At 49.5% G+C, this 55,287-nt stretch carries 59 protein-coding genes and 8 pseudogenes (1 of these 67 running past the window's edge); 39 read left to right on the top strand and 28 right to left on the bottom strand.

Going from position 1 to position 55,287, the window contains the following annotated elements; all coding sequences use genetic code 11:
• Positions 1 to 9 precede the first annotated feature (9 nt).
• Positions 10 to 138 (top strand): annotated as a pseudogene (locus OGV93_RS21270) (helix-turn-helix domain-containing protein); the annotation flags it as partial.
• 127 nt (positions 139 to 265) lie between these two features.
• Here the strand turns inward: OGV93_RS21270 and OGV93_RS21265 are convergent.
• A pseudogene (locus tag OGV93_RS21265) lies at positions 266 to 408 on the bottom strand (DinI-like family protein); the annotation flags it as partial.
• Positions 409 to 692: 284 nt separating this feature from the next.
• On the opposite strand from OGV93_RS21265, the gene OGV93_RS21260 reads away from it, so the two are divergent.
• Entirely contained in the window at positions 693 to 2,234 is a 1,542-nt protein-coding gene (locus OGV93_RS21260; RefSeq protein ID WP_261333378.1) for an EAL domain-containing protein, read from the top strand.
• A gap of 114 nt (positions 2,235 to 2,348) precedes the next feature.
• Here OGV93_RS21260 and OGV93_RS21255 read toward each other — a convergent pair.
• From OGV93_RS21255 to OGV93_RS21240, 4 genes and pseudogenes are all read right to left on the bottom strand, one after another.
• Positions 2,349 to 2,444 (bottom strand): annotated as a pseudogene (locus OGV93_RS21255) (SOS response-associated peptidase); the annotation flags it as partial.
• A gap of 617 nt (positions 2,445 to 3,061) precedes the next feature.
• Complete coding sequence (locus OGV93_RS21250; protein WP_047054294.1) at positions 3,062 to 4,405, bottom strand: MFS transporter; 1,344 nt, start codon at positions 4,403 to 4,405, stop codon at positions 3,062 to 3,064.
• A gap of 85 nt (positions 4,406 to 4,490) precedes the next feature.
• Positions 4,491 to 5,336, bottom strand: a complete 846-nt coding sequence (locus tag OGV93_RS21245; protein WP_047054293.1) for a fumarylacetoacetate hydrolase family protein — start codon at positions 5,334 to 5,336, stop codon at positions 4,491 to 4,493.
• Between the two features lie 76 nt (positions 5,337 to 5,412).
• Complete coding sequence (locus OGV93_RS21240; protein WP_004202520.1) at positions 5,413 to 6,576, bottom strand: mandelate racemase/muconate lactonizing enzyme family protein; 1,164 nt, start codon at positions 6,574 to 6,576, stop codon at positions 5,413 to 5,415.
• Positions 6,577 to 6,758: 182 nt separating this feature from the next.
• Between OGV93_RS21240 and OGV93_RS21235 the strand changes: the two genes are divergently transcribed.
• Positions 6,759 to 7,685 (top strand): LysR family transcriptional regulator, encoded by a 927-nt coding sequence (locus OGV93_RS21235; RefSeq protein ID WP_047054289.1) that lies wholly within the window; start codon positions 6,759 to 6,761, stop codon positions 7,683 to 7,685.
• 360 nt (positions 7,686 to 8,045) lie between these two features.
• On the opposite strand, the pseudogene OGV93_RS21230 reads toward OGV93_RS21235, so the two are convergent.
• The 3 genes and pseudogenes from OGV93_RS21230 to znuC form a co-directional block, all read right to left on the bottom strand.
• Positions 8,046 to 8,309: pseudogene (locus OGV93_RS21230) on the bottom strand (SOS response-associated peptidase family protein); the annotation flags it as partial.
• Positions 8,310 to 8,600: 291 nt separating this feature from the next.
• Positions 8,601 to 9,386, bottom strand: coding sequence for a zinc ABC transporter permease subunit ZnuB (gene znuB / locus OGV93_RS21225; RefSeq protein ID WP_016152760.1), 786 nt, complete (start codon positions 9,384 to 9,386; stop codon positions 8,601 to 8,603).
• Positions 9,383 to 10,138 carry a zinc ABC transporter ATP-binding protein ZnuC gene (gene znuC, locus OGV93_RS21220; RefSeq protein WP_200084224.1) on the bottom strand — a complete coding sequence of 252 codons (756 nt, stop codon included), beginning with the start codon at positions 10,136 to 10,138 and terminating at the stop codon, positions 9,383 to 9,385. Before znuC ends, znuB begins: the two co-directional genes overlap by 4 nt.
• 78 nt (positions 10,139 to 10,216) lie before the next feature.
• On the opposite strand from znuC, the gene znuA reads away from it, so the two are divergent.
• The 3 genes from znuA to lpxM all read left to right on the top strand — a co-directional run bounded on the left by znuA (position 10,217) and on the right by lpxM (position 13,587).
• Entirely contained in the window at positions 10,217 to 11,161 is a 945-nt protein-coding gene (gene znuA, locus OGV93_RS21215) for a zinc ABC transporter substrate-binding protein ZnuA (protein WP_131381109.1), read from the top strand.
• Positions 11,162 to 11,176: 15 nt separating this feature from the next.
• Entirely contained in the window at positions 11,177 to 12,496 is a 1,320-nt protein-coding gene (mepM, locus tag OGV93_RS21210; RefSeq protein ID WP_016152763.1) for a murein DD-endopeptidase MepM, read from the top strand.
• Between the two features lie 119 nt (positions 12,497 to 12,615).
• Complete coding sequence (lpxM, locus tag OGV93_RS21205; RefSeq protein ID WP_047501988.1) at positions 12,616 to 13,587, top strand: lauroyl-Kdo(2)-lipid IV(A) myristoyltransferase; 972 nt, start codon at positions 12,616 to 12,618, stop codon at positions 13,585 to 13,587.
• A gap of 45 nt (positions 13,588 to 13,632) precedes the next feature.
• Here lpxM and pyk read toward each other — a convergent pair whose 3' ends face one another.
• Together pyk and OGV93_RS21195 are read right to left on the bottom strand one after the other, a co-directional pair.
• A complete protein-coding gene (gene pyk, locus OGV93_RS21200) occupies positions 13,633 to 15,075 on the bottom strand; it encodes a pyruvate kinase (protein ID WP_046276423.1) in 1,443 nt (480 codons plus the stop codon).
• Positions 15,076 to 15,193: 118 nt separating this feature from the next.
• Positions 15,194 to 16,063 carry a MurR/RpiR family transcriptional regulator gene (locus OGV93_RS21195; protein ID WP_019076523.1) on the bottom strand — a complete coding sequence of 290 codons (870 nt, stop codon included), beginning with the start codon at positions 16,061 to 16,063 and terminating at the stop codon, positions 15,194 to 15,196.
• Positions 16,064 to 16,431: 368 nt separating this feature from the next.
• Between OGV93_RS21195 and zwf the strand changes: the two genes are divergently transcribed.
• From zwf to kdgA, 3 genes are all read left to right on the top strand, one after another.
• Positions 16,432 to 17,907, top strand: a complete 1,476-nt coding sequence (gene zwf / locus OGV93_RS21190) for a glucose-6-phosphate dehydrogenase (protein WP_003034896.1) — start codon at positions 16,432 to 16,434, stop codon at positions 17,905 to 17,907.
• A gap of 232 nt (positions 17,908 to 18,139) precedes the next feature.
• On the top strand, positions 18,140 to 19,951 hold the full coding sequence (gene edd / locus OGV93_RS21185; RefSeq protein WP_049271196.1) for a phosphogluconate dehydratase: 1,812 nt from the start codon (positions 18,140 to 18,142) through the stop codon (positions 19,949 to 19,951).
• Between the two features lie 34 nt (positions 19,952 to 19,985).
• On the top strand, positions 19,986 to 20,627 hold the full coding sequence (gene kdgA / locus OGV93_RS21180) for a bifunctional 4-hydroxy-2-oxoglutarate aldolase/2-dehydro-3-deoxy-phosphogluconate aldolase (RefSeq protein ID WP_016152768.1): 642 nt from the start codon (positions 19,986 to 19,988) through the stop codon (positions 20,625 to 20,627).
• 66 nt (positions 20,628 to 20,693) lie between these two features.
• On the opposite strand, the gene purT is transcribed toward kdgA, so the two are convergent.
• Complete coding sequence (gene purT / locus OGV93_RS21175) at positions 20,694 to 21,872, bottom strand: formate-dependent phosphoribosylglycinamide formyltransferase (RefSeq protein ID WP_047501996.1); 1,179 nt, start codon at positions 21,870 to 21,872, stop codon at positions 20,694 to 20,696.
• 132 nt (positions 21,873 to 22,004) lie between these two features.
• Between purT and yebG the strand changes: the two genes are divergently transcribed.
• From yebG to ptrB, 4 genes are all read left to right on the top strand, one after another.
• On the top strand, positions 22,005 to 22,295 hold the full coding sequence (gene yebG / locus OGV93_RS21170; protein WP_003833810.1) for a DNA damage-inducible protein YebG: 291 nt from the start codon (positions 22,005 to 22,007) through the stop codon (positions 22,293 to 22,295).
• A gap of 121 nt (positions 22,296 to 22,416) precedes the next feature.
• Positions 22,417 to 22,770, top strand: a complete 354-nt coding sequence (gene yebF, locus OGV93_RS21165; RefSeq protein WP_094761903.1) for a protein YebF — start codon at positions 22,417 to 22,419, stop codon at positions 22,768 to 22,770.
• 101 nt (positions 22,771 to 22,871) lie between these two features.
• Entirely contained in the window at positions 22,872 to 23,531 is a 660-nt protein-coding gene (locus OGV93_RS21160) for a tellurite resistance TerB family protein (RefSeq protein WP_016156220.1), read from the top strand.
• An 86-nt stretch (positions 23,532 to 23,617) separates the two neighbouring features.
• Positions 23,618 to 25,693, top strand: coding sequence for an oligopeptidase B (gene ptrB / locus OGV93_RS21155; RefSeq protein WP_200084223.1), 2,076 nt, complete (start codon positions 23,618 to 23,620; stop codon positions 25,691 to 25,693).
• Here the strand turns inward: ptrB and exoX are convergent.
• The 3 genes from exoX to OGV93_RS21140 form a co-directional block, all read right to left on the bottom strand.
• Positions 25,675 to 26,337, bottom strand: coding sequence for an exodeoxyribonuclease X (exoX, locus tag OGV93_RS21150; protein WP_049040232.1), 663 nt, complete (start codon positions 26,335 to 26,337; stop codon positions 25,675 to 25,677). The two genes, ptrB and exoX, sit on opposite strands and share 19 nt — an antisense overlap.
• Before the next feature lie 23 nt (positions 26,338 to 26,360).
• Entirely contained in the window at positions 26,361 to 27,017 is a 657-nt protein-coding gene (locus tag OGV93_RS21145; protein WP_016156222.1) for a carbon-nitrogen hydrolase family protein, read from the bottom strand.
• A 106-nt stretch (positions 27,018 to 27,123) separates the two neighbouring features.
• On the bottom strand, positions 27,124 to 27,354 hold the full coding sequence (locus OGV93_RS21140) for a DNA polymerase III subunit theta (protein ID WP_103928106.1): 231 nt from the start codon (positions 27,352 to 27,354) through the stop codon (positions 27,124 to 27,126).
• Between the two features lie 143 nt (positions 27,355 to 27,497).
• On the opposite strand from OGV93_RS21140, the gene yobA reads away from it, so the two are divergent.
• From yobA to OGV93_RS21125, 3 genes are read left to right on the top strand one after another with little or no spacing between them, the layout of a single operon-like run.
• Positions 27,498 to 27,872 carry a CopC domain-containing protein YobA gene (gene yobA, locus OGV93_RS21135; protein WP_016152775.1) on the top strand — a complete coding sequence of 125 codons (375 nt, stop codon included), beginning with the start codon at positions 27,498 to 27,500 and terminating at the stop codon, positions 27,870 to 27,872.
• 3 nt (positions 27,873 to 27,875) lie between these two features.
• Positions 27,876 to 28,748, top strand: a complete 873-nt coding sequence (gene copD, locus OGV93_RS21130; RefSeq protein WP_200084222.1) for a copper homeostasis membrane protein CopD — start codon at positions 27,876 to 27,878, stop codon at positions 28,746 to 28,748.
• A gap of 20 nt (positions 28,749 to 28,768) precedes the next feature.
• On the top strand, positions 28,769 to 29,107 hold the full coding sequence (locus OGV93_RS21125) for a YebY family protein (RefSeq protein ID WP_003833793.1): 339 nt from the start codon (positions 28,769 to 28,771) through the stop codon (positions 29,105 to 29,107).
• Between the two features lie 336 nt (positions 29,108 to 29,443).
• Here the strand turns inward: OGV93_RS21125 and OGV93_RS21120 are convergent, their stop codons facing one another.
• From OGV93_RS21120 to OGV93_RS21080, 9 genes and pseudogenes are all read right to left on the bottom strand, one after another.
• Positions 29,444 to 30,529: a tyrosine-type recombinase/integrase gene (locus OGV93_RS21120; RefSeq protein ID WP_047415377.1), complete on the bottom strand. Its 1,086-nt coding sequence runs from the start codon at positions 30,527 to 30,529 to the stop codon at positions 29,444 to 29,446.
• Entirely contained in the window at positions 30,498 to 30,770 is a 273-nt protein-coding gene (locus tag OGV93_RS21115) for an excisionase (protein WP_072034353.1), read from the bottom strand. Before OGV93_RS21115 ends, OGV93_RS21120 begins: the two co-directional genes overlap by 32 nt.
• 64 nt (positions 30,771 to 30,834) lie before the next feature.
• Positions 30,835 to 31,077 carry a DUF4060 family protein gene (locus OGV93_RS21110; RefSeq protein ID WP_047415379.1) on the bottom strand — a complete coding sequence of 81 codons (243 nt, stop codon included), beginning with the start codon at positions 31,075 to 31,077 and terminating at the stop codon, positions 30,835 to 30,837.
• A gap of 39 nt (positions 31,078 to 31,116) precedes the next feature.
• A complete protein-coding gene (locus OGV93_RS21105; protein WP_373365587.1) occupies positions 31,117 to 32,166 on the bottom strand; it encodes a RecT family recombinase in 1,050 nt (349 codons plus the stop codon).
• An 8-nt stretch (positions 32,167 to 32,174) separates the two neighbouring features.
• Entirely contained in the window at positions 32,175 to 35,114 is a 2,940-nt protein-coding gene (locus OGV93_RS21100; protein ID WP_047415381.1) for a RecE family exodeoxyribonuclease, read from the bottom strand.
• A gap of 125 nt (positions 35,115 to 35,239) precedes the next feature.
• Positions 35,240 to 35,591: pseudogene (locus OGV93_RS21095) on the bottom strand (DNA breaking-rejoining protein).
• 21 nt (positions 35,592 to 35,612) lie between these two features.
• On the bottom strand, positions 35,613 to 35,774 hold the full coding sequence (locus OGV93_RS21090) for a YdaE family protein (protein ID WP_047415386.1): 162 nt from the start codon (positions 35,772 to 35,774) through the stop codon (positions 35,613 to 35,615).
• Positions 35,767 to 35,886, bottom strand: a pseudogene (locus OGV93_RS21085) (hypothetical protein); the annotation flags it as partial. The pseudogene OGV93_RS21085 and the gene OGV93_RS21090, both read right to left, overlap by 8 nt.
• A complete protein-coding gene (locus OGV93_RS21080) occupies positions 35,876 to 36,142 on the bottom strand; it encodes a hypothetical protein (RefSeq protein WP_080762984.1) in 267 nt (88 codons plus the stop codon). The gene OGV93_RS21080 and the pseudogene OGV93_RS21085, both read right to left, overlap by 11 nt.
• A gap of 188 nt (positions 36,143 to 36,330) precedes the next feature.
• Here OGV93_RS21080 and OGV93_RS21075 point away from each other — a divergent pair, with 188 nt between their 5' ends.
• Positions 36,331 to 36,600 (top strand): hypothetical protein, encoded by a 270-nt coding sequence (locus OGV93_RS21075; protein WP_047415391.1) that lies wholly within the window; start codon positions 36,331 to 36,333, stop codon positions 36,598 to 36,600.
• Here the strand turns inward: OGV93_RS21075 and OGV93_RS21070 are convergent.
• From OGV93_RS21070 to OGV93_RS21060, 3 genes are all read right to left on the bottom strand, one after another.
• Positions 36,564 to 36,818: a hypothetical protein gene (locus tag OGV93_RS21070; protein WP_131382545.1), complete on the bottom strand. Its 255-nt coding sequence runs from the start codon at positions 36,816 to 36,818 to the stop codon at positions 36,564 to 36,566. The genes OGV93_RS21075 and OGV93_RS21070 overlap by 37 nt on opposite strands.
• Positions 36,819 to 37,344: 526 nt before the next feature.
• Entirely contained in the window at positions 37,345 to 38,271 is a 927-nt protein-coding gene (locus OGV93_RS21065) for a BstA C-terminal domain-containing protein (RefSeq protein ID WP_047415395.1), read from the bottom strand.
• Between the two features lie 34 nt (positions 38,272 to 38,305).
• A complete protein-coding gene (locus OGV93_RS21060; RefSeq protein WP_047415397.1) occupies positions 38,306 to 38,704 on the bottom strand; it encodes a helix-turn-helix domain-containing protein in 399 nt (132 codons plus the stop codon).
• A 103-nt stretch (positions 38,705 to 38,807) separates the two neighbouring features.
• Here OGV93_RS21060 and OGV93_RS21055 point away from each other — a divergent pair, with 103 nt between their 5' ends.
• From OGV93_RS21055 to OGV93_RS20995, 13 genes and pseudogenes are all read left to right on the top strand, one after another.
• Entirely contained in the window at positions 38,808 to 39,041 is a 234-nt protein-coding gene (locus OGV93_RS21055) for a transcriptional regulator (protein ID WP_071692470.1), read from the top strand.
• Positions 39,042 to 39,043: 2 nt separating this feature from the next.
• Positions 39,044 to 39,583 (top strand): toxin YdaT domain-containing protein, encoded by a 540-nt coding sequence (locus OGV93_RS21050; protein ID WP_047415399.1) that lies wholly within the window; start codon positions 39,044 to 39,046, stop codon positions 39,581 to 39,583.
• 149 nt (positions 39,584 to 39,732) lie between these two features.
• On the top strand, positions 39,733 to 40,605 hold the full coding sequence (locus tag OGV93_RS21045) for an LvrA C-terminal domain-related protein (protein WP_047418093.1): 873 nt from the start codon (positions 39,733 to 39,735) through the stop codon (positions 40,603 to 40,605).
• Between the two features lie 2 nt (positions 40,606 to 40,607).
• A complete protein-coding gene (locus OGV93_RS21040; protein WP_047418089.1) occupies positions 40,608 to 41,357 on the top strand; it encodes an ATP-binding protein in 750 nt (249 codons plus the stop codon).
• A gap of 18 nt (positions 41,358 to 41,375) precedes the next feature.
• A complete protein-coding gene (locus OGV93_RS21035; RefSeq protein WP_103928108.1) occupies positions 41,376 to 41,567 on the top strand; it encodes a hypothetical protein in 192 nt (63 codons plus the stop codon).
• A 96-nt stretch (positions 41,568 to 41,663) separates the two neighbouring features.
• Positions 41,664 to 43,193, top strand: coding sequence for a recombinase family protein (locus OGV93_RS21030; RefSeq protein ID WP_047418085.1), 1,530 nt, complete (start codon positions 41,664 to 41,666; stop codon positions 43,191 to 43,193).
• Positions 43,194 to 43,538: 345 nt separating this feature from the next.
• On the top strand, positions 43,539 to 43,772 hold the full coding sequence (locus OGV93_RS21025; RefSeq protein ID WP_047418082.1) for a DinI-like family protein: 234 nt from the start codon (positions 43,539 to 43,541) through the stop codon (positions 43,770 to 43,772).
• 116 nt (positions 43,773 to 43,888) lie between these two features.
• Positions 43,889 to 44,137 (top strand): hypothetical protein, encoded by a 249-nt coding sequence (locus tag OGV93_RS21020; RefSeq protein ID WP_072034390.1) that lies wholly within the window; start codon positions 43,889 to 43,891, stop codon positions 44,135 to 44,137.
• Between the two features lie 34 nt (positions 44,138 to 44,171).
• A complete protein-coding gene (locus OGV93_RS21015) occupies positions 44,172 to 44,774 on the top strand; it encodes a DUF1367 family protein (RefSeq protein WP_047418078.1) in 603 nt (200 codons plus the stop codon).
• Positions 44,774 to 44,980: a hypothetical protein gene (locus tag OGV93_RS21010; protein ID WP_047418075.1), complete on the top strand. Its 207-nt coding sequence runs from the start codon at positions 44,774 to 44,776 to the stop codon at positions 44,978 to 44,980. The genes OGV93_RS21015 and OGV93_RS21010 overlap by 1 nt, the downstream gene beginning before the upstream one ends.
• Before the next feature lie 22 nt (positions 44,981 to 45,002).
• A pseudogene (locus OGV93_RS21005) lies at positions 45,003 to 45,149 on the top strand (recombination protein NinG); the annotation flags it as partial.
• The gene (locus OGV93_RS21000) at positions 45,146 to 45,277 is read left to right on the top strand and encodes a YlcG family protein (protein WP_103766167.1); all 132 of its coding nucleotides are present in this window, start codon (positions 45,146 to 45,148) and stop codon (positions 45,275 to 45,277) included. The pseudogene OGV93_RS21005 and the gene OGV93_RS21000, both read left to right, overlap by 4 nt.
• The gene (locus OGV93_RS20995) at positions 45,274 to 45,963 is read left to right on the top strand and encodes a bacteriophage antitermination protein Q (RefSeq protein WP_047418072.1); all 690 of its coding nucleotides are present in this window, start codon (positions 45,274 to 45,276) and stop codon (positions 45,961 to 45,963) included. The genes OGV93_RS21000 and OGV93_RS20995 overlap by 4 nt, the downstream gene beginning before the upstream one ends.
• A 233-nt stretch (positions 45,964 to 46,196) precedes the next feature.
• Here OGV93_RS20995 and uspF read toward each other — a convergent pair whose 3' ends face one another.
• On the bottom strand, positions 46,197 to 46,631 hold the full coding sequence (uspF, locus tag OGV93_RS20990; protein WP_047418069.1) for a universal stress protein UspF: 435 nt from the start codon (positions 46,629 to 46,631) through the stop codon (positions 46,197 to 46,199).
• Positions 46,632 to 46,973: 342 nt separating this feature from the next.
• Here uspF and OGV93_RS20985 point away from each other — a divergent pair, with 342 nt between their 5' ends.
• From OGV93_RS20985 to OGV93_RS20975, 3 genes are read left to right on the top strand one after another with little or no spacing between them, the layout of a single operon-like run.
• Positions 46,974 to 47,252 (top strand): phage holin, encoded by a 279-nt coding sequence (locus OGV93_RS20985; RefSeq protein ID WP_016150496.1) that lies wholly within the window; start codon positions 46,974 to 46,976, stop codon positions 47,250 to 47,252.
• A complete protein-coding gene (locus tag OGV93_RS20980) occupies positions 47,224 to 47,772 on the top strand; it encodes a lysozyme (RefSeq protein WP_047418066.1) in 549 nt (182 codons plus the stop codon). The genes OGV93_RS20985 and OGV93_RS20980 overlap by 29 nt, the downstream gene beginning before the upstream one ends.
• Positions 47,769 to 48,230 carry a lysis protein gene (locus OGV93_RS20975; RefSeq protein WP_047418063.1) on the top strand — a complete coding sequence of 154 codons (462 nt, stop codon included), beginning with the start codon at positions 47,769 to 47,771 and terminating at the stop codon, positions 48,228 to 48,230. The genes OGV93_RS20980 and OGV93_RS20975 overlap by 4 nt, the downstream gene beginning before the upstream one ends.
• A 40-nt stretch (positions 48,231 to 48,270) precedes the next feature.
• Here OGV93_RS20975 and OGV93_RS20970 read toward each other — a convergent pair whose 3' ends face one another.
• Positions 48,271 to 48,699 carry a VOC family protein gene (locus OGV93_RS20970; RefSeq protein ID WP_287110110.1) on the bottom strand — a complete coding sequence of 143 codons (429 nt, stop codon included), beginning with the start codon at positions 48,697 to 48,699 and terminating at the stop codon, positions 48,271 to 48,273.
• Between the two features lie 123 nt (positions 48,700 to 48,822).
• Here OGV93_RS20970 and OGV93_RS20965 point away from each other — a divergent pair, with 123 nt between their 5' ends.
• From OGV93_RS20965 to OGV93_RS20940, 6 genes and pseudogenes are all read left to right on the top strand, one after another.
• Complete coding sequence (locus OGV93_RS20965; RefSeq protein ID WP_047418060.1) at positions 48,823 to 49,815, top strand: terminase small subunit; 993 nt, start codon at positions 48,823 to 48,825, stop codon at positions 49,813 to 49,815.
• A complete protein-coding gene (locus tag OGV93_RS20960; RefSeq protein WP_047418058.1) occupies positions 49,793 to 51,097 on the top strand; it encodes a terminase large subunit domain-containing protein in 1,305 nt (434 codons plus the stop codon). Before OGV93_RS20965 ends, OGV93_RS20960 begins: the two co-directional genes overlap by 23 nt.
• 4 nt (positions 51,098 to 51,101) lie before the next feature.
• Complete coding sequence (locus OGV93_RS20955; RefSeq protein ID WP_047418054.1) at positions 51,102 to 52,526, top strand: DUF4055 domain-containing protein; 1,425 nt, start codon at positions 51,102 to 51,104, stop codon at positions 52,524 to 52,526.
• Positions 52,510 to 53,586: pseudogene (locus OGV93_RS20950) on the top strand (phage minor head protein); the annotation flags it as partial. The gene OGV93_RS20955 and the pseudogene OGV93_RS20950, both read left to right, overlap by 17 nt.
• 656 nt (positions 53,587 to 54,242) lie before the next feature.
• Entirely contained in the window at positions 54,243 to 54,431 is a 189-nt protein-coding gene (locus OGV93_RS20945; RefSeq protein WP_047418052.1) for a hypothetical protein, read from the top strand.
• Positions 54,432 to 54,537: 106 nt separating this feature from the next.
• On the top strand, positions 54,538 to 55,287 hold the 5' portion of the coding sequence (locus OGV93_RS20940) for a DUF6651 domain-containing protein (RefSeq protein WP_047418049.1). The gene runs 15 nt beyond the window's last position; the window shows 750 of its 765 coding nt (coding positions 1–750); it begins with the start codon at positions 54,538 to 54,540; its stop codon lies beyond the right edge, outside the window.

Below are 55,287 nucleotides of genomic sequence, written 5' to 3'. Positions count from 1 at the left end.
AGAGGACTAAAGTTAACCGCAGAAGAGTGGGCTCAGGCTGGAAGGTTGATTGCTGCAGGTGAGTCAAGAAAACGTTTGGCTATAATTTATGATGTAGGGGTGTCGACGCTATACAAAAAATTACCTGCGCGGTGTTGAGAAGACGCCACGCGTCGTCGTATGCGAGAACGGGCGGCGGCGAACTGGCGAACGTTCGATAGTGCGAGTATTGAATGATTGCCAGTCACGGCGGATTGTACTTAAGCAATATGATGGTTCAAGGCGTTTAATCTGAAACCAGCCACAATCAGCCTCTTCAAACATTTCCTGAACAGTACAGCTAATCTGTTCCTTCCCATACTTGCTGGCGTCAGTGTTGATCGCCGGCAGTGTCATGAGCGGTTTTACCCGAACACCAGCATCGGGGGAAGAACGCTCCCTCATCATACTCAGCCCCCTTGAATGCTATCATGTTCACGATGTTTGTACATGTAGGGAGACATGTACTTGATTGAAATGGAGACATAAATCTCACTTATATAGTTTTGTACTATAGTATGATGTCAGTTTCTAATGGAAAGTATAAAGAAACAACTATTGTTGCCGATAATCTATTTTAATTGTATGTTCAACATTGTATATTGATAGTGGAATGTATGTTGTCACAAAGGGTTAGGATATATTAAGAGGTTTGTGTGATAAAGAACTACAAATTGACTACACTTAAGCCCTATGTGATATCAATCACATTTTCATTTTTGCTGTTTTTGTCGTTAACTGAGATTTCTACTTATTATATATATAAGGAGCGTATCGGTTCATATACAGAACGAGTATTGAATAGAAGTGTTAGTCTCATTCAACAGATTGATGAAATAAATGATGGTTATGAGATGTTTGATGCTTATAGTCCCTGTAGTGAACTACAGCTTCATGCTGTAAGAATCGCTCTATGGCCTTATGCACTTATAAAGGATATATCATTTATTTCTAATGGGGCAATTACTTGTACTGCGTTGTGGGGAAAGTTGCCAGCACCATTATTACTCAACATATACGATAGAAAAGTTGAAAAAGATAACTTGACGTGGTTTTTTGGCGTGTTGTTGGAAAATAATGTTAAAGCTGATTTACTAAGCAACCAAAAATTAGCTATAACGATTTCACCATTTGCTTTTAACAGATTTGCTACAGACCATGAAGAGAAAGGATTTTCAGCAATTGTCGGCAATAGAGATCATTCTCTTCATTTGTTTAGGTTTGGTGATCTGGTCGATCTGCTTGAGGAGGCTAAACATGATAAATCCTATCAGTTAGGACTTATTACTACACAAAGTTGTAATGGAAAACATGACATCTGTGTCATGGGAGGAGTGAAATTCCCGTGGGTGAGTTTCGATAATTGGTTAATGATATTGTTGATTGCATTTACATCTATTGTAACAGGTGTTCTTTTAGGTGTTGTTTATAATCAAAAGGTTGCACGCAAACAATCATTAGTATCAAGATTAAAAAATGCCATAAGAAATGAATCATTATATCTTGTATATCAACCTATTTATAAAATAAAAACCGGTAAGGTTATTGGTGTAGAGGCACTTATTAGATGGGATGACCATGATATTGGTAGCATTCCTCCTGATATTTTTATCCCTATTGCAGAGAGATATAATTTAATTCAAGATGTAAGTAATCTTGTATTTCGAATGGTAGTAAAAGAAGCTAGGTCTCTTTCTGAAAAATTTAATGTCTTTATAAGCATTAATGTTAGTTCTCAAGATCTTTTGTCTGAATCTTTTCAAAGAAAAGTGTTTCAGATGATCGATGAATTAAATATAAAGCCCGGAATGATAATGATGGAATTAACAGAAAGACAGAGTGCGGATCTAAATTCACTCCAAAAGGTAATTTCTTTATTTAATGATAAAGGTATTTCAATAGCCATTGATGATTTCGGGACGGGCTATTCAAATTTAAACTGGCTGTCAAGTTTACAAATAGATGAAATTAAAATTGATAAATCAATTACAGACTCTATCGATGAATACTCTATAAGTAATAATTTATTATCAGGATTGGTAGAGATTTTTAAAGATATAACTCATAAGGTCGTATTCGAAGGTGTGGAAACATCAACTCAGGTTAATTATTTAACTGAAATGTTCCCTGAGTGCGGTGTACAGGGATGGTATTACTCAAAGCCGTTATCTATAGATAAATTGACAAAATTAGTCGAGGATGCCAATTTGCCTTAATAGTTATTACTTTATTTTCATTGTTTTCACATTCTATATAACACGCGTAACCGCGAGCTATATAAATTTAACTGCAGAAGGATTTTGATATCTTGCCGCATTCAATCAGCTAGTTGGTTCAAAATTGTATGGAATGTCGCGTTCACCTTCTTCAGCGAGCAGGGCAAGATAGTCCTCTTGTGTCATTGACTGTGAAAAGCGTCCACACATAGAAACCTCCAGCCATATGTCAGACTAAAAGTATTGGGCAGTAAGAAAAAGTGGTGCGCACCGTTAAAGATTTAAACGGAGCTTGTAAAATAAATCGGAATGATTTCTTTGTGAATTGATGAATTCCGAAAGTGAAGGGGGCCTTAATCATTGTGTTCGAGAGCGATTAAGAGACAACATTTGACGGACTTTTTCCCAGTGATTCCCCGAAGCTTCCCCTTTCAGAAAAAAGACATAAAAAAATCAGCCGTAACAGGCTGGTTATTAAAGGATTTTTGGTCGGCACGAGAGAATTTGAACCTCCGACCCCCGACACCCCATGATGGCGAGTTACCGCTTAAGGGCTGCTATGTGCCAGAAGCGGACGTTGCATAACATCAGTTATACCCAGGGTATCAGGCACACTCTATTACCGGAATGGATTCAATCTTGCGTAAAGTTCATTCATTATGCGTAATTGATTCTGATCTGCTCTTCCCGCCTGAGTACGAGCCCGGCGCCTGTATATGCCGCCAGAGATTCTCTGATATATAACCTCACATCGCACTCCTGATTAATAAACGTCAGTGATTATAAAAATGTCTGCCTGCCCCATACGCAGGGGCAGGTTCTGCATTCTATTCCCGCGCGGAAATCGTCCTGCGGGAAGTAACCCGGAATGCCTGCCTGATGTCCCAGACGCTTTCCTCACGTCCCACGGCCAGGGCAAACAGTACTCCCCCCACGATTGAGAACAGACCCAGTACGCTCCATGCGAGCGTCATGTCAGTACCGCCCCCCAGGTGCTTCAGGTAGCCGGCAACAAGCGGTCCGCCAAACTGACCAATAAAGTTGCTGCATGCACCTACAAATGCCACCGCAGGGACCGCTTTCCTTGTCGGGAGGATTTCCGTCAACCGGACGTAAACCAACGGCACAAGCATCTTCATTGTCAGGCCGACAAACATGAACAGGGCTATCTGCACCCAGTAGTAAGACAGCGGAACAAAGGCCGCGGCTGACAACGCGATACCGCACAACACGGTGGGAATAGCGGCATGCAGCCGCCGTTCCTGGTTGTATTTATCTGACCGCCGGGTGATATACCAGATGCCCACCATGGTCATCAGGAAAGGCATTCCGCTGATTAGACCGACTATGAATTCACTGAGCGTTCCATACCCCTTAAGTGCCGTCGGCAGCCAGAGCGTAAAGCCGTATGCCAGCATGCTGTGCAGGGAATAGCCGATTAACATCAGCCAGAGTGCCGGTATTTTGATAATGGTCCACCAGGGGTCAGATTTCTCCTTCACATAGTTTGACTGCTCAGCCGCAAGGTCTTTCTGGATATGATCCCGGTCCTCGGCGCTGAGCCAGCTTGCAGCCTGAATACTTTTAGGTACCAGATAAAACCAGATGATGCAGAACAGCCACGCGGGTGCCCCCTCAATGACCATCATCATGCGCCAGTCATGATGTGCCAGGATCCAGCCCGATATTGGACCGGCCAGAAACGCACCGGCCCCCAGGCTGAGGTTCCAGATACCAAATGCGCGTCCCCTTTCTGGCTTCATAAACCATTGTGCCAGAAACATCGCCGTTGCTGCCTGAATCGGCCCTTCAGCAAGTCCCAAGAAGAAACGGATGGCAACCAGTTCACCAAAGTTACGCGTCAGACCCGTGAGCATGGCGCAGGCACCAAAAAGAAACAGGCTGACGCCAATTATTCTTCGCGATCCAAAGCGAAGCGCCAGCCAGCCAGCGGTAAACTGCGTCGCCACGTAGCCCCATGCAAATGCACCGCCAAGCCAGCCAGCTTCTACCGGGCTGAGCCCCATCTCGGCCGTAATATGGGGCAGCGCCATGCCTATATTCACCCGGTCGAAGAAAGAAATGGTATACATGATAAACACTGCAGGGAGTATTATTGTCCAGCGTTTTTTCCCGATAAGCGCATTACCTTTAAGAGCATTATCACTCATGATAACTTCCTCATTTAGAGCAGATGTAGGGGAGGAAATGCTGATTTCAGGTCCTTTTAAATATCAGTCAGATAAAATATTTTTATTATTTTGAAGCTGCAACGACGTAATTAGTCAGGCGACCAACTGACTCAATTTCGACTTCAATAATATCGCCGTCATTAAGAAATACCTGCGGGTTACGTGAACGACCAACACCGCCTGGTGAGCCCGTCAAAATAACATCACCCGGGGATAGCTGTGTAAAGGTACTCATATAACTGATAATTTTGCTTATTGGATGAACCATATTAGCTGTACTGTCCTGCTGAACAATTTCACCATTAAGCCAGGTTTTTAACTGAAGCTTTTGCGGATCGGGGACCTCATCACACGTAACCAGCCAGGGACCGAACCCACCTGTTTTGCTCCAATTTTTGCCGGCAGTGAACCAGGTATGCTGCCAGTCACGCACGGAGCCATCCATATAGCAGGAATAGCCCGCTATGTATTCTGCAGCGTCCTGCTCAGCGATGTTTATGCCGGATTTTCCGATTATGATTACAAGCTCACCCTCATAATCGAGCTGATCGCTCAGCGCAGGCTTCACGATGTTGCCCAGATGAGCGGTCTGAGAATCTGAGAACCGGATGAATATGGTAGGCGCATCCGAAGTAATACTAAACTCAGTGCGTTTGGCCTGATAATTCATGCCGACGCAAAGTATTTTGCCCGGATTATCAATAACAGGAAGGAAGGTAATATCAGAAAGCTGATAATCCGGCTCATAGCTGATATATCCGTCAGCTGCTGCGATCCCTTTTTCTCTGATAAAACTTTTCAAATCGGGAGTATCAATATCTGTCCGGCTTCTCAGGTCAATAACTCCCTCACCCTGTAAAATACCGTAACTTTTATATCCATCAGGCGTCAGATAACTTAAAAGCTTCATACATTTTTCCCGCTACGCCCTTCCGCATCGCGGAAGGGCGTCATTAAATTAAGCAAGACGAGATGTCAGCAGAGACTTATACAGCCAGCGCGCGCATTTCTTTGATAAGGTCTGATTTACCCTCAAAACCGATACCCGGCAGTTCCGGCATGATGATATGGCCATCTTCCACCTTCACCGAGTCAGGGAAACCGCCGTAAGGCTGGAACAGATCGGGATAGCTTTCATTGCCACCAAGGCCAAGGCCTGCGGCAATGTTCAGGGACATCTGGTGACCCCCATGAGGGACGCAGCGTGACGGTGACCAGCCAAATTGCTCAAGCACATCAAGCGTGCGCAGATATTCAACCAGACCATAAGAGAGTGCGCAGTCAAACTGCAGATAGTCTCGATCCGGGCGCATGCCGCCATAGCGCAGCAGATTTCGCGCATCCTGATGGGAGAAAAGGTTTTCACCCGTGGCCATTGAGCCCGGATAGAACTCTGACAGCGCGGCCTGCAGGGAGTAATCCAGTGGGTCACCGACCTCTTCGTACCAGAACAGCGGGTAGTCACGCAGCATTTTCGCATAGGCAATACCGGTTTCCAGATCGAAGCGGCCATTGGCGTCAACGGCGAGACGCGCTTCGCTGCCAATTTCCTCCAGGACGGCCTCAATACGGCGACGGTCCTCTTCCAGAGACGCTCCACCGATTTTCATCTTCACAACGTTATAGCCGCGATTAAGATAACCGCGCATCTCCTGACGCAGCGCGCTCAGATCTTTACCCGGGTAATAGTAACCGCCCGCCGCGTAGACAAAAACACGCGGGTTAGCCTCAACGCCCTTCATTTCTGCCAGCAGGCGGAACAGCGGCTTGTTAGCAATTTTTGCAGTTGCATCCCAGATGGCCATGTCCAACGTACCTACCGCAACTGAACGTTCGCCGTGACCGCCCGGTTTTTCGTTGCTCATCATGACGTCCCAGATCTTATGCGGATCTAGATTGTCGCCTTTGGCATTCAGCAGGCTTTCTGGTTCGGCTTCGAGGATACGGTTGCGGAAGCGTTCACGGATCAGGCCGCCCTGACCGTAACGGCCGTTAGAGTTGAAGCCGTATCCCACTACGCGACGTCCGTCTACCTCAACGTCTGTCACAACGGCAACCAGGCTGGCCGTCATCTTGCTGAAATCGATGTAAGCATTACGGATAGGGGAAGCAATAGGCTTGGTAATTTCTACAACGTCAAGGATACGCATGTTCTCTCCGGCAGTTTCCAGTCAAATACGATCTAACTAAATTACCTACGCTATATTTTATGTCATGCCGTATATTTATCGGCATAATGCACTAACGTAGTGTTCAGGGACCTTGTTGTCCTGTCTGATACCATCCTAAGCAGTTAACAAATTTCGTTCTAATGCCAAAGAGGCAGGCTGTAATGCAAAATCGGCATCACTTGGAGTTAACTTGGCTTGAGGACTGTGTTGCGCTGGCACAGTCCTTGAATTTCTCCCGTGCGGCAGCTTCACGATATGTGACGCAGCCAGCATTCAGCCGGAGGATTGTCTCGCTGGAAGAGTGGCTTGGAACGCCGCTTTTTGAAAGAAATCGTCGGGGCGTCAGCCTGACGCGCGCCGGGGAAGTATTCGTTACGCAGATCCCTGAACTTATTCGCGCACTTTATACCTTGAGAAGTGAATCTATAGAGGCCGCAGGAGAAACCAGACCGGATGTTATTTTTTCCGCCACGCACTCTCTGTCATTTTCTTTTTTCCCAGCACTGATGCGTAATAACGAAAAAATCGCCCGCTTCGGTTCTTTTCGCCTGTTATCTGACACACTGAGTGCCTGTGAACGCATGATCGACAAAGGTGACGCGCAGTTTTTGCTTTGTTACTACCACCCTCATATGCGCATCAATCTTGATCAGTCGAAATACTTCAGTGTTCGGCTCGGGCGGGAAACATTATTGCCTTATTCCAGATGCGATCCGGCAACCCGCGAGCCAATGTGGTATGCATCGGGCGGCAAAAAGTTTCCTTTTCTGTCCTATTCGGCTGAATCCGGCCTTGGCCGGATCCTTTCCAACACCTCGCAGGTCAACCGTGCCAGACGCGGAATGGAAATCGCATTCACTGCCGATCTGGCTGCAACATTACTGGCCATGGTCAGGGCCGGTGACGGCATCGCATGGTTGCCGGAAACGCTGGCAGCGCCGGATGTTGATGCCGGTTCCATTGCCGTTGCGGCGAAGAAAGAGAGCGCGCTCTGGGTACCCATAGACATCAGGCTTTTCCGCCCGGCAGCAAAGATGTCCCGCGCTGTAGAAGAGTTGTGGGAAATTTTCGTAGAGGACCAGATCTGACAATCGGAAAATATTCACGCATTTCTTACTGCACCATCATAAGAAAAAAGTGAGAGAACATGAAGCCCATAAGACGTGGCATTACATGCAGAGCTAGTACTATCCGATGGCCGCTCTTCGCTCATAGCGGACTTCAGCGGCAGTAAAAGCTTTATCATCGAGGTTTGCCAATAGTGGTAGTGCGTTGAATGTGCCGGCGAAAAACTTGGATTCTTGGCGAAAACTCTTCCCCAAACTAAAATCAAAGTTTAGATAATCAATGAGTTGTAAAGGTAGCCACTGGCTGTTTTTGAAAGTAGAAAGCATGATAATTTCAATTATATCAAATGGTAGCTATGAATTTGGCAATGTAATGCTGCGTCACATTGGTTGAATTAATTGGGGCCCCTGATTTTTCACATTTCCAACGGCACGCGTCACCGCGTGCCGTATAAATTTATCAGCCGGTACGGCACCATCGGCCCGATGAATAAAGCAAGACTGTTTCTTGTCGTCTTCCTTTTTCCATTCTTACCAGCCATCAGCTAAGCAAATTACACGGCCATGCTGCCAGAGTGGTTTAAACATTCTGCTGATGGTTGTAGTTTCAGAACGTGCATAAATTAGCGGCAGCTTAGACCACCATCGATTGTTAATTTTTGGGGGCAAATTTGGGGGCAAAAATCAGTTCGGGGCATGATTTGGGGCGATGAAATGACTCACATTGCCCGAAATTGTCCAAGGCGATTTTTCATTAACTGATTGATTTTATGGTAATTGACTGTAATTGCTAAATTTACAAAATCAATTTTATAGTCTAACGCTGATTATGTGGCTGTGGGGATAAACATTTAATAAACCGCGGGAAGGGAGCCATTTCGTTCATGAAATAAAAAGCCGGATAAGGTGATAGCCTCCATCCGGCTAAAATACGCATTAGCTCGCCTGTTTTTTCATCATGCTGAAGATAAACAGCAGCGCAGCACACAGCACCACGGAAGGACCTGCCGGGGTGTCATAGAAGGCCGAGAAGGTCAGCCCGCCTGTAACCGCTATCATTCCCACACCAACGGCAACCCCTGCCATTTGTTCTGGCGTACGGGCAAAGCGACGGGCGGTTGCCGCAGGGATAATAAGCAGAGAGGTGATAATTAACGCTCCGACAAATTTCATCGCCACGCCAATAGTTAATGCTGTGACCAGCATCAGCAGAAGCTTAACGCGTTGCAGCTTCACGCCATCCACAAATGCCAGATCCGGACTGATGGTCATCGACAGCAGGTTGCGCCACTGCCAGAACAAAATCGCCAGAACGATAACCACTCCAATGGCGATGGAAATAAGATCTTCTGGCGTCACGGCGAGCAAATCACCAAACAGGTAGGCCATCAGATCCACACGGATGTTAGACATCAGGCTGACGACAACCAGCCCTAATGACAGCGCACTGTGGGCCATAATGCCCAATAAAGTATCGATTGCGAGGTGGGGGCGTTTTTCCAGCCATACCAGACCGCCTGCCAGCAACAAGGTGACGACGATGACCGCATAGAAAGGGTTTACATCCAGCAGCAGGCCAAAGGCGACCCCCAGTAGCGAAGCGTGGGCCAGCGTATCACCGAAATAAGACATTCGACGCCAGACCACAAACGAGCCGAGCGGGCCAGCGGCACAGGCCAGCATGATCCCGGCTAACCAACCGGGTAATAACAATTCAATCATGAGTGACCATTTCCTCGGCGTAAGACGATACGACCCTGTAAATCGTGGCGGTGATTATGATTATGACGGTAAATTCCGAGTTGTTCGGCACCGCGTTGTCCGAACATTGAGATGAATTCCGGGTGCATGGAAACCACTTCCGGCGCACCAGAACAACAAATATGATGGTTCAGGCACAGTACCTCATCGGTTTTTGCCATCACCAGATGCAGGTCATGAGAAACCATCAGTACGGCGCAATCCAGTTCACGTCGCAACTGGTCGATAAGATCGTACAGCGCGACTTGCCCATTGACATCCACGCCCTGGGTTGGCTCATCAAGCACTAGTAGCTGAGGTTTATTCAATAAAGCACGGGCCAACAGGACGCGTTGTGTCTCCCCGCCAGAGAGTTTTTGCATCGGCGCATTCATCAGATGTCCGGCCTGAACACGCTTCAGTGCCGGAAGGATATCTTCTTTTTTGGTGCCGGGACGCAGGCGCATAAACCGACTTACCGTCAGCGGAAGCGTCGTATCGAGGTACAGTTTTTGCGGCACATAGCCAATCCGCAATCGACCATTACGCTTGATAACTCCCTGATCAGCCTCTACCAGCCCTAATACAACGCGCACCAGCGTAGATTTCCCGGCACCATTTGGGCCGAGAAGCGTCAATATTTTACCGGGTCGAAGTTCAAGCGATACGTCAGAGAGGACGCGGCGTTGACCATAAGAGACCGAGACATTTTCCAGTGAAACCAAAGTCGTCATATCAATTTTAGTCTTGCAGAAGTTATAGAATGTTATAATATCACAATTCTCACATTCGTTACGATGATTGGTCGCATTATGTTACATAAAAATACGCTTCTTTTCGCAGCATTATCCGCTGCTCTTTGGGGTAGTGCAACACAGTCGGCAAATGCCGCTGTCGTGGCTTCTCTTAAGCCACTGGGGTTTATCGCTTCAGCCATTGCTGACGGGGTTACTGACACCCAGGTTCTGCTGCCTGACGGGGCTTCCGAACACGATTACTCATTGCGTCCTTCAGACGTAAAACGCTTACAGGGCGCGGACTTAGTCGTTTGGATTGGACCTGAGATGGAAGCGTTTATGGAAAAATCAGTCAAGAATATTCCTAACGCAAAACAGGTAACGATTGCGCAGCTCAATGACGTGAAACCGTTACTCATGAAAGGTACTGACGACGATGATGACGATCATGGACATAATGATGCTGGCAGTGAAAAAAGTGACGAGCATCACCATCACGGCGATTACAACATGCATCTTTGGCTTTCCCCAGAGATAGCACGGGCCTCAGCGGTTGCAATCCATGAAAAATTAGTGGAACTTATGCCGCAAAGTCGAGCCAAACTTGACGCCAACCTGAAGGATTTTGAGGCACAATTAGCCGCAACCGATAAGCAGGTAGGTAACGAGCTCGCGCCGCTCAAGGGAAAAGGTTACTTCGTTTTTCATGACGCCTATGGCTACTACGAAAAACACTACGGACTAACACCGCTTGGTCACTTTACCGTGAACCCTGAGATTCAACCTGGTGCGCAGCGTTTACATGAAATAAGAACACAGTTGGTTGAGCAAAAAGCAACCTGCGTTTTTGCTGAGCCACAGTTCAGGCCAGCGGTCGTTGAAGCCGTCGCGAGAGGGACATCCGTTCGAATGGGAACGTTGGATCCGCTCGGAACGAATATCAAACTGGGTAAAACAAGCTATTCAGCGTTTTTGAACCAATTAGCCAACCAGTATGCGAGCTGCCTGAAAGGAGATTAATGAGGAAGTGATTACGTGCAACAGATAGCCCGCTCTGTCGCTCTGGCATTTAATAATCTGCCGCGGCCCCATCGCGTTATGCTGGGGTCGCTTACCGTACTGACATTGGCCGTCGCTGTCTGGCGGCCCTATGTTTACCATCCTGATTCTGCACCCATCGTCAAAACTATCGAGCTGGAAAAAAGCGAGATTCGTTCACTATTGCCTGAGGCCAGCGAACCTATCGATCAGGCTGCTCAGGAAGACGAAGCTATCCCACAGGACGAACTGGATGACAAAACGTCTGGTGAAGCCGGCGTGCATGAGTATGTCGTCTCCACGGGCGATACGCTGAGCAGTATTCTGAATCAGTACGGCATCGATATGGGTGACATCAGCCAACTCGCGGCTTCCGACAAACAACTGCGTAATCTGAAAATTGGTCAGCAACTTTCCTGGACGTTAGGCGCGGAAGGTGACTTGCAGCGCCTGACCTGGGAAGTCTCCCGTCGTGAAACCCGTACTTACGATCGCACCGCGACGGGTTTCAAAATGAGCAGCGAAATGCAGCAGGGCGATTGGGTTAACAGCCGAATCAAAGGCACCGTGGGCGGAAGTTTTGTCGCCAGTGCCAAAGATGCCGGACTGACCAGCTCTGAAATCAGCGCAGTGATTAAGGCCATGCAGTGGCAGATGGATTTCCGCAAACTGAAAAAAGGCGATGAGTTCTCGGTACTGATGTCTCGCGAAATGCTGGACGGTAAACGTGAGCAAAGCCAACTGTTGGGCGTCCGCTTGCGTTCTGAAGGTAAAGATTATTACGCAATCCGTGCTGAAGACGGTAAGTTCTATGACCGCAACGGTACCGGACTGGCGAAAGGCTTTATGCGTTTCCCAACGGCTAAGCAGTTCCGCATCTCTTCCAACTTTAACCCGCGTCGTCTGAACCCGGTGACCGGACGCGTTGCGCCGCACAAAGGTGTCGACTTTGCGATGCCGCAGGGGACGCCGGTGCTGTCGGTGGGTGATGGCGAAGTGGTTGTAGCGAAGCGCAGCGGCGCAGCCGGATACTATGTTGCGGTTCGTCATGGTCGCACCTATACCACGCGTTATATGCACCTGCGTAAGTTGTTGGTCAAACCAGGACAAAAAGTGAAACGTGGCGATCGTATCGCGCTGTCTGGCAATACCGGGCGTTCAACGGGTCCGCATCTGCACTACGAAGTCTGGATCAACCAGCAGGCAGTGAATCCTCTGACGGCGAAACTGCCGCGCACAGAAGGCCTGACTGGATCGGATCGTACCGATTACCTGGCACAGGTGAAAGAGGTTGTTCCTCAGTTGCGTTTCGATTAATTAACACGCTGACAGAGCCGGTACGCTATGCGTGCCGGCTTTTTTATTTTGTACGGCGCATCGCGCGCCGCTACACTATCAGCAGATCTACTTTTCGCCGCACCAGACACTGGAAGAGCATGGAAACGAAAAAAAAGAATATTGAATATATCCCCGAGTTTCACAAATCATTTCGCCATCCGCGCTACTGGGGTGCATGGCTTGGTGTGGCGGCGATAGCAGGCATTTCGTTAACGCCAGCATCATTTCGCGATCCAATTCTGGCAAAGCTCGGAAGAATGGCCGGGCGGCTGGGAAAAAGCTCGCGTCGCAGAGCACTGATCAATTTATCCCTCTGCTTTCCTGAGCGCAGCGAAGCTGAGCGTGAAGCTATTGTCGATGAGATGTTTGCGACTGCGCCTCAGGCGATGGTTATGATGTCGGAACTCGCCATACGCGGCCCGGAAAAAATTCAGCATCGGGTCGACTGGCAGGGGCTGGAAATCATCGAAGAGATGCGTCGCAACGATGAAAAAGTGATTTTTCTGGTTCCTCATGGTTGGGGCGTAGATATCCCAGCGATGCTGATGGCTTCCCAGGGACAGAAAATGGCTGCGATGTTCCACAATCAGGGAAACCCGGTATTCGATTATGTCTGGAACACGGTACGCCGTCGTTTCGGTGGTCGTTTGCATGCGCGTAATGATGGCATCAAACCGTTTATTCAGTCTGTACGTCAGGGATATTGGGGATACTACCTGCCGGATCAGGACCATGGCCCTGAGCACAGCGAGTTTGTGGATTTTTTTGCTACCTATAAAGCCACGTTACCGGCGATTGGCCGCCTGATGAAGGTGTGTCACGCCCGTGTGGTGCCGCTGTTCCCGGTATACAATGGGAAAACGCATCGCTTAACGATTCAGGTTCGTCCTCCGATGGATGACATCCTGACGGCGGATGACCACACCATTGCCAGACGAATGAACGAAGAAGTGGAAATCTTTGTCACGCCGCATCTCGAGCAATACACCTGGATTCTAAAACTGCTTAAGACGCGCAAACCCGGTGAAATTGAGCCTTATAAGCGTAAAGATCTTTATCCGAAGAAATAAAAAAAAGCCTCTCAAACGAGAGGCTTTTTTACATCAAACGGGGCGTTACTCGACGGTCAGAATACGCGTGGTATTCGTTGAGCCAATGGTGCTCATGACATCGCCTTGCGTCACAATGACCAGGTCGCCGGAAACCAGATAGCCTTTATCGCGCAGCAGATTCACTGCTTCATTGGCGGCAACGACGCCGTCAGTTTCGCTGTCAAAGTGAACCGGGGTGACGCCGCGATACAGGGAAGTCAGATTCAGCGTACGTTCATGACGAGACATCGCGAAAATCGGCAGACCAGAACTGATACGTGAAGTCATCAGCGCAGTACGACCGGATTCCGTCATTGTGATGATAGCGGTGACCCCTTTCAGGTGGTTAGCGGCATACATCGCTGACATGGCAATCGCTTCTTCAACGTTATCAAACTGCACGTCAAGGCGGTGTTTAGAAACATTGATGCTCGGGATCTTCTCAGCACCCAAACAGACGCGTGCCATAGCCGCGACGGTTTCAGCCGGGTACTGACCTGCAGCAGTTTCTGCAGAGAGCATAACGGCATCGGTACCGTCGAGGACGGCGTTAGCCACGTCCATCACTTCCGCACGGGTCGGCATTGGGTTGGTGATCATCGATTCCATCATCTGCGTGGCGGTAATGACCGCACGGTTCAGCTGACGTGCGCGGCGAATCAACGCTTTCTGAATACCTACCAGCTCAGGATCGCCAATTTCAACGCCCAGGTCGCCACGCGCCACCATCACCACGTCGGAGGCAAGGATGATGTCATCCATCGCATTCTGGTCGCAGACGGCTTCTGCACGTTCTACCTTGGCGACAATTTTCGCATCGCAGCCAGCGTCGCGCGCCAGACGGCGGGCATAGTTCAGATCTTCGCCGCAGCGCGGGAAGGAGACGGCCAGATAGTCAACGCTGATTTGCGCAGCGGTGACGATGTCGGCTTTGTCTTTTTCGGTCAGGGCTTCAGCAGAGAGACCGCCGCCCAGTTTGTTAATGCCCTTATTGTTGGACAGCGGGCCACCGACGGTAACTTCGGTGAAGACTTTCATGCCCTGAACTTCCAGCACTTTAAGCTGTACGCGGCCGTCGTCGAGCAGCAGGATATCGCCTGGGACGACGTCAGCAGGCAGTCCTTTATAATCAATACCGACTTTTTCTTTGTCGCCTTCGCCTTTGCCGAGGTTGGCGTCTAACAGGAACTTGTCGCCAACGTTAAGAAATACTTTACCTTCTTTAAAGGTTGATACGCGGATTTTAGGTCCCTGCAGGTCACCCAAAATAGCTACATGACGTCCCAGTTTTGCGGCAATTTCACGGACTTTATCCGCCCGCAGTTTGTGATCTTCTGGAGAGCCGTGAGAAAAGTTCATACGTACGACGTTCGCACCCGCGGCGATAATCTTTTCAAGGTTATTATCGCGGTCAGTTGCCGGGCCTAACGTGGTAACGATTTTGGTTCTGCGAAGCCTTCTGGACATGTAATACTCCGTTGACTGAAACAACTTGGTGTTGCGTGAACATTAATCCGGTCGTTCTCAAATATTAACGGTAAATGAACGACCCGGATGATAAAAGGGTAGAACATTGTTATTGCTTTTAGCGGTCATCACTCTTGATGAGTAATTCTTTATCAAAACGCGATTCCTTGAGCGCTTCCTTGACACGCTTCAAGTTATCTCTAAATTTTGCCCCACGGCGCAAAGTAAATCCTGTAGCCAGCACATCTATCACGGTCAGTTGAGCAAGTCGAGAGACCATGGGCATATAAATGTCAGTATCTTCCGGTACATCGAGAGTAATTGCCAGCGTTGCTTCACGCGCCAGTGGCGTGCCGGGAGAGGTGAGGGCGATAACCATGGCGTCATTTTCCCGCGCCAACTGCGCCAGTTCCACCAGACTTTTGGTTCTTCCGGTATGAGAAATAAGCACAATGACGTCATCGTCGCTACAATTCATGCAACTCATGCGTTGCAGAACAATATCGTCGGAATAGATTACCGGTACGTTAAACCGGAAAAATTTATTCATTGCGTCATGCGCCACTGCGGCAGAAGAACCGAGGCCAAAGAAGGCAATTTTTTTCGCCTGAGTTAATAAATCTACGGCCCGGTTTACCGCTGCGTTATCCAGCGACTGGCGGACGTGGTCGAGGCTTGCCATCGCTGACTCGAAGATTTTCCCCGTGTAAGATTCTACGCTGTCATCCTCATCCACATTGCGATTAACATATGGGGTGCCATTTGCCAGACTTTGCGCCAGATGCAGTTTAAAATCAGGGAAGCCGCGGGTATCCATGCTGCGACAGAAACGGTTCACCGTCGGTTCGCTGACATTGGCTTCCACAGCAAGTGTGGCGATGCTTGAATGGATTGCCCGCTCGGGAGAGGCAAGAATAATGTCGGCGACTTTACGCTCTGACTTGCTCAACTGTTCCAGTTTTAACTGGATTTTTTCCAGCATATTCATGATGTAGGTAGACTCATGGGTCATGGGCAAAAACGATTTCAATGATACGGAGAAATCGGGGCATAATTTCGTGTATAGATATTACCCCTGCTAATGCAGCAACGGGGCAAAATGGACAGAATAGTTGTTGTTTTTTTTCATTACATGATCGGAGTCGGGTTTTCTTACGTCTTCAGGGGTACGAAAAAAGACGACTTTTTTGTCCAATTTGCGACGGCAAACGCCCATAAAGCGACTGTTCGCGGTAACAGCACGGCTGGATAAGCGTTTACGGTTTCCGGATTCACGTAAAAGCAGTACAGTGCACTGTAATAAAATTACAACCAGTGTCTGGCAAAAGCACCAGGCACTTAATTGAGGAGAATGACATGGCGGTAACGCAAACAGCCCAGGCATGTGATCTGGTCATTTTCGGCGCGAAGGGCGACCTGGCGCGGCGGAAATTGCTGCCTTCCCTGTATCAACTGGAAAAGGCCGGCCAGATTAACCCGGAAACCCGTATCATTGGGGTAGGGCGTGCCGACTGGGACAAAGCAGCCTATACCAAGGTTGTGCGTGAAGCGCTCGAAACCTTCATGAAAGAAAAAATCGACGAAGGTTTGTGGGAGACTCTCAGCGGTCGTCTGGAGTTTTGTAATCTGGACGTCAATGACACCGCCGCGTTTAGCCGTCTGGGCGAAATGCTGGATCAAAAATCACGTACCACCATTAACTATTTCGCGATGCCGCCAAGCACCTTTGGCGCGATCTGCAAAGGCTTGGGTGAAGCAAAGCTGAATGCTAAACCAGCCCGTGTTGTGATGGAAAAACCGCTGGGTACATCGCTGGCAACATCCCGTGAAATCAACGATCAGGTCGGCGAGTATTTCGAAGAGTGTCAGGTTTATCGTATCGACCACTATCTTGGCAAAGAGACGGTCCTGAACCTGCTGGCACTGCGTTTTGCCAACTCCCTGTTTGTGAACAACTGGGATAACCGCACTATCGATCACGTAGAAATTACCGTGGCGGAAGAAGTGGGTATTGAAGGCCGCTGGGGCTATTTTGACCAGGCAGGTCAAATGCGCGACATGATTCAGAACCACCTGCTGCAGATCCTGTGCATGATTGCGATGTCTCCGCCGTCCGATCTGAGCGCCGACAGCATTCGTGATGAAAAAGTGAAGGTACTGAAATCGCTGCGTCGTATCGATCGTTCGAACGTACGTGAAAAAACGGTTCGCGGTCAGTACACCGCGGGTTTTGCCCAGGGCAAAAAAGTGCCGGGGTATCTGGAAGAAGAAGGCGCAAACAAGAGCAGCAACACGGAAACGTTTGTGGCGATCCGTGTGGATATCGATAACTGGCGCTGGGCGGGAGTTCCGTTCTACCTGCGTACCGGTAAACGTTTACCGACGAAGTGCTCTGAAGTGGTGGTTTACTTCAAAACGCCTGAGCTGAATCTGTTCAGAGAATCCTGGCAGGATCTGCCGCAGAACAAGTTGACCATCCGTTTGCAGCCTGATGAAGGTGTCGATATCCAGGTACTGAACAAAGTGCCGGGTCTGGATCACAAGCATAATCTGCAAATTACCAAGCTTGATCTGAGCTATTCCGAAACCTTCAACCAGACGCACCTTGCCGACGCCTATGAGCGCCTGCTGCTCGAAACAATGCGCGGAATTCAGGCGCTGTTTGTGCGTCGTGATGAAGTTGAGGAAGCATGGAAGTGGGTCGACTCAATTACCGAAGCCTGGGCGATGGACAACGACGCGCCGAAGCCGTATCAGGCAGGAACCTGGGGCCCGGTTGCTTCTGTGGCGATGATTACCCGAGATGGTCGTTCCTGGAACGAATTCGAGTAAAATATCATCTAGCCCATAGGTGTTATTTTACCGGTAACATGATCTAACACAGATTGTAGAATAATTTTTGCACTTTTAAGCTCCGCGTGGATTCACCCGCGGGGCTTTTTTTATTACACTGCCTGAAACGATTTTGCCCCTGAGCTACGGCCAACAAGCGATTCAGCTGTTTTTACCCAACTGAAACACATTGTTGATCCAACGCTCTGACAGATAAATTTTAGGAGCCTCTATGAATCCGAATTTGTTACGCGTAACACAACGTATCGTCGAACGTTCTCGTGACACACGTTCCGCCTACCTCGCCCGTATTGAACAAGCGAAATCAACTACCGTTCATCGCTCGCAACTGGCATGCGGTAACCTGGCGCATGGTTTTGCTGCGTGTCAGCCGGACGATAAGGCCTCGCTGAAAAGCATGCTGCGTAACAATATCGCGATCATTACCTCCTATAACGACATGCTTTCCGCGCATCAGCCGTATGAACACTATCCGGCCATCATTCGTAAAGCACTGCATGAAGCCAATGCAGTAGGCCAGGTTGCTGGCGGTGTACCTGCAATGTGCGACGGTGTGACCCAGGGACAAGATGGGATGGAGCTTTCTCTGCTCAGTCGTGAAGTGATTGCGATGTCTGCTGCAGTGGGCCTTTCCCACAACATGTTCGACGGCGCGTTGTTCCTCGGCGTGTGCGACAAAATTGTCCCGGGCCTGGTAATGGCTGCGCTGTCATTTGGTCATCTGCCGTCAATCTTTATTCCTTCCGGTCCGATGGCGAGCGGTCTGGCGAACAAAGAAAAAGTGCGTATCCGTCAGCTGTATGCTGAAGGTAAAGTCGATCGCATGGCGCTTCTTGAATCCGAAGCGGCGTCTTATCACGCTCCGGGTACCTGTACGTTCTACGGCACAGCGAACACTAACCAGATGGTAGTGGAGTTTATGGGTATGCAACTGCCTGGCTCCTCATTTGTACATCCTGATGCGCCGCTGCGTGAAGCGCTGACCGCGGCTGCAGCCCGTCAGGTAACACGCCTGACCGGCAATGGCAATGAATGGATGCCGATCGGTAAAATGATCGATGAAAAAGTGGTAGTGAACGGTATTGTGGCGCTGCTGGCGACCGGGGGCTCTACCAACCATACGATGCACCTGGTGGCTATGGCGCGTGCGGCCGGGATTCTGATTAACTGGGATGATTTCTCCGATCTGTCCGATATCGTGCCGCTGATGGCGCGTCTGTACCCGAATGGTCCGGCAGATATTAACCACTTCCAGGCGGCGGGTGGCGTGCCGGTGTTAATGCGTGAACTGCTCAATGCGGGTCTGCTACATGAAGATGTGAACACCGTTGCCGGATTCGGTTTATCCCGCTACACCATGGAACCGTGGCTTAACGAGGGTGAACTGGACTGGCGCGAAGGGGCAGCGAAGTCTCTGGACAGCAACGTGATCGCCACCTTTGACCAACCATTCTCCCACCACGGTGGCACCAAAGTGCTGAGCGGTAACCTCGGGCGTGCGGTGATGAAAACGTCGGCGGTACCGGTAGAAAACCAGATTATTGAAGCGCCGGCAGTCGTCTTTGAAAGTCAGCATGATGTGTTACCCGCGTTCGATGCGGGTCTGCTTGATCGGGATTGCGTGGTGGTTGTGCGCCATCAGGGACCAAAAGCGAACGGAATGCCAGAATTACATAAACTCATGCCGCCACTTGGTGTATTATTGGACCGTTGTTTCAAAATTGCGTTAGTTACCGATGGACGACTTTCAGGTGCTTCAGGTAAAGTGCCTTCAGCAATCCATGTAACCCCGGAAGCCTATGATGGCGGGCTGCTGGCAAAAGTACGCGATGGCGACATCATTCGTGTGAATGGACAGACAGGTGAATTGACGCTGCTGGTGGATGAAGAGGAACTTGCCTCCCGTCAGCCACACATTCCTGATCTCAGCGCATCGCGCGTGGGTACGGGACGTGAAATGTTCAGCGCGTTGCGTGAAAAGCTGTCCGGTGCGGAGCAGGGCGCAACCTGTATCACTTTTTAAGACTTATTTTGTAATCAGGCGAGAGAAAACTCTGATGAAAAACTGGAAGACAAGTGCAGAAGCAATCCTGACCACTGGCCCGGTTGTACCGGTTATCGTGGTTAATAAACTGGAACACGCGGTGCCAATGGCAAAAGCGCTGGTTGCAGGGGGCGTGCGCGTTCTGGAAGTGACCTTACGTACCGCATGTGCGATGGATGCCATTCGCGCGATCGCAAAAGAAGTTCCCGACGCTATCGTGGGTGCGGGTACCGTACTGAATCCACAACAACTGGCTGAAGTCACTGAAGCGGGTGCTCAGTTTGCTATCAGCCCGGGCCTGACCGAGCCGCTGCTGAAAGCTGCAACTGAAGGCACTATTCCGCTGATCCCAGGCATCAGCACCGTGTCTGAACTGATGCTGGGTATGGACTACGGTTTGAAAGAGTTCAAATTCTTCCCGGCGGAAGCCAACGGCGGTACTAAAGCGCTGCAGGCAATTGCGGGTCCGTTCTCTCAGGTCCGTTTCTGCCCAACCGGCGGTATTTCGCCGGCGAACTACCGTGATTACCTGGCACTGAAAAGTGTGCTGTGCATCGGTGGTTCCTGGCTGGTTCCGGCAGATGCCCTGGAAGCTGGCGATTACGCACGCATTACCAAGCTGGCTCGTGAAGCAGTAGAAGGCGCGAAGCTGTAATAACGCAAAATGCCCGGTAATCATTACCGGGCCTGCGAGTCTGAAACGGGCCATCTGGCCCGTTTTTTATCCTGCGACTTTCACCTGTGCCGCCGCGTCTTTCGCGCGTGTCACCGCGTCTTCAATACTCTGCGCTGTTGCCAGCACAACGCCCATACGACGGCTCCCGTCGATGTCTGGCTTGCCGAAGAATCTGACTTGCATACCTGTGCCCACAGCGGCCTGTACGTTATCAAACGTGACATTCTGGCTGGTAAGCTGCGGCAGAATAACGGCGGAAGCAGAAGGCCCATACTGACGGATTGCGCCAACCGGCAGACCGAGAAATGCGCGTACATGCAGGGCAAACTCAGACAGATCCTGCGAAATCAAGGTCACCATACCCGTGTCGTGAGGGCGAGGGGAAACTTCGCTGAAAATGACCTCATCCCCGCAGACAAATAGCTCTACCCCAAACAGACCGTGGCCGCCCAGCGCCAGCACCACCTTACGGGCAATCTCCTGCGCTCGAGCCAGCGCCAGTTCACTCATCTGCTGCGGCTGCCAGGATTCGCGATAATCGCCATCTTCCTGACGATGTCCTACCGGTGCGCAGAAATGTACGCCATCAACGGCGCTGACGGTAAGCAGGGTGATTTCAAAATCAAAATTCACTACGCCTTCGACGATAACGCGTCCGGCACCTGCTCGGCCGCCTTGTTGAGCATAATTCCAGGCTTCAGTGAGTCGATCGGCGGAACGAATAAAGCTCTGTCCCTTACCGGAGGAACTCATTACCGGCTTCACGATGCAGGGATAGCCGATTTCGGCAACGGCCTCGCGAAATCGGGCTTCGCTGTCAGCAAAGCGGTAAGAAGAGGTCGGTAGAGATAATTCTTCGGCGGCGAGACGACGGATTCCTTCGCGGTTCATGGTCAACTGCGTCGCCCGGGCGCACGGCACGATGTTTTGACCGTCCTGTTCCAGTTTTACCAGCATATCCGTGGCAATCGCCTCTATTTCCGGCACGATATAATGTGGTTTTTCACGCTCGACGAGCTGGCGTAAAGCATCGCCATCCAGCATGTTGATTACGTATGAGCGATGGGCAACGTGCATGGCTGGCGCGTCGGGGTAACGATCCACGGCAATGACTTCCACACCCAGGCGTTGGCATTCAATCGCCACCTCTTTACCCAGTTCACCTGAACCTAATAACATCACTCGCGTTGCTGCGGGACGCAGCGCTGTGCCTAATAACGTCATAAATTAATCCCCTGTTTTATCTGGGCGCAGTATATACGAAAACGTTTGCGTCTGTCTTTATTACCAGGTTGATTTCAAGGCGCAAAAAGAATATACTGTACATAAATACAGGTAATTTAAGAGGCTGCAAAAATGGCGGTTGAAGTTAAATACGTAGTCATTCGGGAAGGTGAGGAAAAAATGTCGTTTACCAGCAAAAAGGAAGCCGATGCGTATGACAAAATGCTTGATACAGCAGATTTGCTCGACACATGGCTGGAGCAATCGCCGGTAGCGCTCGAAGACGAGCAGCGCGAAGCGCTTTCCCTGTGGCTGGCTGAGCAGAAAGATGTGCTGAGCGCCATTCTGAAAAACGGCAAGCTGCCCTCTCCGCAGGCGGTCGAAAACGATGCGCACGCTGAGGATGATACTCAGGCTGCCTGAAACGACTTGCGCTCCTGACGTTTTGTACCATGCTTTTCCCTGAATCATTGTGCAATCCCTGACGTCTTTTCACGTTGCAACAGGCAACCTGAAGGACGAAGGGGAGATTAAGGAGAAAAGAATGTATAAAAAAAGAGCGTTGCTGAGCCTGCTGTTGTTATCTGCCAGCGTATCTGTATTTGCGGCAAATATGGAAAGCAAGAATGTTCAGTTCCCCAAGTGCGAAGGACTGAATGCTGACGGTATCGCGGCGAGCGTGAAACGTGATTATCAGCAAAATCGCATCGCGCGCTGGGCTGACGATCAAAAACGCGTCGGGCAAGCCGATCCTGTCGCCTGGGTCAACACGCCCGATATTACGGGCAAAGATGGGAAATGGTCAGTTCCCCTCACGGTTCGCGGTAAAAGCGCGGATATTCACTACCAGGTAAAAGTCGACTGCAAAGCCGGAACGGCGGAGTATCAGTCGCAGTAACGAAGGTAGAAGGTATTTGCACTTCTTTTGATGACCTGAACACTTCCTGACATCCCCTCGGGTACGCTTTGATGATTATTCGTCTGTACTTGAGGGGCAACATGGCTAACTGGCTGAATCAACTTCAATCTCTTCTTGGGCAAAAAGGATCTTCCGCGTCATCTTCTGGTGAGCAAGGGCTGAGTAAACTTCTGGTTCCCGGCGCGTTAGGCGGTCTGGCAGGATTACTGGTTGCCAACAAATCTTCACGTAAGTTACTGAGTAAATACGGCACCAGCGCGCTTCTGGTGGGCGGCGGTGCGGTTGCCGGTACCGTGTTATGGAACAAATACAAGGATAAGGTTCGCGCGGCGCATCAGGGTGAGCCGCAGTTCGGTGCACAAAGCTCGCCGCTGGATGAGCGAACCGAACGACTGATCCTGGCGCTGGTTTTTGCGGCGAAAAGCGATGGTCATATTGATGCCAAAGAACGTACCGCCATTGAGCAGCAACTTCGTGAAGCAGGCGTGGAAGAGCAGGGCCGTGTTCTGATCGAACGCGCCATTGAACAACCGTTAGATCCTCAGCGCCTGGCACAAGGGATCCGCAACGAAGAAGAGGCGCTGGAAATATACTTCCTGAGCTGTGCGGCGATTGATATCGACCACTTTATGGAGCGTAGCTATCTGAACGCGCTGGGCGATGCGTTGAAGATCCCGCAGGATGTTCGTGAAGGCATTGAACAGGATCTCAAGGAACAAAAACAGGCTTTACCAGGTTAATTACTTACCGTTAAGGCGCATGTTTCGCTTGCATCATTGCTGTCTTTTGCCACCCTTATAGGATGTTTAAGCAAAAGAACAATGACATGCTACCAAAAGCTTCTCGTATCCCCCACGCCATGACGAATCATGGCGATACCCGCGTTGATAATTTTTACTGGCTGCGAGATGACACCCGCTCGCAGCCAGAAGTGCTGGATTATCTGCAACAAGAAAATGCGTATGGCCGCCAGATTATGGCCTCGCAGCAAGCATTGCAGGATCGCGTCCTGAAAGAGATTATCGACCGTATCCCGCCTCAGGATGCTTCCGCCCCCTATGTGAAGAATGGTTATCGCTACCGGCATATTTATGAACCGGGGTGCGAATATGCCATTTATCAACGTCAGTCTGCCTTCAGTGAAGAGTGGGATGAATGGGACACCTTGCTGGATGGTAACCAGCGCGCGGCCCACAGTGAGTTTTATACGCTGGGGGGACTGGCGATATCTCCGGATAACACCATCATGGCGTTGGCCGAAGATTATCTCTCTCGTCGGCAATATGGCGTGCGTTTTCGCAATCTGCAAAGCGGCAACTGGTATCCGGAAGTGCTGGAAAACGTTGAAGCGGATCTGGTCTGGGCGAATGACTCGCAAACCTTCTATTATGTGCGCAAACACGCAACGACGCTGCTCCCGTATCAAGTGTGGCGACATACCGTCGGCTCGCCGTCATCACTGGATGAGCTGGTGTATGAAGAAGCCGATGACATGTTTTATGTCAGTCTGCATAAAACCACCTCGTTACATTATGTGGTTATTCATATCGCCAGCGCGACCACCAGTGAGGTTTTGCTGCTTGACGCAGAACTGGCGGATGCCGAGCCGTTAGTCTTTTTAGCGCGACGTAAAGATCACGAGTACAGCCTCGATCACTATCAGCATACGTTTTATCTGCGTTCCAACCGTCAGGGTAAAAACTTCGGCCTGTACCGTACCCGTGTGCGTGATGAACAAGCCTGGGAGACGCTGATCCCGCCGCGCGACAGCGTCATGTTGGAGGGCTTTACGCTGTTCACAGACTGGCTGGTGGTGGAAGAGCGTCAGCGGGGCTTAACCAGCCTGCGACAGATTAATCGTAAAACGCGCGAAGTGGTCGGTATCGCTTTTGATGATCCGGCGTATGTGACATGGCTTGCCTATAATCCAGAACCTGAGACATCGCGCCTGCGTTATGGCTATTCCTCCATGACCACACCGGACACGCTGTTTGAACTGGATATGGACACCGGAGAGCGTCGCGTACTCAAACAGACGGAGGTCCCAGGATTTGATGCGGCGAACTACCGTAGCGAACACGTCTGGATCACCGCGCGTGATGGCACCGAGGTTCCGGTTTCGCTGGTTTACCATCAAAAGTATTTCCTGAAAGGGAAAAACCCGTTACTGGTCTACGGCTATGGTTCGTATGGCGCCAGCATGGACGCCGATTTCAGCAGCAGCCGCTTGAGCTTACTGGATCGCGGCTTTGTTTATGCCATTGCTCATGTGCGTGGCGGCGGCGAGTTAGGACAGCAGTGGTACGAAGACGGTAAGTTTCTGCTCAAGAAAAATACCTTCAATGACTACCTTGACGTCTGCGACGCGCTGCTAAAAATGGGTTATGGCGCGCCTTCGCTGTGTTACGGCATGGGGGGAAGCGCCGGAGGAATGTTAATGGGTGTTGCCATTAATGAGCGCCCGGAACTCTTCCATGGCGTCATTGCGCAAGTGCCTTTTGTCGATGTGGTGACCACGATGCTGGATGAGTCCATTCCCCTGACGACCGGTGAGTTTGAAGAGTGGGGGAATCCGCAGGACGAAGAGTATTACACCTACATGAAAAGCTACAGCCCGTATGACAATGTTACAGCGCAAGCTTATCCTCATCTGCTGGTTACGACGGGATTACACGACTCCCAGGTGCAATACTGGGAACCGGCAAAATGGGTGGCAAAACTGCGCGAGCTGAAAACGGACGATCATCTGCTGTTACTCTGCACGGATATGGATTCCGGGCATGGCGGAAAATCCGGGCGTTTTAAATCATACGAAGGCGTGGCCCTGGAATACGCGTTTTTGATCGGACTGGCGCAGGGGACACTGCCTGGGCAGGCATCTGCTCATGGGTTATCCAGATAGTGCTTTAGCGTTAAGCGCAGCTCCGGGCTCATACTGTCGAGGTTATTAAATAACCAGCGCAGATAGCCCGGATCGCGTTCAGCCACTTCTGATACAGGTTTTCCGCGATACTTGCCGAAAGTGAAAGTAGTAAGTAACGCAGGACGGCCGGTAATATCGACCATCTGTTCTGCTGACCAGCCTGACGTCTGTATGATGTCGATCAGCAGTGCCGCGGTGATGTAGCAGTCGTACAGGGCACGGTGATGATGCAGGCCAGCTGGCGTCTGCACGCTCAGCTTGCGGGATTTATACAGCGCCATGTTGCTGTATTTGATTCCTGGCCACAAACGACGGGAGAGTTTCATGGTGCAAATCCACTCCCCGGGCATGTCGGGTAATACGCGGCGATCAAAACTTGCATTGTGCGCCACGTACCATTCGCTGCCGTAATATTGGGGGATGACATCTTCAATCCACGGCTTATCGGCCACCATCGCTTCCGTAATGCGATGAATTGCCATCGCCTGAGGGCTGATGGGGCGGTCAGGACGCACCAGGTGGCTCATGGGATTGACTATTTTTCCGTCAACCACATCGACAGAAGCAATCTCAACAATGCCTCCCTGCAGACCACAGGTTTCTGTATCTATTATGCGCAACATGCCATGCTCCTGACCCAAAACGATTAGCGTAAAGGAATGATATCACCTTGCCAACCCCGTGGCGTGCGTTGACCGGTTAAGAGTAAGGAACCGCTGTCTGCGCGAACAATCAATCGACCTTGCTCATCCCATAACGCGCTGCTGCCACGCGCATTGGCCATTAATACCGCGATGGCAAATTTATGCGAGAAACTCTGTAGACGAGATGTGGAGGAGAGCAATTCGGGCTCACTGACAGACTGACTGCTAGTGAATAGCGAGTACGCCGGGTCGATATCGATACCTTCCGGCTGGCTATCCACAACGCTGATGGCATTTTGCTGTCTGGCGATACAGGCCCCGTGGCTCTGGTGAAACGTTAAGGGGGAGGTCATCCAGGGAGAGAAAAGCGCGATACCTTTTACGAACCGATTGTTATGTTCTACCGATAGCCCCGCAATAATCGTCATGCGATAAGTCACGGCAGCATGCGCGAGAGGTTCTAACAACGCTTCATCGGGTGGGGCAGGGAGCGCGTCATTCTCATCAACACAACCCAACAGGGAAAGGGAGGGGAAAACCAGCAATTCACATTGGCATTGAGCGGCTGCCTGAATGAATTGCAGGTGATGCGCGACATGTTCGGTAACTGAGGTCTGAAGAGGTTCGTACTGTGCTGCTGCGATTTTCCAGTGTGACATAATGATTTCCTTTTCATAGTGTCTACAACCATCTTTAAAGTATAGATTAAGAATATACTTATACTGTAGCAGGCATCATGTAAGGAATCGTAACGTAATATAAGTTTTATTTAACTTTAGGCTCGTAGGGTAAACGTGAAAGGGAAACGGATGCCAGACGGTGCGCGAACAGTCTTTCCCGAAACCAGTCGCGTAAATGTTCGGGCTGTTCACGCTCAACGACTTCGGCAACAACCGGCATGTTGTATCGCTCCTTAAATGCGACACCCGCCGCGGCCAGGTCAACATTGACCTTATCCATTTCAGCTTGCTCAAGTTTGGCCAGATTGATGTTCATGGGCTTCTCCTTTTCTCTGTCTTTCGGCGCGCAAAGTTACTAAGAGTGTGCATTAATGGCAAGACCGAAATGATGATTCTCGACTCGATCATTGTAGAAGGTTATTCTCTATAGATTAGACATAACAAAAAGGAATAGTTGAAATGGCTTCATCTGCATCTAAGCTTCGCAACGCTCTCATCGTACTCGCCAGCCTTCTGGCAACTCCCGCCGCCCTGGCTCATGCTCACCTGACAAAACAAAGCCCGGCGGCTAATGCCGATGTTGCGGTATCTCCTCAGGCGTTGACGCTGAATTTCTCTGAAGGTGTCGAGCCGGGATTCAGCGGCGCAACGCTGACAGGCCCAAACAAAGAACAGATCAAAACGGGTAAGGCATCGCGCAGTGAACAGGACAAAACACAACTGATTATTCCGCTTGCTCAAACGCTTGAGGCCGGAAAATATACTGTCGACTGGCACGTCGTCTCCGTGGATGGCCATAAGACAAAGGGGCAATATACCTTTAGCGTGAAATAACCGATGCTGGAATTTACCTGGGTTGCACTACGGTTTATCCATTTTACCACGTTGATGCTGGTGTTTGGCTGTGCGCTCTACGGCGCATGGCTGGCTCCCGTTTCGGTTCGTCGTTTAATGATGCGTCGTTTTTTGCGTCTACAACGACATGCCGCAGCGTGGAGCTTTATTAGCGCGACGCTGATGCTGGCGATCCAGGGTGGTTTAATGGGCTCAGGCTGGCGGGATGTTATCTCTGGTGACATATGGGGCGCCGTGTTGCAAACGCAGTTTGGCGGCGTGTGGTTATGGCAGATTATCCTCGCACTGGTCACGCTGGTGGTGGTAATTATAGTACCGCGCAGCATGCCGCGACTGCTGTTAATGCTGACGATTGCGCAGTTTATTTTGCTGGCTGGCGTCGGACACGCGACGCTGCATAGCGGTATCGCTGGTGCAATCCAGCAGGTTAACCACGCCTTGCATTTGGTATGCGCTGCCGCCTGGTTCGGCGGTTTGCTGCCCGTACTTTACTGTATGCAAATGGCGCAAGGCCGCTGGCGGGAACAGGCCATCAATACTATGATGCGTTTCTCCCGCTACGGGCATCTTTTCGTTATCGGAGTTTTACTTACCGGTATCATGAATGCGCTGTTTATTGTCGGTTTTTCTGTTCCCTGGCACATGGCTTACGGGCAACTGCTTTTGTTAAAAGGTGCTCTGGTGATGCTAATGGTAGCGATTGCGCTGGTGAATCGGTATGTTCTGGTACCACGCATGCGGCAGGATAACCGCAGTATGGCACTCTATTTTGTTTGGATGACTAAGCTGGAATGGGGAATTGGGGCCGTTGTGCTGGCGATTGTCAGCCTGTTTGCAACCCTCGAACCTTTCTGATTGATGGATTGGCAAAACGCATGAAAAAAATCATTATCTCGTTATTACTACTGGCAAGTTCAGGGGCCGCGCTGGCTGCGCCACAGGTCATCACCGTCAGCCGTTTTGAGGTTGGCAAAGATAAGTGGGCGTTTAATCGGGAAGAGGTGATGCTGACCTGCCGTCCAGGTAACGCGCTGTATGTCATCAATCCCAGTACGCTGGTGCAATACCCATTGAATGATGTTGCCAGACAGCAGGTAGAGAGTGGGAAAACTACGGCGAAGCCGATCGAGATTATCCAGATTGACGACCCGGCGAAACCGGGCGAAAAAATGAGCCTCGCACCGTTTGTGGAGCGTGCAGAAAAGCTCTGCTAATTGTCAGATGCAGCGTTCTGATTTCCAATAAAAAACCGCAAGGCTCGCTCAGGAGAACTTGCGGTTTTTACGTTTGGATGTGTGACAATCGTCCTTTTTTTCAGGCCACTTTAGTCGCGGACTGGAAAACCTGGCGCTGTCATCTATTCTTAAATGGCAGGGTAACTTAGCCTGCATTAATGCCAACTTTTAGCGCACGGCTCTCTCCCAAGAGCCATTTCCCTGGACCGAATACAGGAATCGTATTCGGTCTCTTTTTATATTCTTGTTTTCGTTGGGTTTTTTCGGTGCTTTCACGAAATCCCACGAAAATTACTCGAAATTTCCATATCCTGTCTAAACCATAACATATTCTGCACCACGTGCGTCCAGGTATTTTTTGGTCATTGTTAAATTTTTATGCCCCAGCAGCCTCTGTGCGAAATCCTCTCCGCGCTCCCTTTCATAGAGTCTACTCGCCAAACTCCTGATTTCATGGAACGGAGGAGGGTTGGGGCCAAACTTTAACTCTGTAGAATCCCTGATATCGGAAAACGCTTGAGTGATTCCGTCCGGAGTTAACGGACCTGGCTTCCTACCGCCACGCCTTACCGAAGAATAAATCATGAAGTCTGACGGGTTGTTTTTACGACAACGGTCGATAACATCCTGCAGTACCAAATCAGCAGAGTCCAGTCGCAAATCAAGTGGCAACGCCAATTTGTGACCTGTCTTTTCCTGCGTGACAAACAACCTTCCATCCCTGATATCGCTGAATCTGAACAACGATACGTCCTCTCTTCTTTGTCCGGTGACAAGTGCAAGGTCACATGCATTTGCAGCCCATTCGGAATGGGTTGTTGCGGCATCTCTTATTATCTCAAACTGTTCAAGCAAAAGACGCTCACGCTTCACTTTTGGTGTCGGCGTTCTTGTCGGCTCTGCCGGGTTCCTTTCAATATGCCCTTCGACAATCGCTTCCCTGAAAATATCCAACAACACCGAACGCAGTCCGGAGGCCATGCTCTTCTTGTCACAGAGTATGTAACTCTCAAGAAAAGAAGATACGTCCTTCGTGCTGACAGCAGATAGCGGCATACGTCCGAATTCATCACTGATAGTGGCGATCTGGTTACGCCTGACCTTCATCGTGTTGGGCTTCAATTCTCTTCGCTCAAGAATTACTTCGTAACGCTCAAGCCACGCTTTCACCGTAAATGTGGGTGTTTCCTTTATGCGGTCCAGCAGCGCTGACGGAAGGTAATTCTGTTCGATGTAGTTATTGGCTTCGATGGCCTGAGAAATGGCGTCCTTTCTGTCGATCCGGCCAAGAGATAACTCTTGACCGGTAATCGGGTTTCGCCAGCTATAAAGCCTGTCTCTTTTACGATAGGTCAGGTTACGGGGCAGGTTAGCGTCGTAACGAACTGGCCTTTTCGCCATGAGTCAGTCTCTCCAGTAGAGTGCCGCCAGTTGGCAGCGCTAGGTGTTTTGCTTTGTGACGAAGGTTCTTTTTGCTCGGATCCACATAGATGGCGTCAGGCTGAACCTTATATTCTTTGCCGTGAAGCTCCGGGGCAGGGAAAATGCGCCCCTCCCGCGCCCAGCGGCGAAGTGTTGAAAGAGACGGAGGGGTTGAATAAGTTGAATTCGCCCATTCCAGCAGATTAAGAAGCTTGGCCATACTACCTCCGGCTTCCGGCAACTTATTATAGAGCTGCCGGAAAACTGTTAATGAAATATCGTTATCAACTCACCTGACCTGGCAGCGCGCGCAACCGGCGCATACCTGTCATTGCCGTGGCCACGTAGCTCGCCTTACGGTTAACTACCTCAACCCAGACTTTTACGCCTTCAACTCTCACCGTGTACGTCTCTTTCATCTTGCTGCGGCCATAGTCGCCGTAACGTTCTGCATGAGTGGCCAGTGCTATGTCGCATGCCTGACGCGCTAATGGGGATTGCTGATTGGCTCGGTTAATCAGTCGCATTACATCTCCTCAGTGGGAGGGCGAAGCCTCCCGCCTCCCTTAGGCCACGTATTCCGGTTTCATATCCGCCAGGGTGATGCTGAACTGATCGTGCAGCTCGTCGCCTAGATGACGTTTCACCGTTGCAAGAACTCGCTCAACTTCCCCAAACCGTTCAGCTGCATCCGGTTCGTCCGGAGACGGTAGGGAGTTGATCGCTGCCTCAACCTTGTTACGTGAATCAACCAGGTAATAACGTTTCACCGCCTTGTTCTTCAGCTCAGTGAACAGGGCTGAACCCAGCGTAACCTTCGCGCTTTCGATATCAGCGCGCAGCGCTTTGGCGCTATCAACATCCTGTGCGGCATCTATACGCTCGCGGAAATCATCAGCCAGTGAGTCGATATTTACCGACGACTCCTGCGCGCTCTGCGTGGTTGTGACGGTGTCACCTGCTATTTCAGCAGCGCTCATTCGTTGTATTGGTGCAGGGTTAATTTCGCGCTCTGTTCGTTGTTCCAGATCTTCTCTGTCATAAACACCCATTGTGACTTCAGGGCAGTAAGTCCTCGCCCAATACTTGACGGCCAAATAACCTATTTGCTGTTTAGGTGCGGTTTTCCACAAAGGGGAATTTCGCGTAGTAATATCAGCAAGGTAAATTGGCTCTCCCCAGGTCACCTCTGTCTCGCCTCGAAGGACTGCTCCGACACGAACAAACAAACCTGATTCATCACGCCCGTCATTTTTGCCAACAATTTTTTCCCACTCGCCGCCGTACTCGTATTTAAAGCGCCCGTGTACAACTTTGGAGCTGGTGATTAAAGCGTTGTAAAGCTGTGCTTCATAACCCAGAGCCCCGTTAACTAGGTGTGTTTTCTGTCCTACAACAAATGGGTCCATACCCCAACGAGCGGCCTGCATTATTATTGCCAGGCAATCAGAAGGTCTTCCCTGTAGATGTTTCGGTACTGTCGCTACGCCCTGAGACATCACCTCTGCTAGCTTCATCATGCGATCCATGACGTCGATATTCAGAAGCAGGGATGTGTTATTCATCGTGTTCGGTTCGTTATGTTCAACAACTGCAACGTTGGTCTTTTCCATCATCATTCCCCTTATGCCTGAGTGCGCAGCGCTTCAAGGCGGCGCAGGTCGAAGTCGTTCAGTTCGTCGGTGTAATCAGCGGTGATCGGCGCTGGCCATTCGCCAGTGTCAAAGCCGGTAGCGATAGCGCGCATCGCCTTGCGGTACTCGAGCATGCCCAGTTCCAGCAGTTCGGCGGAGGCCTCGATGATGGCAATCCAGTGGTAGTTCTCGTCTTTGTTGACGAAAATCCAGAAGAACTGGTCCAGTGCTGCGGTCTCGCAATACATTGCCGCGCTCAGGTGGTAGTCACGGTCGATGATTTCGCGGTGCAACTTGGCGCGCAGGCCTTCCTGCTTAATGTTCCACATGCTGATGGTTTTCAGGTCGGCGCCGATGCGCATCCCGTCAAGGTCGATTTCCAGATCCGGGCGCACACGGACTTCCAGACCGGTTTCGTCGTCGAAGCCAAAGTAGCTGACTTCTACTGCGCGGCTCGGGTGTGTCAGTAGCTTGCCCGCGGTCGGGTGCTGGAGCAGGGCTTTCTGAATGCTCAGTGCAGTGCTCAGTTGCTGGCGGGTGACCTGCACTTTCCCATGCGGATTCTCGCGCCACGCATCCAACAGCTCGTCGGCGAAGACGGCGTCCGGATTAACAGACTTCACGGCCTGAATCAGATCTGCTTTGGTACCGGACACTTTAAGCGGCGCCTGCTTTTGCACTTCCTGTGCAACAAGGTCAGGATTGATGATTGCCAACTGCTCGAGTAATGCATCGCGGCTACCACTGGTTTTCACCTGTGCAGGCAGAGTGGCGTTGTATTCCTTGATGCAGGCTTTCATCGCCGCAGCGGTCTGTTTCTGATCCGCTTCGATACGCTGGTACTCTTCGGGCAGCGACATATAGCTCTGGCCGGTTTCCTCGGCTGAACCACCCAGCGGCACCTGTGCAGGCAAAGTGGCGTTGTATTCCTCTAACAAAGCTTTGATGTCGTCTGCACTCAGTTGCGCTGGCAGGCTGGCGTTGTACTCATCAATAAACGCGCGGATCGTTGCCGTGGTGGTAAATGCGCCTTCCGGAATTATGGGTTCAACGCTAAATTCTTCATCGAGCTGCTCTGGCTGCAACGCCAGTGCATGCACCAGGTTACCCATATCCAGTACAGAAGAGCGTTCTTTGATAATGGTTTTATCTACGTGGCGCGCATTGAAGTACATCAGCGAAACACGTGCGTCTTTCACCTGGGTAGAGCTGATACCGTTGGCCGCGTGATAAACCTCGTTCGGCAGACCTTCATAGCGGCCTGGCTCGAAGTAAGCAGGGTAAACAACAGCTGGTTCGTCAGATTGCGCTTCTGGCTCGGTTTGCGCCAAAACTGGTTCAGTCTGGTTTACAGAATCGCTATTTTGGGCGACAGAATCCGTATTCTGGTTTACATCGGCCTGCTGGCTGGTATGTGACTCTTCACCAGTTTCCAGACTGCTTTCGCCTGACTGCACTTCATCACCAGCCTGTTTTTCATCACTGACAGTTTCTTGAACCTGCACATCGCTGGTGGTCTCCGTAGCCTTTTTCGTGCCATGAGTTGCTGAATTCTGAAGCAAAGCCGTAACGTCGAATATTCCGTTGCCGACATTTTTAACCAGTTCTTGTTCGACTTTCTGCGGTTGTGCTGTCGCTTCCTCTGCGCGGCGACGTGCTCCTTCTTCACGCACGCGTTGCAGGTTCTCTTCGTGAGTGCAGAAGGATTTGCGCGGAGGCTCCTTACTTTCAGGTTGGAGAATTCCCTGTGTTGCGGGTTCGGCTTCATGCAATGGCAATAACTCGACCGCGGAATTGAACGCGGCTGTCATGGTCTGGTTAACAAATTCCAGGTGAGCGACAGGAGTGAGATGAATATTTTCCGGCGCGATACGTACCAGATTAAAAATAGCCGTGCGGTTAACGCCAAGAACGCCAGGCTGATTGCGCAGAATGCTGCTCCATGATTTCCACGGTTCTTCTTTTTTGGTCACGATTTCTTTAGCGCGACGAAGAATGCTGCCCGGGATCTCGAAGTGGTTGAAGTCCATAGGCAGAAGGGCACAGGCAATCTCTAAATCGAGAGTGTCAAGGGTGTGGTGTGCATCAGGTCCACGGTCAGTGACGTAACCGCCGTCGGCATTGGTGCCGGAATCAGTACGCTGCACGCTACTGATGCGATTACCTGCAGCCCATTCGCGAACAAGGATACCGCGGTCAATATGATCTGTAGCGAACCACAATTTCAAAAACTGAATTAAGGTCGCGAGTTCAGGGATTTTTCCATCGACAGGGAATGCTTTTTTAACAGCATTGACTGCTTTATGAATATCGTGCTCGATGGCTTTTTTAAAGTCTTCAACGTTTTCAGCGGCCAGCAGCAGATTCTGGATGTACGATTCATCAGTATCCATTTCGAGGCCAACGATTTCTTTTTTCTGCGCGGCATCGACGTGATAGAGATACTCACCAACACCAATGAACTGAGCCAGAACTCGATGACGGAAAGGCATGGTGGCGATAACAGTGAGAGCAGGCGTCGAAGTATTACCTGTGCTCTTGCTGTCAACAGCACCTGCGTTTTCCCCGAGGATTTCGCCGGTTTTGGTATCCACGCCGTTAACGATATGCTGACGTGCTTCGGCGGCAGCATCAGAAGAGGGCAACGTAACGCCGGGGATTTGTTCCCATGTCATGTTGTCGTCGCTGAGGCGGTAGAAATCACAAAACGTTAAGCTGAGTTCGCCTTCTGGGGGCAACTCGTTAACGACAGGGAAATTAGTGGCAACAGCTTTAAAATAATCTTTCAGCTTTGCGCCGGTTTTAATCAACAAATAATCCAGCGTTGCATTTGCAGCCTCAAAATCATCGCTGCACCAGAGCACCGCATCTTTATTACCGGATTGTTTTTTTGCTCTGCGGACTAAAAATACAGGATTAGTTCCACTCATCACTTTATCCTCGATTCGTGTAGAATGGAGGTGCCTTAAAGCACCCCGATATATCAGGTTGTTATGTCCGGTACGCTTTGGTCGGTTGGACCGGACAGGGCACGCCCGCTTCGGTGGGCGTTTTCTTAATGAACGGTGATGAAAACTCTTTCTGAGTAATCGAGTTTGTAGCTGCGGTAGTTACCAAACCCGGCCTTATCGCCATCGTTTACCTGAACCGCAAGTAGTGAAATAGCTGTTACTGCACAGTGAGGGCAATCGAACTGACCGAGCACATAGCCGCCATCGAGAACGACGGTTGTTTCACCGTTTTGGGCTGAGTGAATAACGCCAGACACTTTCTTTTCGCAGTTGAATAATGCGATTTCTTTATTTACTGCTTTCAGATTTAATTCGATTTTTACGATTTGCATAATTATTCCTGTTGGTTTATTTAGGGTGTAAGAATCTACGCCAAACTAATGGCGAATTTTTGATTTCATATTTAGGAACTGCTATTTAGCCTTCGTGCGCCATCTGGTCGTGCGAAGCGCAACGTCTGGAGCAATACTCTTTCTCTTTGTGCGCCAGCTGTGAGCCGTTGCGATAGAGAAGGGTGCTTTTGATTACTTCTTCCGGTTTAACCGGCTTCCTGCAATAACCGCATTTCTTCTCAAGCATCCGGATCCCCCTTCTGTGCCAGCAGGTAGCACAGCTTACGTAAAAACACCTCAATACAATTCAGCATTACGGCCTGCTGCCGGACTGGTTTGCGTGCGAAATCAATCATCGTATGACTCCAGTTCTCCAGAGAGAACGCCGCGTATTTTTTGAATCTCGCTACGTGAAATATCGCGTTGTTGATGCATGAAACGTTTAACAAGAGATAGAGCTTCGAGAACTGTATCTTTGTCTTGGTAGTTCATGTTCTCAATAGCGGACATTACTGCTGAACGAACCAGTTCAAGATTTTCTAATCCAGATAAAAGCTCTGCTTCTATGCTTGCGAATCCTGCGTATTTTGTGGCTAGTCTCAGTGGGTCTTTCATCTCACCCTCGATACGTTGTTTCTGGAACTCAGTGAACTTCGCTGGTGGCGCCGCGGCGCTGATCTTCACGGTTGAGCGTTTTAACTCTGCAATTCACCACCGCGAAACCCACTCTTATGTGCCTGTCTTTTATCCACTTCAGTCTCAGTGGCATGCTGGTAGTTCTCACACAGCCAGCAAGGAAACCTATGAGCAACTCAATCGAATTAACCCGCATTACTGAGGTTATTAAGCATCACGAGGAGCAACTTACAGCTCATCGATTTGTGATTAAGGCTCTTTTGTTTATTCAAACCCCGGCACAACTTAAGCTAATGAAGGAACTAATTAATAATTCCCTTGATTTTAAAGAGCATGACCACAAACTGATTAACGACAGTGTCATGCTTGAGCATCTCGAGGGAGTTCGTCGCGAGATGCCTCACTTATTTCCTGGGATATTTGACAAGGAAGAATAAACATTCCTGGCCGCATCGCTTAACTCCCTTCTATCGGAGAACGAAGCTGGATTTTTTGCCTGTTCCAGCAACTCCCGGCGGCTCGAGTTTGCAGCCGCCATTAAACATTCCGCAATGTCACTAAATTCATCTCCCTTTAATCCAGCCGCTCTCAGTTCGGCCTGAATGAACTCCACCGCTTTCACAGACACTTCCAACACAGCTTTTGATTTATCCATCTCACATCTCCTGTGTTTGCCCTTGTCGCCAGGCTGGCGGAACGTTTCAAACCTACTGCGCGTTAATCTCATCACCTCATTCCGGTCTTCGTATGCCCCGGACGGCTACTTCGTGGGCGTCCTGCCTCGGTGGTTGTGTTGATGGAGTAATTAAACACAATGTTTAGTTGCGTGTCAACATAGTGAGTGTTTTTGTATAAACAAAAAGTTTAATTGGTTGCGCGAGTTGGCACGCGTAGCATGTTTTGTGGTCTATTTTGTGGTTATAAAAACCTCGATGAGGGTGCGATATGGAAAAGTTTTACGTGGGTTACAACGATGTATGTCAGGCGGTAGGTAGAGCGACGCTGAATCTGATATCACATGGAGACGCGCCAACTACTGAGGCGATCATTTCAATGCTGGAGTCACTGGGGGATATTGAGCAGAACGCTTTTTGGCGACAGGTATTCAGGTTTGCAGCTGAGGAAATGCGAAAGGGGTAGGTAAAAGAAACCCGGCACGGTGGCCGGGTAAGAAAAACTCGTTAATGGGGTTTAGGAAGTGTAGGCTTTTGAAGAGCTAAAATAATTTTTTCTGCCTGAGGTGCTGGAAGTGCTCTCTGTTGGACTTTATTTGCGAGATAAGATTTCAAATGAATGTTCACATAGACAGTGTAAAGCCAGTCTCTAAATATGCCCAATGCTGAGTTTGGGTAGATGTACGCCTCTTTCTGTGTACCTTTGCTTTGCGGGAAATCATCTGGGTAATTGTGTGGGTGCAGAGTCCTTTCCCCGTGAGTTTCAGCTAAGTTGTTTTCCTTCCAATACTTCGCCCATCTCTGGCCAACGCTTATGTCAGGAATGGAGTGGGGATCTAGTTTGAACTCGCTATTTATGAGCCGCACAGTGAGGTCAGCCATTTCTCTGAATATCGAGAAATATCCAATAGGAATGCTGTCATTTGCGATTATGCGTTGTTGAAACACATTCCAGGATTCACTTATTACCTCAGTGTTTTGTTGCTGATAACCAGAACGCTCATAAATCATTCTCTTAAGCGTATATTCAGCAAGTCTAACGAAATTATCGACTGCGGTGCTGTTGTCAAAGTTATTAGCATCAAAGGCATAATATCTTAAAATCGCCATGCAAACATAATCTGGATATGCATGGGTTTCAACCCCAACAGAGTTCACTACTCTGGTGTACAGTCGATCTAGATCGCTAAATCCACGAGATGCAAGGTAACTAGATACTTTTTGCCCACGAGGTTTATGTTTTTCGGTTTCCCAGTTAGATGTGAAAACCCTTAGAGGTGTATCGTCAATTCCGCATAACTTAGCTAACCCATACAAAGTCAGATAAGGGGTGCCATCGTTAAGCACACCCATTGGCATATCATCTGAAACAACCTCTACCACCGGAAATAACTGTATTTGCTGTAGGGATCCGTTATTGCTAAAGTCAGTCATAACTTGTTGTTATCCTTATTGAAGTGGTAGGGTTTTAATGTTCTACATCACCCTTAATCCGCCGTCCCATGTACTTGGCGTACAGTTCGTCGAGTTCTTTCAATCGCAGAGATACGATCCGCAACATGTTCTGTTGTTCTTCTTCGTTTGGTAGTTGATTATAGAGTTCCAACAGTCTCCGTTCGTCGTGTCTCAAACCGTCCTTAGCATCCACGTCCTGACCTAGAACCCACTCAAGACTTACGCCTAGCGCATCGGCAAGTTTTATTGCTGAGCTTTTTCCTATCGCTCCTCTGACAAACCAGTTGTTGACTGATTGTGCGCTCACACCACAGATTCTCGCTATATCCGCTTTGGATATGCGCTTTTTCTCGATGATTTCATTTAACCGCCGAACCTGCGGGTTATCTGTTTGGTGTGTGTTTTTTCTCATATATCAAGATTCTAAACTAAAAGTTTATCGCCTCAACATTCATAATGTTGACTTGAGCATAAACATAATGTTTAATTTGGTTTGTTATTACTTGGAGCCAAATATGAAAGCACTTGATAAAGCAATATGCATCGTAGGGGGTGCAACCCGTTTAGCAGAAAAGCTCAATGTATCTCCAATGACGGTCAGTCACTGGCGTCACCGTGATAATGGATTCGTACCGGCTAACCGTGTCATTCCTATTTTCAATGCTACAGGTGTAACTCCACATGAGTTACGCCCTGATTTGTACCTCAACCCTACGGATGGATTACCAGTTCAGGAAGCGAGGGCATAACAATGCAATCACTATCACTTCATCAAAATAGCGGATATCAACCGGCTGCGATGATAAATCGCAATCAACCTGTCTCGGTAGATAAACATGACCAGATCCGCGATGCCGTTCGTGCGTGGGCGGGTGTAGATGGCCAGGACGTAGTTACGGCTCTGATAATCGAAGAGTACCGGGCGAAGGGTGGTGACGAGATTACTTTCCCTGGCGATCTCAGCCGACAGCGTCAGAAGCTTTTCCGCTTTCTCGATAACCATTTCAACAGCGAGCGGTACCGCGAGAACGTTCGTCAGTTGACTCCGGCAATTCTTGCTGTTCTGCCGCTCGAGTTCCGCAATCGCCTGCTACCAGAAGACAACGTTATGGCTCGTCTGGCTCGGCTGGAGAAAGAAACCAGCGAAGCGAAGATAGCCGTCGCGATGGATGCTCCACGTCATCAGAAGCTGAAAGAGTTGAGCGAGGGGATCGTGGAGATGTACCGCGTTGACCCTGGCTTAACCGGTCCGCTGATGGAAATGGTGCAGATGATGCTGGGGGCTATATGACCGGTTCAAAAATGGCGAAAGCCGTGGTGCGCGAACACCAACGGCTTTCAGGTGCAATTCGTTGTGGACTCATTGCGAGGAAATTATGTCAGAAAAATCAGCCTTCAGAAAGATAGATGGGCCACCACTTTAGCGATTAAGAGGTTTTTATGCGTGATTACGCAACCGTTGCGCCTCAGTTCTGGCTTGGAAAAACAGGCCGTGAACTGAGGAAACAAGGCGCGGAGGCGCAGGTGGTTTCGTTCTATCTGATGACCTCGCCACACGCAAATATGCTCGGGTTGTATTACCTGCCAATTCTGTACATAGCCCATGAAACAGGTCTGGGCTTGGAAGGGGCTTCGAAGGGGCTAAAAAGCTCCATTGAAGCGGGATTTTGTAGCTATGACGAGGACACTGAGATGGTTTGGGTGCATGAAATGGCCGCTTATCAGGTTGGTCGATCACTGAAGCCAGGGGATAACCGTTGTGCTGGTGTCAGGAATGAGTATGTGTCATTACCTGAAAACCCTTTTTTATCATTATTTTATGAACGTTATAAAACGGATTTTCACCTTAATTTAAAACGTGAATCGCGCCAAATTTCCGAAGGGGCTTCGAAGGGGCTACGAAGCCAAGATCAGGAACAGGATCAGGAACAAGATCAGGATAAAGATATTTTGGGGCATGGCGCCGCCACACCCCGAGGGAAAAATACTTATCCGGATGATTTTGAACTGGCGTGGCAGGAATACCCAAAACGCGCCGGTGGTAACAGCAAGGCTGATGCGTTCAAAGCCTGGACTGCACGTATTAAATCCGGAGCAACAGTTCAGGAGCTTACCGATGGTGTTCGGCGATACGCGGATTACGTAACTGCCGCTGGAAAACTTAACACCGAGTTTGTGAAACAGGCATCCACGTTTTTTGGCCCCTCAAAGCACTACGAAGAGTCGTGGTCTTTAGCGAAGCCAGATGGAAAAAGGGATCCGAACAAAATTTCTCAGCCAGATAAAGCGATTCCGGCCGGATTTAGGGGGTGACGATGAAAAACATGGTTTGTACCGGAAATGCTCTCGAGCGCCTTAGAAAACTCATTCCACCTGGCGTTCAGCCGAAGTTCACCAGTGCAGCAGAGTTGTTGGCCTGGCAACGGGAAGAGGGCTTGAAGCGGTGTGAAGAACTGGACAGGGCGAATCAGAAAGCCCGGACAGAGAAAATTTTCGGTCGCTCAGGAATTCAAAGCCTGCACCGCAGCTGCACGTTCGCGAATTACCAGGTATCCGGGGAAGGGCAGCGTAAAGCCTTCACGATGGCAAAGAGCTACGCGCAGAACTTTGGGGTCGGCTTTGCGAGCTTCGTGTTCAGTGGTGGTCCTGGTACTGGGAAAAACCATCTGGCGGCAGCGATCGGAAATCATCTCCTGTCTGGTGGCCAATCAGTGTTGGTAGTAACTATCCCTGACCTGATGCTGCGCGTTCGCGAGTGCTACGACGGTGGTCAATCAGAGGCTGCGTTGCTGGACGATCTCTGCAAAGTCGATCTGCTGGTGCTGGATGAAGTCGGTATTCAGCGTGGAAGTAACGGCGAGAAAGTCATTCTGAATCAGGTTATCGACCGTCGCCTGTCGTCGATGCGTCCGGTAGGGATCCTGACAAACCTGAACCACGACGAGCTTCTCGGGGCGTTGGGTGCGCGGGTTATCGACCGTCTTCAAATGGATGGCGGGATGTGGGTGAACTTTGACTGGGGTAGCTACCGCAAAAACGTTAGCCATCTCCGGGTCGTTAAATAACCTCGAGGGAAAATCACTATGGCAAGCAAATCACTGTGGGCAATTGTCGATTTTCTTCGGGTTAACCAGACCATCACGCCGCGACAGGTTAAGAATCTGCTGGGATGCGACAGTAAGAAGGCACACAACCTGCTGCTTCACCTGGTACGTAGGGCAGTAGTTATACGAGCTGGCGAGCCACATCACCCGGTCTATTATCATGGTTGGTAAGAATAAGATATTTTACATCGTAAAATTCTGGAAAATTTCATCAGAAATTAAAAGTTAATGGTCTTATAGAGTGTGTACATTGAAAATGAGGTATATATGAAAAAGGCCATTGCTTACATGCGTTTCTCGTCAGCAAATCAGGACAAAGGGGATTCATTAAGGAGACAGAAAAAACTAATAGATGATTGGCTTAAAAATAACCCGCAATATACTCTTGACCCAACTACATATGAAGATTTGGGTTTAAGTGCTTATAAGGGGAAACATGCCAGAGAAGGTGCATTTAGTGAGTTTATTGATGCTCTGGAGAATGGGGTTATCATTCCTGGTACAGTTTTACTCGTTGAAAGTTTGGACCGGCTTTCTCGAGAGAAAATCGGAGAGGCTACAGAAAGACTAAAATATATCTTAAAATGTGGTATTGATGTCATCACACTTAGTGATAACACCCAATATTCTGAGGCATCGCTCGATGACCCCTATGCACTCATCAAAGCAATTCTAATTGCTCAGAGAGCTAATGAAGAGAGCGAAATAAAATCAAGTAGGGTGAAACTCTCTTGGAAAAAGAAAAGGGATGAGGCCGAGTTAAACGGTAGGATAATGACAAAAGCATGTCCACGCTGGTTAAGAGTTAGTCCTGACTACAGTCATTTTGAAGTGATAGAATCAAAGGTGAAGGTGATTAAGAAAATTTTTTCGTTACGTAAAGAAAATAAATCTCTGACAGCTATTACTAAATATCTTAATGACAGGTTGATTGAAAATATGACTGGTACCCCTGGTGAGTGGAGTCCCTCTGTCATCGAAAAAATCCTTGGTAACAAAGCGCTTATTGGTATTTGCAGACCAACATATAGAGGACGTGCAAAAGGCGTTAATGAAATAATTGATTATTACCCAAAAGTCCTTACTGATGATGAATTTTATGCTGTTCAGGAGGTGCGATTGTCTCCATTCGGTTACAACTCTCACAGCGGTAACCCATATCTTATAAACCTGCTGCGAACCGTGATGAAGTGTAAATGTTGTGGGAATACCATGATTATCACTGCAGTTAGTAAGTCTGGAAAGGGTTATTATGTATGCCCTATGAGAAGGCTTCATCGGTGTAAGAGTCCATCGATTAAAAGAGAACTTGTCGATGTTAATCTGATTGAAGAGATACTTTTCAATTTTGATAAGTTACAGATTGAGTCAAATCAGGTAAGTTTGCAGGAAACATTAGAAAAAAATAGCATTGATTTACAGCTTCAAATAAACAGTCTCGTACAGGCACTTACAATAGCCCCTGAAGTAAATGTTTTGGCTGGTAAAGTTCGTGAACTGGACCGTAAGTTAAAGAAAATCGAAACTACAATCAAGGTTTTGAAAAATAAAGCTAAGAAGGATAAAAGTCGCGGGAGTAAAGAACTAAACTTGTCACTAAAAGAAGATAGGGAGGTATGCAGGCGACTTGCCTTTAAATCATTTAGGGAGGTCTATATAGATACTGAGACGAAACAATGTGACATTTATTTTACAAATGGTCTTGTTTTCAAAAATTTCCCACTCAGTAAGAGATGTCGTGCGGACAGTATTATTTCAACATTGAAGTATATGGATGAAAACACTGTTTACTTTTAGCGTTTTAATAAACACATATCTAATAACGTGTGCGCACTTTATCGATAAACTGCATTCTTACCATTTGCAATGTAGCTGGAGAGATTCACTTACCTGAATGATTCTCCATAAGGCATGACTAAACCAAACCCCCGTTCAGGCACTGAGGTAGCCATATAAATCAAGGTCAGAACGGGTTTTCGTTCCTTTCAGCCCCTGTATAACTGATTTAGTAAATTCCGAATACTCGGAAAAATTCAGCGTATACAACGGCATGGCTTTGGCGAAAAGTGCTATTAACCACTTGAATATGAGGTTTAATAGGTGTACTGTATAAATGTACAGTATATTGATGTGGAGGGAATTATGAAGATAGAACTTACCATCAACAAATCAAAAGACCTGCCGCGCGGCGCCATACCCGCACTTGAGACAGAGTTGCTTAAACGACTTCAAAATCAATATGAAAATTGTTCTCTGGTTATCCGCAGGGCTGGTGGTGATAGCCTGACTGTTTTCGGTGGAGATAAGGGCGTCAAAACGAAGGTGGAGGAAATCTTGCAGGAAACATGGGAAAGCGCCGACGACTGGTTTTATTAACATAGCGCTTAAGGCTGGCGCGCATTTTTCAGAATACCGCAATTTGCGTATCCCTCTGATGCTGCTGCCGACAATCTTCAATCGCGTCTGTACGTCGCTCGAAGGGAGAACAGAATGTGAGTGATTCTGCTTTGCAAACGTCAGAAGACAACTGGTATGACATAGTAAGACGGTCTGACGGCTGCGTGGTGTTTAGCTTTCCTTCGTCGGGCAGGCATCTGATTTATCGCGTTAATGGAATGGTATCAATGCGACCTTTGCGCGATGATGAAGAGGTCTTTACTCCTAATGGTTTTGTGCAATTTATCCGGCGTCTCGGCTACCGGGTAACTCCGCCTTCTGATAATATGAAATCAACGGTCTGAACAACCGTAACCTACTGCGCCACGGAGAGAAACCATGGCGCACGAACTACAACTCATCAAGCAGTCTTCAGGAATCCTGATCCCCGCGACGCCGGAGACCAGCGATATTCTGCAATCAAAAATCAAACTCGGCGCTGTGCTGGTGGCTGAGTTCCGGCAGGCACGCAACCCGGCCTTTCACCGTCGTTTCTTCGCATTACTCAATCTCGGTTTCGAATACTGGGAACCTACCGGCGGGGCAATATCTTCCAACGAGCGTAAATTGGTGACCGGGTACGCCAGATACCTTGCCTCATTCGGAGGAAGTGAAACAGCTCTTTTTGATGCTGCCGAGCAGTATCTGGTGCAGGTAGCCAGTCGCCGAATTACCAATGGGATCAGCCTGTGTAAATCCTTTGACGCGTACCGTGCATGGGTAATTGTCGAGGCCGGTCACTACGACGCCATTCAACTGCCTGATGGCACCCTTCGTAAACATCCCCGCAGTATTGCCTTCGCTAACATGGACGAAACCGAGTTCCACCAACTGTACAAAGCCGCGCTCGATGTTTTGTGGCGTTGGGTATTGTCCCGGGCATTCAAGGACCAGCGTGAAGCGGAAAACGCCGCATCGCAGCTAATGAGCTTTGCGGGGTGATGGCGATGAAAATAAGTTGGTTTCACCATCACGAATGCACAACCGAACAGGCCGACGAGCTGGTGGCCAGTTACCGCCATCGTGGCGCCACGGTAGAACGCAGCCTTAATCGCGACAACATCACCTGGACTGTCAGCGTGCAGCTGCCGGAAAGCGAGATAGCGCCGCGCCCGAGTAAGGTCTGGCAAAACAGGGCGTGGGGTTGAGTATGGCTAATACCGGCTTGGGCTTATAGAGAACATCGGGTCTGAACGCGTTGAGGCTCTCGAAAACAACAACGCCCCACACCGATATGCCATCGAAGAACTCGAAGCCATCAGGAAGCATTACAGCGCATTGCGTCGCGAGTTAATTAAGAGCAGGGAGGCAGCATGACACCAGAACTGATTGAGGTCCTTCGCGTGCGCTGGCAGCGATTGCGCTTATATCATTTCCCGGGCTCTGTGCTGACGGACTACCGGATACTGAAGAATTACATCAAAACCATAGGCGGTGCTGTATGAATACTCAATTTCTCGAATACGTGCGCCAGCAACTGATTATGGCCACCGCCGACCTGAGTGGTGCAACGAAAGGGCAGTTGATGGCCTGGTTGGAGAACGCGCAGTTCGATACTGGAACGTTTAAACGTAAAAAGCCTCGAGTGATGGATGAAGTGACCGGGAAAATGATTACGTTGGATAACCCACCAATACCCGGCAAACAGTCGCATGCTAAGGGATCGCACATTCCCCTGGTGCAGCCAGTTGAATACTCCACTGCATCGTGGCGCCGCGCGCTGATGTCACTCGAAGAACCCCAGAGGGCCTGGCTACTGTGGAACTACAGTGAGAACGTAAGCTGGGAGAATCAGGTGTTGATTACTCAGTGGGCGTGGTCGCAATTCTGCGCGTATCTGGCCGGGAAGAGGGTGGCGAAGAAGACCGTCGAACGGTTGCGACAGCTTATATGGCTGGCGGCACAGGATGTGAAGGCTGAGTTAGCTGGGCGCGATGTCTATCAGTATGGTGATCTGGCTGCGCTGGTGGGGGTTAACAAAACAAACTGGTCTCAGAATTACGTTGAACATTACGGCACAATGATCAGCCTGTATAAGAGACTAGATTTTCAGGCATTACATCATGTTTCGCGATCACGTTCACAACAAAAGGCGGCAAATTATCAGCAAAATATTGCAGAAATGAACTAATTAGCATATATTTCGTGTAAATCTGATATTGTGCCATTGTTGTATGCACTGGCAGTAAATGAGTTTTCAAGCCTGAGGTTAACGCCTTGGGTTTTTTTATTTCCCCTCGTTCTGAGAGTACTCACAGCAATAAGAGGGGGCGAAATGTTCGATACTGTTCCAGTGATAAAGTTACAAATGGACAGTTAAAAGGGATGCTCTTTAATAAGCCCGCAATCACGGGCTTAAGTTAGTTACCGAACTACCAGTACAGGGCAGGTTGCATGCCGCACAACTGCGGCTGCGGTAGAACCTAAAAGGTAGGTTGTGATGTCTGGTCGGTGTGAGCCGATGATGATTAAATCAGCGTCGATAGCTTTAGCGAGTTCAAGTATTTTATCTTTAGGTGAGCCAGATACTGCGTGAGTTTGTATTTTCATCGCAGGCACATTGAATTGCTTCACAATCTCATCAAGTTTCATTAATGCAGTATGTTGAAATTCCTTTATTTTTGGCATTTCGGCTGTATATGCCAAACCTAATGATGAGTAATAAGGTAATGTAGGAACCACTGTCACAAAGTGAACTCTGGCAGTATTCAATACAGAATGAGCCTGAACATAAGGTATAACTTGCCGTGTCAGGTCAATCTCAGAAACATCAATTGGCACTAAAATAGATTCGTACATTTTAGCCATCCTGTTTGTTTTTTGTTCATGTTTGAGTTTAGTACCTGGGACATAAAACAATGTGTCCTGGCTGGCAGAACTTACGAATTGGTACCTTCATACTATTTGTGCTTTCAACCTAATGAATCCGAGGGACTTATTGCTCAGGATCTAAATTGCTTGAAGCCTCACTTACTTCACAAATGCAAACAACCTTATTTATTCAAGGCTGCCGTATGGCGGTCTTTTTCATTTCAGGCTCACGGGAGTCATCCGCTACGTGCTTTGTTGATAAATCCAGCCCGTGAAGCCTGACATTCCTTAATCAAGCACAGCGCCATCCGAAAAATCGGAGGTGAGGCTATGACCAGAATGAGCACCATTTACAGCAGACTTTCATATGGAACAGGCACCACGCTGACCGGCTGCGGTGTATCAGCGAAGGCATACGCCGAAACAGCTAAAACAGCAAAAGAGGTGTCCTGGATGTTGGCCGACAGGATTGCAGGATTAAGCCTGAGCGACTGGGCAATTATTGTCGGTATCGCATGCACCGTTATCACCTGTGCGGTGAACTGGTACTACAGGCAAAAGGAAAGGGAGGACCGGCTTAATGGCAATGTCACCAAAGCTGAAGAATAAACTGAGCGCAGCAGTCGTTGGTCTGATTCTTGCCGGGGCTTCTGCACCCGTTATTCTCGATCAATTTCTGGATGAGAAAGAGGGTAACAGCCTGACGGCGTATCGCGACGGCGGCGGACTCTGGACGATTTGTCGTGGTGCCACGATGGTTGATGGTAAGCCAGTAGTTCAGGGCATGCAGCTGTCTGCCGAGAAATGCGCCCAGGTAAACGCCATTGAACGCGATAAAGCGCTGGCGTGGGTTGACCGAAATATCAAAGTACCACTGACCGAACCACAGAAAGCGGGGATTGCGTCTTTCTGTCCATATAACATCGGCCCCGGCAAATGTTTCCCGTCCACGTTCTATAAGCGAATAAATGCTGGAGACCGTAAAGGTGCCTGTGAAGCTATTCGCTGGTGGATTAAAGACGGTGGCCGCGATTGTCGCCTGACCAAAGGCCAGAAAAATGGGTGCTATGGTCAGGTAGAGCGGCGAGATCAGGAAAGCGCGCTGGCGTGCTGGGGGATAGACCGGTGAGTCGACTAACAAACATCATCATTACTGTGGTCATCTGCATAATCTTATCTCTAGGCTGGGCCGTTAACCACTACCGCGACAACGCCATCACCTACAAAGACCAGCGCAATAAGGCCACCGAAAAACTCGGCCTAGCGAAAAACACCATCAAAGACATGCAGATCCGACAGCGTGATGTTGCGACTTTGGATGCCAAATACACCGGAGAACTGGCTGATGCGAAAAAGCAGTTGGATGATCTGCAGCGTTGCGTTAGCACTGGTAAGTGTGGGCTGCACGTCAACGCAAAATGTCCCGCGAACGGAGCGACCGGCTCCGGCAGCCTGGGCGATGCTTCCGGCCCCCGACTTACTGACTCCGCTGAACGGGATTATTGGCGTCTCAGTGCCGGAATTAATACCATCACCGGTCAAGTGAACTACCTGCAGGACTACATCCGCACGCAGTGTTTGAGGTGAGCTGTGATTATCTGTTGGAGTGAGGTCTAGTAACTTTATTCTATTCAGGTTTTTTATACATGCTTGGGTCCCAAGGCATGTTCGGGTCGTAATCATCGGGCGGACGATGCTGTGGGGCGGTGATATACCACAAAACACCAAATCTATCGATTACAGTGACAGCGCAGGGGCTCCATGGTAATGGCCCAATCGATTCTTTGATTGTTCCTCCCTCGGCTAAATGCTTGTATGCTTTTTGTACCTCCGACTCATCTGCCAATGTAACACCCAACGTTACCGTATGTTCCATCGCAGCTTCACCCTGTCCTTCAACGACACTAAATCCGTGTCCGTCTTTTGACAATTCTGAGTGAAAATAGCTTCCATCAGGGTTTTTCACATGATAACCAAGCTCAACCCCAAAAGCTTTTTGATACAACTCCACCGCTTCCGCGATATTTTTTACATATAGCCCAAAGTCTATTTTCATACTATAGCCTTCTTAGGAATTCACATGGAACTCACCGACAAGCATTAAATGTTCTGTCGCGAGTACATCATTGATTCAAAATACTAATATCCTTCAATTCAAAAATAAAAACTAGGGGACGTTATGGCAATACCGGACTGGGGCGAGCTTCAGCGACGGTTCCTGTCCGATCATGCCGCAACCGGCGTATCACCGAAGGATTGGTGTGAAGCGCAGGGACTGAATTATACATCTGCGCGGCGCTACATTAAAAAGCCAACTGCGCAGACTGCGCAAAAACCTGCGCAGAAGAAATTGCGCACTGCGCAGAAAGAAAAAAGTGCAGAGGAACTGGTTAACAGCAAACTCAGCCCGAAGGTAAAGTGCTTCATTGCTGAATTTCTGAAGGACCAGAACGCCACGGCAGCCGCTGAGCGTGCTGGCTATAGTGACCCAAACTATGGTCGTCAGCTCATAACGAATCCTAACGTTGCGCAGGCCATTGCGCAGCAGCAGAAAGCCTCTATTGCGCGCACGCTTGGCAGCGCTGATGAAGTCCTCTCGCAGATGTGGCAACTCGCCACTTTCGATGCCAACCAACTCTCACAGTATCGCCGCGGTGCCTGCCGCTATTGCTGGGGCTTCGGTCATCACTATCAGTGGCGTGACATGGTGGAGTTCGAGGAGCAACGGCTTAAAGCCCTTGAGCGGAAGGGCAAAGAGCCGGTAGACGTCGGAGGTTATGGCTACGACCACAACCGGGAGCCAAACCCTGGCTGTCCGCGCTGCAATGGTGATGGGATCGGACAGCCATACTTTGCTGATACCCGAAAACTTCCCCCTGATGCTGCCCTGGCTTATTCCGGCGTGAAGCTTGGCAAACATGGTGTGGAAATTACCGCGATAAGCCGTGAACGGATGTATGAAGCCGTGATGAAGCGGCTTGGCCTGGCTGATAGTGAGTTTGCGCAGCGACTTCAACAGATTGAAATCGAGCGCCGGCAACTGGAAGTGGAAAAACTCCGTAAAGAACAGGCTGCAGATCCGGAGGATGACGAACCAACGCCAGTTGCAATCAATATCAACGTAGTTGATGCGCGAGTGAGGGAAGAGGATGGCGATAGCACCAACGCTTAACATCCCGCAGGCCCGATTCCTCGCAATGGAGCACAAATTTAAAGCCTACGTGGCCGGCTTTGGTTCTGGCAAGACGTGGGTCGGTTGCGGTGGTATCTGCAAAGGGATGTGGGAGCATCCGAAAATCAACCAGGGCTATTTTGCACCTACTTACCCCCAGATCCGCGACATCTTTTACCCCACGGTCGAAGAGGTGGCCTTTGACTGGGGGCTGAATGTCAAAATTAACGAGGGAAACAAAGAGGTTCACTTCTACGTCGGGCGCCAGTACCGCGGAACGACGATTTGCCGCTCGATGGAGAAACCACAAACCATCGTGGGTTTTAAAATCGGTAACGCGCTGATTGATGAACTGGACGTAATGCCCGCCAAAAAGGCGCAGTTAGCCTGGCGAAAAATCATTGCCCGTATGCGTTACAACGTGCCAGGACTTCGCAACGGAATAGATGTCACCACGACGCCAGAAGGATTTAAATTTGTTTATCAACAGTTCGCAAAGGCTGTGCGCGATAAACCCTCGCTCTCTACGTTGTATGGTCTGGTGCAGGCCTCGACATTCGACAACGAAAAGAACCTGCCGGCGGATTACATCCCGTCCCTGATGGAGTCTTATCCGCCTGAGCTGATTAAGGCGTATTTGCGGGGCCAGTTCACCAACCTGACCAGCGGGACTATTTACCATCAGTTCGATCGTAAGCTGAATTGTTGCACTGAAGAAGAACAGCCTGGCGAGCCACTTTACATCGGTATGGATTTTAACGTCGGGAAGATGGCCGGGATCGTTCATGTGTTGCGTCTTGGACTTCCGTTCGCGGTTAACGAGATAGTAAAAGCCTACGACACCCCTGACATGATACGCATCATCAAAGAGCGATTCTGGTTGTTCGACGGTAAAGATTATCGGAAGGTCAGGGAAATCTATATCTACCCGGATGCTTCCGGTGATTCGCGTAAATCGGCCCACGCCAGCACTACGGATATAGCACAGCTTAAACAAGCTGGTTTTAACGTGATAGTGAACGATTCAAACCCGCCAGTAAAAGACCGCATTAACTCCATGAACGCCATGTTCTGCAACGGCAATGGTGAACGTCGCTATAAAGTGAATGTAAAACGATGCCCGGTTTACACCGAATCGCTTGAGCAGCAGATCTGGGGAGAGAACGGAGAGCCAGATAAAAAGGCAGATAATGATCACCCTAACGATGCCGGCGGCTACTTCATCGTGAAGCAGTTCCCAATCATCAAACCGACAGGTAAATCCACACCACTTCGGATGTAAAACCATGCCAGATATTTCAACACCCAATCTCGACTATAACGACATGGTTGAGGCATGGGATATTAACGATGCTCTGATGGGCGGGACGCTGGAAATGCGTCGGCAGGGGAAGGCATATCTCCCCAAATGGCCTAACGAAGATCCCGAAAGTTATAAAGAGCGTTTATCTAAAGCCACGTTACTCCCGGCCTATGAAGAGTCGATAAAACAGAATATCGGGCGCGTATTTGCTGAACCCACGGTATTAAGCGAAAACGCGCCGGAAAGTATCAGAAAGCTTTCGACTGATATTGATATGGAAGGAAACCGCCTGGATGTCTGGGCGCAACAGTTCTTCAGTATCGGTTTCCAGTACGGCCTGGTTCATGCGCTGGTGGATTACCCGCGTGTAGATCCGGAATCTGTAAAAACAAAAGCAGATGAAAAAGCAGCCGGGAGCAGGCCATACGTCACGATGCTAAACCCTCGACAGGTAATCGGCTGGAAGTCGAAAGTTGAGGGCGGAAAGGTCATCCTCACTGATTTGCGCATTCGCGAAACTATCATCTTGGACGGGGATGATTACGGGCAGACAAAGCTCGAACAGATCCGGCATATCATGCCTGGTAAAGTCGAAATCCATCGGCGCAACAAGGGAGAAAATGGCGAAGCGCAATGGACACTCTACGAAGAGTGGAAAACCAGCCGCAGCGATATCACTCTGGTAACGCTGTACACCAAGCGAACCGGATTTATGCGCGGTTCGCCGCCACTCTTGAACCTGGCTTTACTGAATATCAAGCACTGGCAGAGCCAGAGCGAGCAGGACAACATCCTGCATGTTGCCCGCGTACCGTTGCTGGTGGCTTATGGGCTGGCAGAAGGTGAAACGTTAACGATCGGCGCGTCTTCAGCAACACGTTTCGAAAACCGCGAACGGCAGGGGCTTGAATACGTCGAACATACCGGAGCAGCCATTGAATCTGGTGAAACATCGCTGGAAAAACTGGAAGATCAGATGCGGCAGGCGGGCGCCAAACTGCTGCGTGCCGAGAACACCTCGACCAAATCTGTTGACCAGACAAATGAAGAGCGCATGCAGGAGAATTCGCCGCTATATACGATGGCGAGTTCTCTGGAGGATGCCCTCGATAACATCCTGCAAATCATGGCGGAATGGCTTGGTGAAACTGAAGGCGGTAACGTTGATGTGCGCACAGAACTTGATATTTCAGCGCAGACCTATGACGCAACCGCGGCAACGGCTGTTCAGTCGCTGAGGCAGGGGGGCGATATTCGTCAGGTGGACGCTATTCGCGTACTCCAGGCGCTGAAATTCATCGACCCGGACGCTAATCCAGAAGAGGTTATCGATGAGCTCAGGAATCAGCAGGTAACTCTGCTAAGCAGCCTGAATACTCCTGGTGGTGTGAATGGCAACGTCAAATGAAAAACTTCGAGATGAAAGTCTGGCGCATGCAATCTGGGTGAGTCGATATAGTACCGGCGTAGCAAACAGGATGATAAAAATCCTCAATGAGAGCGACGCAGATCTTACCGCCAGGCTGCTGGTGGCGATGGATACCCTTGACGCTGATAGCTTCACTGTAACCCGCCTGGAATCGCTGCTTGCAAGCGTCAGGGAGACTAATCGGGAAGCAGTTCAGACTATGTATGCCGGGTTATCAACCGAGCTGCAAGGTCTGGCCCAGCATGAGGCTGGTTTTCAGCTCAGTCTGTTCCAGTTTGCTATCCCGGATGATGTGCTTGCGCTTCATCCGCTGGTGGGTATATCGCCAGATGCCGTCTATGCTGCTGCAATGGCCAGGCCGTTTCAGGGTCGCCTGCTTTCTGAGTGGGCAGACAACCTTGAAGCCGACAGGATGACGCGGATATCCAATACCGTACGGCAGGGCTTTCTGTTGGGCGATACGCATGAACAGATAGCCAAAAAGGTTCGCGGACACGCTAACCGGGGCTATCAGGATGGCGCGCTACAGATGAGCAGGACGAACGCGGGGAGTATTGCTAAAACAGCTGTAGGGCATCTTGCGGCGACGGCGCGTAAAAGCTTTGCGGATGCGAATGACGACATTCTGAAGGGTAAGCAGTGGTTATCCACTTTGGATAACCGGACATCGAAAGATTGCCGGGTTCGCGATTGCCTTAAATACACGCTGGATAATAAACCAATCGGCCATAAAGTACCGTATCTTCAGGGACCAGGCAAAATCCACTTTTGCTGTCGCAGCGTGGAAACCTACATCCTGAAATCCTCTAATGAGTTGGGTATTCAAATTGGTGAGGTTCAGAACAGTTCCCGCGCCAGTATGGATGGACAGGCCCCCGGCGATACTACATATTCCGAATGGTTGCAGCGTCAGCCATTTTCCCGGCAAAAAGAAATCTTAGGCGAGACTCGAGCAAGGATGATGCGTGATGGCGTCATGAAATATGACGACTTCTATAGTGACAAGGGCGAATGGTTGACGTTGGCCCAACTAAATAAACTCTCAGAGTTGAGACAAGCCGGGAAATCTCCCGGCTTTTCTTTGGGTGATGCACAGTCAGTAGCGGAGATTGAACAGGGTATGCGAGGAATTATTGCCGATGAAATTCGCTTCCCTGAAGAAACTACGCTGGAGTCAGCACGTATTGCCGCCGGAGCCATGCAGAATGTTATTGAGCGGTTTCGCTTACCGCCAGTTAAGTATTTTGGAGAGGTAAGTGGTACGAGGAAAAGTGCAGCAGGTGCGTATTTTGAGGAAAATGCTGCTGTCCATGTTTCTCGTTGGGCGATGCAGTCCACTGAGTGGGATGCTATTTGTGAAAATAGCGCTACTTATGATTTCGTTTCTTCATTGTCGCTGGAAAGAATGTTGACGGTTTCGGATGCCGCTTTACTCGCAGCCGGGAACAATCAACTGAATTATGCAGCGATTTCAAGCGTTGCCGGCACGGTTACGCATGAAATGGGGCATCATCTCTATTACCAGCACATTGACGATTTAAGTCAACTTACTACAAAAGCATATAATGAAGGCTGGTGGCGACCTGTCAGTTATTATGCTTCCGAAAACGAACGTGAACTCTTTGCAGAAATTCTTACGATATTCATGCTGGGCAGTAAGGATGATTACCAGCGTATTAACCCGGAGCTACTCGAATGGCTGAAGAAAAATTCCCGTGTCTAAAACGGGCCAATGAGTTGTACCACTCCACGCCCAGGCCTGTGGATCTTCTGGACCAGTTGGAAGCATTGGCTGAGAAAGCAGGAAGTACGACACCTGAAGCAAGGATGATCGGCGGCCTGATTAGTGCCGCTATGATGGACGAGGCCAACGGCCATTCCTGACAATAATTTTGACTAACACAAGGCTGCCTCCGGGCGGCCTTTTTTATTGCCGCAATACCGGATGGTGAGCGGTGCAACGGTCGGATGACCTCGAAAAGGTACCAACATGAAACTGAAGACAGTTGAAGTAAATGGCAAGCACTATGCGGAAGTTGATGCTAACGGTTTGCCCGTGTACGTCCACGATGACGGCCAGGAGATCGGCTTTGATGCCGTGCAGGCAGTAGGAAAAATTTCCTCCCTGAATGGCGAGGCAAAATCTCATCGTGAAGCGAAAGAAGCTGCCGAAGCTAGCCTGGCTAAATTCGCCAAAATTAGCGATCCGGCGAAGGCGCTCGAAGCGTTGGAGATGATGACAAAAATCGACCAGAAAAAGCTGATCGACGCAGGCGCAGTTGACCAGGTGAAAGCGGATATCACCAAATCATTCCAGGCTCAGCTTGATGAAGCCACCCAGCGGGCGACAACGCTCGAAGGACAGCTCTATCAGGAAATGATTGGCGGGCGCTTCTCAGGCTCGAAATTCATTGCTGATAAAGTTGCGATCCCGGCGGACATGCTACAGGCCCGCTTTGGTCAGTCTTTCAAAGTTGAGGATGGCAAAGTCGTTGCTTATGACGGCTCCGGCAACAAAATATACTCCCGCTCCAAGCCGGGCGAACTGGCGGTCTTTGATGAGGCGCTGGAATTTCTGGTGGAGCAGTACCCTCAGAAAGATCACATTCTGAAGGCGAGTGGTAATCAGGGAGGAGGCTCTCGTCAGTCTCAACACTCAATCGGGCAGAAAACGATGAAGCGCGATGCGTTCAGCAGTTTGAGCCCGACAGATCAGCAATCGACCCTCAAAGACGGCATC

The sequence above is a fragment of the Citrobacter sp. Cb031 genome, assembly GCF_030336725.1.
Lineage (GTDB): Bacteria > Pseudomonadota > Gammaproteobacteria > Enterobacterales > Enterobacteriaceae > Citrobacter > Citrobacter braakii.
The sequence above is the reverse complement of the archived record's forward strand: the minus strand, read 5'-3'. Positions and strand labels throughout refer to the sequence as shown.

Coding starts and splice junctions, on each gene's coding strand:
- OGV93_RS21250 (WP_047054294.1), bottom strand. CDS start 4,405: ATGAGTGATAATGCTCTTAAAGGTAATGCGCTTATCGGGAAAAAACGC.
- OGV93_RS21245 (WP_047054293.1), bottom strand. CDS start 5,336: ATGAAGCTTTTAAGTTATCTGACGCCTGATGGATATAAAAGTTACGGT.
- OGV93_RS21240 (WP_004202520.1), bottom strand. CDS start 6,576: ATGCGTATCCTTGACGTTGTAGAAATTACCAAGCCTATTGCTTCCCCT.
- OGV93_RS21235 (WP_047054289.1), top strand. CDS start 6,759: ATGCAAAATCGGCATCACTTGGAGTTAACTTGGCTTGAGGACTGTGTT.
- znuB (WP_016152760.1), bottom strand. CDS start 9,386: ATGATTGAATTGTTATTACCCGGTTGGTTAGCCGGGATCATGCTGGCC.
- znuC (WP_200084224.1), bottom strand. CDS start 10,138: ATGACGACTTTGGTTTCACTGGAAAATGTCTCGGTCTCTTATGGTCAA.
- znuA (WP_131381109.1), top strand. CDS start 10,217: ATGTTACATAAAAATACGCTTCTTTTCGCAGCATTATCCGCTGCTCTT.
- lpxM (WP_047501988.1), top strand. CDS start 12,616: ATGGAAACGAAAAAAAAGAATATTGAATATATCCCCGAGTTTCACAAA.
- pyk (WP_046276423.1), bottom strand. CDS start 15,075: ATGTCCAGAAGGCTTCGCAGAACCAAAATCGTTACCACGTTAGGCCCG.
- OGV93_RS21195 (WP_019076523.1), bottom strand. CDS start 16,063: ATGAATATGCTGGAAAAAATCCAGTTAAAACTGGAACAGTTGAGCAAG.
- zwf (WP_003034896.1), top strand. CDS start 16,432: ATGGCGGTAACGCAAACAGCCCAGGCATGTGATCTGGTCATTTTCGGC.
- edd (WP_049271196.1), top strand. CDS start 18,140: ATGAATCCGAATTTGTTACGCGTAACACAACGTATCGTCGAACGTTCT.
- kdgA (WP_016152768.1), top strand. CDS start 19,986: ATGAAAAACTGGAAGACAAGTGCAGAAGCAATCCTGACCACTGGCCCG.
- purT (WP_047501996.1), bottom strand. CDS start 21,872: ATGACGTTATTAGGCACAGCGCTGCGTCCCGCAGCAACGCGAGTGATG.
- yebG (WP_003833810.1), top strand. CDS start 22,005: ATGGCGGTTGAAGTTAAATACGTAGTCATTCGGGAAGGTGAGGAAAAA.
- yebF (WP_094761903.1), top strand. CDS start 22,417: ATGTATAAAAAAAGAGCGTTGCTGAGCCTGCTGTTGTTATCTGCCAGC.
- OGV93_RS21160 (WP_016156220.1), top strand. CDS start 22,872: ATGGCTAACTGGCTGAATCAACTTCAATCTCTTCTTGGGCAAAAAGGA.
- ptrB (WP_200084223.1), top strand. CDS start 23,618: ATGCTACCAAAAGCTTCTCGTATCCCCCACGCCATGACGAATCATGGC.
- exoX (WP_049040232.1), bottom strand. CDS start 26,337: ATGTTGCGCATAATAGATACAGAAACCTGTGGTCTGCAGGGAGGCATT.
- OGV93_RS21145 (WP_016156222.1), bottom strand. CDS start 27,017: ATGTCACACTGGAAAATCGCAGCAGCACAGTACGAACCTCTTCAGACC.
- OGV93_RS21140 (WP_103928106.1), bottom strand. CDS start 27,354: ATGAACATCAATCTGGCCAAACTTGAGCAAGCTGAAATGGATAAGGTC.
- yobA (WP_016152775.1), top strand. CDS start 27,498: ATGGCTTCATCTGCATCTAAGCTTCGCAACGCTCTCATCGTACTCGCC.
- copD (WP_200084222.1), top strand. CDS start 27,876: ATGCTGGAATTTACCTGGGTTGCACTACGGTTTATCCATTTTACCACG.
- OGV93_RS21125 (WP_003833793.1), top strand. CDS start 28,769: ATGAAAAAAATCATTATCTCGTTATTACTACTGGCAAGTTCAGGGGCC.
- OGV93_RS21120 (WP_047415377.1), bottom strand. CDS start 30,529: ATGGCGAAAAGGCCAGTTCGTTACGACGCTAACCTGCCCCGTAACCTG.
- OGV93_RS21115 (WP_072034353.1), bottom strand. CDS start 30,770: ATGGCCAAGCTTCTTAATCTGCTGGAATGGGCGAATTCAACTTATTCA.
- OGV93_RS21110 (WP_047415379.1), bottom strand. CDS start 31,077: ATGCGACTGATTAACCGAGCCAATCAGCAATCCCCATTAGCGCGTCAG.
- OGV93_RS21105 (WP_373365587.1), bottom strand. CDS start 32,166: ATGATGGAAAAGACCAACGTTGCAGTTGTTGAACATAACGAACCGAAC.
- OGV93_RS21100 (WP_047415381.1), bottom strand. CDS start 35,114: ATGAGTGGAACTAATCCTGTATTTTTAGTCCGCAGAGCAAAAAAACAA.
- OGV93_RS21090 (WP_047415386.1), bottom strand. CDS start 35,774: ATGCTTGAGAAGAAATGCGGTTATTGCAGGAAGCCGGTTAAACCGGAA.
- OGV93_RS21080 (WP_080762984.1), bottom strand. CDS start 36,142: ATGAAAGACCCACTGAGACTAGCCACAAAATACGCAGGATTCGCAAGC.
- OGV93_RS21075 (WP_047415391.1), top strand. CDS start 36,331: ATGAGCAACTCAATCGAATTAACCCGCATTACTGAGGTTATTAAGCAT.
- OGV93_RS21070 (WP_131382545.1), bottom strand. CDS start 36,818: ATGGATAAATCAAAAGCTGTGTTGGAAGTGTCTGTGAAAGCGGTGGAG.
- OGV93_RS21065 (WP_047415395.1), bottom strand. CDS start 38,271: ATGACTGACTTTAGCAATAACGGATCCCTACAGCAAATACAGTTATTT.
- OGV93_RS21060 (WP_047415397.1), bottom strand. CDS start 38,704: ATGAGAAAAAACACACACCAAACAGATAACCCGCAGGTTCGGCGGTTA.
- OGV93_RS21055 (WP_071692470.1), top strand. CDS start 38,808: ATGAAAGCACTTGATAAAGCAATATGCATCGTAGGGGGTGCAACCCGT.
- OGV93_RS21050 (WP_047415399.1), top strand. CDS start 39,044: ATGCAATCACTATCACTTCATCAAAATAGCGGATATCAACCGGCTGCG.
- OGV93_RS21045 (WP_047418093.1), top strand. CDS start 39,733: ATGCGTGATTACGCAACCGTTGCGCCTCAGTTCTGGCTTGGAAAAACA.
- OGV93_RS21040 (WP_047418089.1), top strand. CDS start 40,608: ATGAAAAACATGGTTTGTACCGGAAATGCTCTCGAGCGCCTTAGAAAA.
- OGV93_RS21035 (WP_103928108.1), top strand. CDS start 41,376: ATGGCAAGCAAATCACTGTGGGCAATTGTCGATTTTCTTCGGGTTAAC.
- OGV93_RS21030 (WP_047418085.1), top strand. CDS start 41,664: ATGAAAAAGGCCATTGCTTACATGCGTTTCTCGTCAGCAAATCAGGAC.
- OGV93_RS21025 (WP_047418082.1), top strand. CDS start 43,539: ATGAAGATAGAACTTACCATCAACAAATCAAAAGACCTGCCGCGCGGC.
- OGV93_RS21015 (WP_047418078.1), top strand. CDS start 44,172: ATGGCGCACGAACTACAACTCATCAAGCAGTCTTCAGGAATCCTGATC.
- OGV93_RS21010 (WP_047418075.1), top strand. CDS start 44,774: ATGGCGATGAAAATAAGTTGGTTTCACCATCACGAATGCACAACCGAA.
- OGV93_RS21000 (WP_103766167.1), top strand. CDS start 45,146: ATGACACCAGAACTGATTGAGGTCCTTCGCGTGCGCTGGCAGCGATTG.
- OGV93_RS20995 (WP_047418072.1), top strand. CDS start 45,274: ATGAATACTCAATTTCTCGAATACGTGCGCCAGCAACTGATTATGGCC.
- uspF (WP_047418069.1), bottom strand. CDS start 46,631: ATGTACGAATCTATTTTAGTGCCAATTGATGTTTCTGAGATTGACCTG.
- OGV93_RS20985 (WP_016150496.1), top strand. CDS start 46,974: ATGACCAGAATGAGCACCATTTACAGCAGACTTTCATATGGAACAGGC.
- OGV93_RS20980 (WP_047418066.1), top strand. CDS start 47,224: ATGGCAATGTCACCAAAGCTGAAGAATAAACTGAGCGCAGCAGTCGTT.
- OGV93_RS20970 (WP_287110110.1), bottom strand. CDS start 48,699: ATGAAAATAGACTTTGGGCTATATGTAAAAAATATCGCGGAAGCGGTG.
- OGV93_RS20965 (WP_047418060.1), top strand. CDS start 48,823: ATGGCAATACCGGACTGGGGCGAGCTTCAGCGACGGTTCCTGTCCGAT.
- OGV93_RS20960 (WP_047418058.1), top strand. CDS start 49,793: ATGGCGATAGCACCAACGCTTAACATCCCGCAGGCCCGATTCCTCGCA.
- OGV93_RS20955 (WP_047418054.1), top strand. CDS start 51,102: ATGCCAGATATTTCAACACCCAATCTCGACTATAACGACATGGTTGAG.
- OGV93_RS20945 (WP_047418052.1), top strand. CDS start 54,243: ATGGCTGAAGAAAAATTCCCGTGTCTAAAACGGGCCAATGAGTTGTAC.